At 67.4% G+C, this 57,671-nt stretch carries 37 protein-coding genes and 2 tRNA genes (2 of these 39 running past the window's edge); 6 read left to right on the plus strand and 33 right to left on the minus strand.

What is annotated here, in order from left to right; translation table 11 throughout:
• From JHB91_RS05010 to JHB91_RS05020, 3 genes are all read right to left on the minus strand, one after another.
• Positions 1–6,861, minus strand: the 5' portion of a protein-coding gene (locus tag JHB91_RS05010) for an amino acid adenylation domain-containing protein (RefSeq protein ID WP_343225056.1). It extends 414 nt beyond the left edge of the window; 6,861 of the gene's 7,275 nt are visible here — the first part of the coding sequence; it begins with the start codon at positions 6,859–6,861; its stop codon lies beyond the left edge, outside the window.
• The gene (locus JHB91_RS05015) at positions 6,858–7,784 is read right to left on the minus strand and encodes a cupin domain-containing protein (RefSeq protein ID WP_199375428.1); all 927 of its coding nucleotides are present in this window, start codon (positions 7,782–7,784) and stop codon (positions 6,858–6,860) included. The genes JHB91_RS05010 and JHB91_RS05015 overlap by 4 nt, the downstream gene beginning before the upstream one ends.
• Positions 7,785–7,859: 75 nt before the next feature.
• Complete coding sequence (locus JHB91_RS05020; protein WP_199471900.1) at positions 7,860–8,582, minus strand: 4'-phosphopantetheinyl transferase superfamily protein; 723 nt, start codon at positions 8,580–8,582, stop codon at positions 7,860–7,862.
• A 161-nt stretch (positions 8,583–8,743) separates the two neighbouring features.
• On the opposite strand from JHB91_RS05020, the gene JHB91_RS05025 reads away from it, so the two are divergent.
• Positions 8,744–9,592: a TIGR04325 family methyltransferase gene (locus JHB91_RS05025; RefSeq protein ID WP_199471902.1), complete on the plus strand. Its 849-nt coding sequence runs from the start codon at positions 8,744–8,746 to the stop codon at positions 9,590–9,592.
• A gap of 616 nt (positions 9,593–10,208) precedes the next feature.
• Positions 10,209–13,187 carry an AAA family ATPase gene (locus JHB91_RS05030; RefSeq protein ID WP_199471903.1) on the plus strand — a complete coding sequence of 993 codons (2,979 nt, stop codon included), beginning with the start codon at positions 10,209–10,211 and terminating at the stop codon, positions 13,185–13,187.
• 24 nt (positions 13,188–13,211) lie between these two features.
• Here JHB91_RS05030 and JHB91_RS05035 read toward each other — a convergent pair whose 3' ends face one another.
• The 22 genes from JHB91_RS05035 to JHB91_RS05135 form a co-directional block, all read right to left on the minus strand.
• The gene (locus JHB91_RS05035) at positions 13,212–14,882 is read right to left on the minus strand and encodes a tetratricopeptide repeat protein (protein ID WP_199471904.1); all 1,671 of its coding nucleotides are present in this window, start codon (positions 14,880–14,882) and stop codon (positions 13,212–13,214) included.
• A 63-nt stretch (positions 14,883–14,945) separates the two neighbouring features.
• Positions 14,946–15,689 carry an HNH endonuclease signature motif containing protein gene (locus JHB91_RS05040; protein ID WP_199471905.1) on the minus strand — a complete coding sequence of 248 codons (744 nt, stop codon included), beginning with the start codon at positions 15,687–15,689 and terminating at the stop codon, positions 14,946–14,948.
• Positions 15,686–17,488 carry a DUF262 domain-containing protein gene (locus JHB91_RS05045; RefSeq protein ID WP_199471906.1) on the minus strand — a complete coding sequence of 601 codons (1,803 nt, stop codon included), beginning with the start codon at positions 17,486–17,488 and terminating at the stop codon, positions 15,686–15,688. The genes JHB91_RS05040 and JHB91_RS05045 overlap by 4 nt, the downstream gene beginning before the upstream one ends.
• Positions 17,489–17,528: 40 nt before the next feature.
• Positions 17,529–18,746: a hypothetical protein gene (locus JHB91_RS05050; RefSeq protein ID WP_199471907.1), complete on the minus strand. Its 1,218-nt coding sequence runs from the start codon at positions 18,744–18,746 to the stop codon at positions 17,529–17,531.
• Positions 18,746–19,087 (minus strand): hypothetical protein, encoded by a 342-nt coding sequence (locus tag JHB91_RS05055; RefSeq protein WP_199471908.1) that lies wholly within the window; start codon positions 19,085–19,087, stop codon positions 18,746–18,748. The genes JHB91_RS05050 and JHB91_RS05055 overlap by 1 nt, the downstream gene beginning before the upstream one ends.
• Positions 19,084–20,319 carry a hypothetical protein gene (locus tag JHB91_RS05060; protein ID WP_199471910.1) on the minus strand — a complete coding sequence of 412 codons (1,236 nt, stop codon included), beginning with the start codon at positions 20,317–20,319 and terminating at the stop codon, positions 19,084–19,086. The genes JHB91_RS05055 and JHB91_RS05060 overlap by 4 nt, the downstream gene beginning before the upstream one ends.
• Positions 20,320–20,413: 94 nt before the next feature.
• Positions 20,414–21,112: an RNA ligase family protein gene (locus JHB91_RS05065; RefSeq protein ID WP_199471912.1), complete on the minus strand. Its 699-nt coding sequence runs from the start codon at positions 21,110–21,112 to the stop codon at positions 20,414–20,416.
• The gene (locus JHB91_RS05070; protein ID WP_199471914.1) at positions 21,109–21,645 is read right to left on the minus strand and encodes a hypothetical protein; all 537 of its coding nucleotides are present in this window, start codon (positions 21,643–21,645) and stop codon (positions 21,109–21,111) included. The genes JHB91_RS05065 and JHB91_RS05070 overlap by 4 nt, the downstream gene beginning before the upstream one ends.
• A complete protein-coding gene (locus JHB91_RS05075) occupies positions 21,632–22,978 on the minus strand; it encodes a DUF3696 domain-containing protein (protein ID WP_199471916.1) in 1,347 nt (448 codons plus the stop codon). Before JHB91_RS05075 ends, JHB91_RS05070 begins: the two co-directional genes overlap by 14 nt.
• On the minus strand, positions 22,978–26,904 hold the full coding sequence (locus tag JHB91_RS13900) for an N-6 DNA methylase (protein WP_343225082.1): 3,927 nt from the start codon (positions 26,902–26,904) through the stop codon (positions 22,978–22,980). The genes JHB91_RS05075 and JHB91_RS13900 overlap by 1 nt, the downstream gene beginning before the upstream one ends.
• A complete protein-coding gene (locus JHB91_RS05080; protein WP_199471918.1) occupies positions 26,901–29,705 on the minus strand; it encodes a helicase-related protein in 2,805 nt (934 codons plus the stop codon). Before JHB91_RS05080 ends, JHB91_RS13900 begins: the two co-directional genes overlap by 4 nt.
• Positions 29,706–29,716: 11 nt before the next feature.
• A complete protein-coding gene (locus JHB91_RS05085) occupies positions 29,717–34,984 on the minus strand; it encodes a DEAD/DEAH box helicase (RefSeq protein ID WP_199471920.1) in 5,268 nt (1,755 codons plus the stop codon).
• A gap of 343 nt (positions 34,985–35,327) precedes the next feature.
• Positions 35,328–35,404, minus strand: a tRNA-Arg gene (locus tag JHB91_RS05090).
• 52 nt (positions 35,405–35,456) lie between these two features.
• Positions 35,457–35,549, minus strand: a tRNA-Ser gene (locus JHB91_RS05095).
• A 75-nt stretch (positions 35,550–35,624) separates the two neighbouring features.
• The gene (gene csrA, locus JHB91_RS05100; RefSeq protein ID WP_199375425.1) at positions 35,625–35,828 is read right to left on the minus strand and encodes a carbon storage regulator CsrA; all 204 of its coding nucleotides are present in this window, start codon (positions 35,826–35,828) and stop codon (positions 35,625–35,627) included.
• A 152-nt stretch (positions 35,829–35,980) separates the two neighbouring features.
• Positions 35,981–38,623, minus strand: coding sequence for an alanine--tRNA ligase (alaS, locus tag JHB91_RS05105; RefSeq protein WP_199472659.1), 2,643 nt, complete (start codon positions 38,621–38,623; stop codon positions 35,981–35,983).
• Positions 38,624–38,785: 162 nt separating this feature from the next.
• Positions 38,786–39,307, minus strand: a complete 522-nt coding sequence (locus tag JHB91_RS05110) for a regulatory protein RecX (RefSeq protein ID WP_199471923.1) — start codon at positions 39,305–39,307, stop codon at positions 38,786–38,788.
• 17 nt (positions 39,308–39,324) lie between these two features.
• Positions 39,325–40,407 carry a recombinase RecA gene (gene recA, locus JHB91_RS05115; protein WP_199471925.1) on the minus strand — a complete coding sequence of 361 codons (1,083 nt, stop codon included), beginning with the start codon at positions 40,405–40,407 and terminating at the stop codon, positions 39,325–39,327.
• 189 nt (positions 40,408–40,596) lie between these two features.
• Complete coding sequence (gene lexA, locus JHB91_RS05120) at positions 40,597–41,235, minus strand: transcriptional repressor LexA (RefSeq protein WP_199375422.1); 639 nt, start codon at positions 41,233–41,235, stop codon at positions 40,597–40,599.
• A 52-nt stretch (positions 41,236–41,287) separates the two neighbouring features.
• A complete protein-coding gene (locus JHB91_RS05125; RefSeq protein ID WP_199375723.1) occupies positions 41,288–42,970 on the minus strand; it encodes an AarF/UbiB family protein in 1,683 nt (560 codons plus the stop codon).
• A gap of 19 nt (positions 42,971–42,989) precedes the next feature.
• The gene (locus JHB91_RS05130) at positions 42,990–43,484 is read right to left on the minus strand and encodes a CinA family protein (protein ID WP_199471927.1); all 495 of its coding nucleotides are present in this window, start codon (positions 43,482–43,484) and stop codon (positions 42,990–42,992) included.
• Between the two features lie 118 nt (positions 43,485–43,602).
• The gene (locus JHB91_RS05135) at positions 43,603–46,143 is read right to left on the minus strand and encodes a TonB-dependent receptor (protein ID WP_233348386.1); all 2,541 of its coding nucleotides are present in this window, start codon (positions 46,141–46,143) and stop codon (positions 43,603–43,605) included.
• Positions 46,144–46,453: 310 nt separating this feature from the next.
• On the opposite strand from JHB91_RS05135, the gene JHB91_RS05140 reads away from it, so the two are divergent.
• The 3 genes from JHB91_RS05140 to JHB91_RS05150 all read left to right on the plus strand — a co-directional run bounded on the left by JHB91_RS05140 (position 46,454) and on the right by JHB91_RS05150 (position 51,233).
• Positions 46,454–47,917, plus strand: a complete 1,464-nt coding sequence (locus JHB91_RS05140) for a GGDEF domain-containing protein (RefSeq protein ID WP_199471929.1) — start codon at positions 46,454–46,456, stop codon at positions 47,915–47,917.
• 34 nt (positions 47,918–47,951) lie between these two features.
• Complete coding sequence (gene mutS, locus JHB91_RS05145; RefSeq protein ID WP_199471931.1) at positions 47,952–50,537, plus strand: DNA mismatch repair protein MutS; 2,586 nt, start codon at positions 47,952–47,954, stop codon at positions 50,535–50,537.
• Between the two features lie 93 nt (positions 50,538–50,630).
• Positions 50,631–51,233 carry a DUF937 domain-containing protein gene (locus tag JHB91_RS05150; protein WP_199471932.1) on the plus strand — a complete coding sequence of 201 codons (603 nt, stop codon included), beginning with the start codon at positions 50,631–50,633 and terminating at the stop codon, positions 51,231–51,233.
• Positions 51,234–51,269: 36 nt separating this feature from the next.
• Here JHB91_RS05150 and JHB91_RS05155 read toward each other — a convergent pair whose 3' ends face one another.
• The 7 genes from JHB91_RS05155 to ffh all read right to left on the minus strand — a co-directional run bounded on the left by JHB91_RS05155 (position 51,270) and on the right by ffh (position 56,234).
• Positions 51,270–51,692: a S4 domain-containing protein gene (locus tag JHB91_RS05155; protein WP_199471934.1), complete on the minus strand. Its 423-nt coding sequence runs from the start codon at positions 51,690–51,692 to the stop codon at positions 51,270–51,272.
• A 122-nt stretch (positions 51,693–51,814) separates the two neighbouring features.
• Entirely contained in the window at positions 51,815–52,237 is a 423-nt protein-coding gene (rplS, locus tag JHB91_RS05160) for a 50S ribosomal protein L19 (protein WP_199375415.1), read from the minus strand.
• Positions 52,238–52,374: 137 nt separating this feature from the next.
• On the minus strand, positions 52,375–53,154 hold the full coding sequence (gene trmD, locus JHB91_RS05165; protein WP_199471936.1) for a tRNA (guanosine(37)-N1)-methyltransferase TrmD: 780 nt from the start codon (positions 53,152–53,154) through the stop codon (positions 52,375–52,377).
• Positions 53,155–53,177: 23 nt separating this feature from the next.
• Positions 53,178–53,690, minus strand: coding sequence for a ribosome maturation factor RimM (gene rimM, locus JHB91_RS05170; protein ID WP_199471937.1), 513 nt, complete (start codon positions 53,688–53,690; stop codon positions 53,178–53,180).
• A gap of 38 nt (positions 53,691–53,728) precedes the next feature.
• On the minus strand, positions 53,729–53,995 hold the full coding sequence (rpsP, locus tag JHB91_RS05175) for a 30S ribosomal protein S16 (protein ID WP_199375412.1): 267 nt from the start codon (positions 53,993–53,995) through the stop codon (positions 53,729–53,731).
• 96 nt (positions 53,996–54,091) lie between these two features.
• A complete protein-coding gene (locus JHB91_RS05180; protein ID WP_199471938.1) occupies positions 54,092–54,844 on the minus strand; it encodes an aminotransferase class IV in 753 nt (250 codons plus the stop codon).
• 22 nt (positions 54,845–54,866) lie between these two features.
• Complete coding sequence (ffh, locus tag JHB91_RS05185; protein ID WP_182821960.1) at positions 54,867–56,234, minus strand: signal recognition particle protein; 1,368 nt, start codon at positions 56,232–56,234, stop codon at positions 54,867–54,869.
• Positions 56,235–56,313: 79 nt separating this feature from the next.
• On the opposite strand from ffh, the gene ccsA reads away from it, so the two are divergent.
• A complete protein-coding gene (ccsA, locus tag JHB91_RS05190; RefSeq protein ID WP_199375410.1) occupies positions 56,314–57,105 on the plus strand; it encodes a cytochrome c biogenesis protein CcsA in 792 nt (263 codons plus the stop codon).
• A gap of 11 nt (positions 57,106–57,116) precedes the next feature.
• Here the strand turns inward: ccsA and radA are convergent, their stop codons facing one another.
• Positions 57,117–57,671, minus strand: partial view of a DNA repair protein RadA gene (gene radA, locus JHB91_RS05195; protein WP_199375409.1) — the 3' portion only. The gene runs 828 nt beyond the window's last position; only the last 555 of its 1,383 coding nucleotides appear in the window; the start codon falls outside the window, past its right edge; it ends in the stop codon at positions 57,117–57,119.

The raw sequence follows: 57,671 nt of genomic DNA on the forward strand, positions 1-57,671 counted from the left end.
GGCCCGGGTGTTCAGGCGCTCCTGCATCTGGCCGCCCTGCGCCTTGACGTGCTCGAGCACCGCCTTGGCCGCAGCGAGCGCCAGCGGGTGGCGGACAAAGGTGCCGGCGAAGTAGGTCACGCCCACCGTCGGCACCGAGTCGTCGCCGAACTGCCATTGGCCGCCGTCCAGCGCGTCCATGTACTCGCGCTTTCCGGCGATCACGCCGATCGGGTAACCGCCGCCGACGACCTTGCCGTAGGTGCCGAGGTCGGCCTGGATGCCGAACAGGCCCTGCGCGCCGGCAGGATGCGCGCGGAAGCCGGTCACGACCTCGTCGAACACCAGGAGCGCGCCGGCCTCGCGGGTGACCTCGCGCAGCTCCTTCAGGAACTCGACCGGGCGGAAGTCCGGACGCCGGCTCTGCACCGGCTCCACCAGCACCGCGGCGATCTCGTGCGCGCGCTCGCGGATGACCTGCATCGCCTCGGGCGTGCCGTAGTCGAGCACCAGTACGTGCTCGGCGGTGTTGCGCAGGATGCCCGGCGCCGCCGGCACCGCGCGCAGCTTGCGCGTGCCACGCACGATCATCTCGTCGACGATGCCGTGGTAGGCGCCAGTGAACAGCACGACGGTCTCGCGCCCGGTCACCGTGCGCGCGATGCGCAGCGCGCCCAGGACCGCCTCGGAACCGGTGTTGCACAGCGCCGCGCGGTCGTGGCCGGTGACTTCGCACACCAGCCGGGTGACGTCGCCGGCCAGCGGATGCTGCGGGCCGATCTCGTAGCCGAGATCCAGCTGCCTGCGCACCGCGTCGAGCACGAAGTCCGGCTGCCAGCCGAACAGGCTCATGCCGAAGCCGTTGAGCGCGTCGACGTACTCGTTGCCGTCGAGGTCCCACAGGTGCGAGCCCTTGGAGCGCTCGACCACGATCTGGTAGGTCATTTCCTTGAGCAGCGGCTTGAAGCCGTTGACCACCCGCGGGTCGGCCATGTGGGCCCGGTTGGCCTGGGTGTAGTCCTTCGACTTGCGGGTGCGCGCGACGTAGCGCTCGATGAAGGCGTCGAGCTTGCGGCGCTGGTGCAGGCCCAGTTCGCCGGATGCGGACCTGTCGATCCGGGCGATGGCGCCGAAGGCCTTCCTGACGTCATAGGTGGTATGGGCGAGCGCCGCTTCCTCGTCGTCCACCGCCTGCGGCGCGGCATCACTCGCCGGCTGCACCGACGGAGCAGCGGCGGCAGCGGTAGCGGGCGCCGGTGCCGTGGCCGTCTGGGCGCCGGCGCTCGACAGCAGTGCGAGCTGCTGCGCCATCAACTGCATCTGCTGGTCGATGACCTGTCGCACGTAGTCGCCGCCCGCCGGAGGCTGCGCCGACAGCGCCATCGCCGGCGCAACCATCGGCGCGGCCGGCGCGGCAGCGGCCGCCGGCTGCGGCGCGGGCGCCGCCTCCGGCGGGAGCTCCTCGTCCAGACGGGCGGCGAGCCGGTCGAGCGAGGAGCATTCGCCCATCAGCTGGCGGAAGCCGATCCTGCAGGTGAACGCCTTCTGCAGCTGCAGCGCGACCTGGGTCAGCATCAGGCTGTCGAGTCCGAGTTCGATGAAGTTGGCGCCCGTGTCGGCGTCGTCAAGGTCGAATCCCGCGACATCCTCGAACAGGTCCTTGAGTTTGGCGATGAGGCGCGGTTTGCGATCCATGGCGGCGACCGGTTGTGCTTGCGTGGAAGGAGAAGGCGGTGGCTGGAGCGGCTGCGGCGCGACCGCCGCGGGCACGGGGGGTGCCGCGACGGTGGGAACCGCCGCAACCGCATCGACCCAATGCCGCTTGCGTTCGAAGGGATAGGTGGGCAGCCGCACGCGGCGGCGCGAGACGCGGTTGTCGAAGACCGACGGCCCGATCGCCACGCCCTGGCACCAGAGCTGGCCGCCGGCAAGCCGCAGCAGCGCGATCTCGCGATCCGGCGCATCGGCCAGCGTCGCGACCGCGCCCACCTGCTGCTTCTGCGCCTGCGGATGCTGGCGGGCGAGCGTGCACAGCGTCGTGCGCGGGCCGACCTCCAGCAGCGTGCGCGCGGAGCCGTCGAGCACGTTGCCGAGCGCAGTGGCGAAACGCACCGGCTCGCGCAGGTGTCGTGCCCAGTAATCGGGGGAAACCGCGCGCTCGGCATCGAGCGGATCGCCGCTGACCGTGGAGATGATCGGCAGGCGCGGCGCGTTGCGCGCAACCGCCTCGACCTGGGCGCGGAACGGCGCGACCACCGGATCCATCATTGCCGAATGGAAGGCATGCGAGGTCCGCAGCATGCGGCAGGCGATGCCCTCGCCCTCCAGCTGCGCCTGGAACGCCGCGACGGCGTCCAGCGGCCCGGCGACCACGCAGCTGCCCGGCGAATTCTCCGCCGCCATCGACAATCCCGGGGGCAGGCGCTGTTCGATGGCCTCGAACCCGGCGCGCACCGACAGCATCGCGCCGGCAGGTTGCGCCTGCATCAGCTGGCCGCGGCGCGCGACCAGGCGCATCGCGTCGGGCAGCGCGAACACGCCGGCCAGGGTCGCGGCGACGAACTCGCCGACGCTGTGGCCGATCATCGCCACCGGCTGCACGCCGAGATGCATCCACAGTCTCGCCAGCGCGTACTCGATCGCGAACGTCGCCGGCTGCATCACCGCTGTCGGCAGCAGCGCATCGGCATCGTCGCCGAATACGGCCTCGCGCAGCGCCTGCCCGCCCATGCCGCCGACGCCGCCGGCGTCCAGCGCGTCCATGCAGTCGTCGAAGGCCTGGCGGAACACCGGCTCGGTCGCATGCAGTTCGCGCCCCATGCCGGCGTAGACGGCGCCCTGCCCGGGGAACAGGAACACCACATCGCTGTCGCGCGCCGGCCTGCCGCGCGCTGCGGTCGTCGCGGCTTCGCTCCCGCGCAGCTGCGCGGCCGCGTCCGCCGGATCGGCGGCCACCAGCGCCAGGCGATGGGCGAACGCGGTGCGGCCCACGGCCAGCGTCCACGCCGCGTCGGCCAGGTTGATGCCCGGCGTCGCGGCGAGATGCTCGCCCAGGCGCGTGGCGGCCTGCGCCAACGCGGCCGGCGTGCGTGCCGAAAGCACCAGCAGCTGCGGCCCCTGCGCCGGTTCCGAAGCCTCGCGCGCGGGCGCCTGCTCCATCACAACGTGTGCGTTGGTGCCGCCGACGCCAAACGAGCTCACGCCCGCGCGGCGCGGCGCGGCGCCGTCCGGCCACGGAGTCATCCCGCTGTTCACCACGAACGGGGAGCCGGCGAAGTCGATCGCCGGGTTCGGCGCCTCGAAATGCAGGCTGGCGGGAATGCAGCGCTGCTGCAGCGACAACGCGGTCTTGATCACGCCGGCCGCGCCCGCCGCGATCACCAGGTGGCCCACGTTGCTCTTGACCGAGCCGATGCGGCAGAAACCGACGTCGTCGGTACCGCGGCGGAAGGCCCTGGTCAGCCCTTCGATCTCGATCGGGTCGCCGAGCGGCGTGGCGGTGCCGTGCGTTTCCACGTAGCCGATGCTGCGCGGGTCCACGCGCGCGTCGTCGTGCGCCATCGCGACCAGCGCCGCCTGCCCCGCGCTGCTGGGCGCGGTGAAGCTGGCCTTGTCGCTGCCGTCGTTGTTGACCGCGCCGCCGCGGATCAGCGCGACGACCTCATCCCCGTCCACGAGCGCGTCGGACAGCCGCTTGAGCAGCACCACCGCCGCGCCGTCGCTGAACACCGTGCCCTTGGCGCCGGCATCGAAGGTGCGCGTGCGGCCGTCCGGCGACAGCATCGAACCTTCCTGGTAGAGATAGCCGCTGTTGGGCGGGCAGGTCACCGACGCACCGCCGGCCAGGGCCATGTCGCAGCGGCCGGCGCGCAGGCTGTCGACGGCCTGGCAGATCGCCACCAGCGAGGTCGAGCAGCCCGTATGCACGCTGATCGCCGGCCCGGTCAGGTTGAGCTTGTGGGCCACGCGCGTGGCGATGTAGTCCTTCTCGTTGCCCAGCATCACCTGGAACGCACCGACCTTGTCGATCAGGTCCGGATGCCGCGTCACGTGGCGCTGGAAATAGGTCGCGTTGTACATGCCGGCGAAGATGCCGACCGGGCCGCGCGATTCGCCCGGCGCGTGCCCGCCGCGCTCCAGGCACTCCCAGCACAGCTCGAGGAAGATGCGCTGCTGCGGATCCATCAGCTCGGCCTCGCGCGGGCCGATGCCGAAGAAGGCGGCGTCGAACTTTTCGACGTCGTCGATCACCCCGCGCGCCGGGACGTAGTCCGGGTTGGCACGCTCGGCCGCGGGCACGGCCGGGTCGAGGGTATCGGCGTCGAAGTGCGTGATCGTGTCGCGCCCTTCGCACAGGTTCTGCCAGAACGCCTCGACGTCGGCGGCGCCCGGGAAGCGCCCCGCCATCGCGACGATCGCAATCGGCTCATCAGCCGCGTCGCCGCCGTGTTCGCGGCGGCCGCGGGCGACGCGGGTCGCGTCGATGGCGCCGTCGCCGTGCCCGCCGCGCAAGGCCGCGGCCAGCGTCGCAGGGGTCGGGTTGGCGAAGATCGCGGTGACCGCGAGTGGGCCTGCGTGCCCGGATGCGTGGCGGATGCGTTCGGCCAGTTTCGTCGCCAGCAGCGAACTTCCGCCCAGTTCGAAGAAATTGTCGTGGCGGCCGACACGGTCGATGTCCAGCAGTTCCGCGCAGGCTTCAGAAACGGTCCGCTCCAGCGCATCGACAGCCGGCTCGAACGCCACCGCCAGCTCCGGACGCGCGCGATCGGGTACCGGCAGCGCACGGCGGTCGAGCTTGCCGTTGCCGGTGACCGGCATCGCGTCGAGGCGCATGTAGCGCGCAGGCAGCATGAACTCCGGCAGTGCCGCGGCCAGGAACGCCCGCAGCCCCGGCGCAGACGGCACCGCACCCTGCGCCACGTAGTAGGCGACCAGCCGCTTCTCCCCGGGATGATCGGCGCGCGCGAGTACCGCGCACGACGCCACGTTGGCGTGCCGCGCCAGCGCGGCCTCGATCTCGCCAAGCTCGATGCGGTAGCCGCGGATCTTGACCTGCTGATCGCCGCGGCCGACGAATTCGATGGTGCCATCGCCGAGGTAGCGCACGCGGTCGCCGGTGCGGTACAGCCGCTCGCCTTCGGCCGCGAACGGATCGGGCACAAACCGCTCCACTGTCAGTTCGGGCCGGCCGAGATAGCCGCGCGCAACGCCCTCGCCGCCCACGTACAGCTCGCCGATCACGCCCACCGGCACCGGCTCGCGGCGCGCGTTGAGGATGTACACACGCGTGTCCGCGATCGGCCGGCCGATCGGGATCGAGGTGGCGTCGTCCGGCAGCCGGTCGGGGACCGGATGGGTACAGGTGAAGGTGGTGCACTCGGTCGGGCCGTAGCCGTTGTGCAGGGCCACCCCCGGCGCGGCCTCGCGCATGCGCCGGACGTGGTCGACCGACAGCGCTTCGCCACCGGTGAGCAGCGTGCGCAGGCCGGACAGCTGCCGCGGATCCTCGTCGACCACCGCGTTGAACAGCGCCGCGGTCAGCCACGCCGTGGTGACGCCGTGGCGGTCGAAGGTCGCCGCAAGCCCGGCGCCCGTGGGCAGCGCTTCGTCGTGGACCACGACGCAACCGCCGTTGAGCAGCGCGCCCCACAGCTCCAGCGTCGAGGCATCGAAACCGAGCGGCGCGGCATGCAGCATCCGCGTGTCGGGGCCGAGCTCGATGAAGCCGCCGTCGCAGACCAGGCGCAGGATCGAGCGGTGGCGGATCTCCACGCCCTTGGGCGTTCCGGTCGAACCCGACGTGTACATCACATAGGCCAGTGCGTCGCCGTCGACACCAGCATCGTCGCCGGCAACTGCCGGGCCGTCGGACGCGGGCACGTCGTCGACCACCACGCGCGGGGTCGAATGCCCGGGCAGCGTCCCGCGGTGCGCGGCATCGACCAGCAGCACGCGGGCCGCGGCGTCCTCGAGCATGAAGGCCAGCCGACCCTGGGGCTGGGCGGCGTCCAGCGGCAGATAGGCCGCACCGGCCTTCAGCGTAGCCAGCACCGCGACCACGGCCCGCACCGAGCGCTCCATGGCGATGCCGACCACGTCGCCGGGTGCCACGCCCGCCGCCCGCAAGCGAGCGGCAAGGGACGCGGCATGGCGGTCAAGCTCGGCATAGCTGAGCGATCCGGCCTTATCGACCGCCGCGGGCGCGCCCGGGCTGCGGTTGCACACCGCGGCAAAGCGGTCATGCACCGTGTCGCGCAGCGAACGCGGACGCGCGGTGTCGTTCCATTCCAGCAGCTGCCTCCTGCGCTGCGCGGGATCGAGGATGTCGATGTCGGCGGTCGAACCCTCTCGCCCAGCCAGCAGCGCGGCCAGCACGCGCGACACGGCCTCGGCCACCAGCCGCACCGCCTGTTCGCACAGCGGCGCGCGGAACGTGGCCACGAGCTTCGGCGCATCGCCGTCCAGCGCGACGCTCCACAGCGACAGCGCCGCATCGTCCGCAACGACGCGCGCAGCCGCGTCGGCCAGCACCGCCCACGCCACCGGCGCGGGCGCGTCATTCGCGAAAAGCGCGCCGGCCTGACGCAACAGGTCCGCGACCTGTCCCTCGCCGGGAGTCGCGAGCGTCGACTGGCGGACGCCACCGTCGACGACGAGGGTGGCGACCACTGCATCGAGGCCGGTCAGGCGGGACTCCGCGATCGCCAGCGCGGCGCAGAGCAGCGCGTCCCGGTCGCCGTCGGCGAGCGCATCGTTCCAGGCATGTGCAAGCGCCGGCGCGAAGACGAATTCCGCGCGAACCGCGCCGCCACCGGCAACCGCCTGCGGCAGCACGTCCAGCAGCTCCATGCCGTCGCACGGCGCGGGTGCCGACCGACTCACGAGTTCGGTACCTCGGCGAACCGGGGTGGCGCGGACCGCCTGGCCAGCAGCGAGAGCATGCCGTGGACCGCCGTGTCGAACACGGAATCGTGCGCGACCGCGGGCGGCGTGATCCTGGCGCGGCGGATCAGCGCATGCGCCTTGTGCAGCCGCGCATCGCGGCGCGTGGCATCGGTGTAGTAGGTGAAACTCGCGGTGATCGAAGGCTCATCCCCGTTCTCGACCATGTGCGGACTGGTCGACGGCATGTACGCGCCCTGCCCAGGTTCCAGGTCAAAGATGCGCGCGCGCTCGCGGAACTCGTCGCGCCAGCGCAGCAGGTAGCGCTCATGGCTGAGGTGGAACAGGTCGCGCGCGTGCTCGCTGGCGACGACCTGGTCGCGGTGGTCCCAGACATAGATGCGCTTCTTCCCGTGGATCTGCAGGATGAAGTTGTGTTCCTTGTCGAAGTGGAACGGCGTGACCGTGTTGGGCGAAGTGACGAAGATCCAGCCGGCGCGGTGGCACATGCCGGGGTCGCGCCGCTCGACCTGCGGCCGGGCACCTTCCAGCACCTCGTCGACGAGCTCGCGGTAGACCGGGTCGGTCTGCACGTTGAGCAGGGAGGTCCAGGCCTTGGCGTCGCGGATCGCGCGCAGGGTTTCCGCCGCGGACTTCGGGTTGGGGAACAGTTCCTGGGCCGAGTTGAACGGCGTCCCGGCCTTGGCATTGTTGGTATGGCTGCGGATGCTGCCGCGCGCCTCCAGCCGCTCGCCCAGCGTCACCAGCGCATCGGGCTGCAGCAGCGGATGCGTGGACAGGCGGTGGCTGACGGCCATGATCCGCCATGGATCGAACGCCGCGTCGTCGAAGTCGATCCACGGCCCTGCGCCGCGCGCCTGCTCACCGGATATCCCCACGGTTTCTCTCTTGACGGCGTTCATGCTTCCCCGCTGCCCATTCACTGACGGAGTAGAAAACGCGTAGCGCATCGCGACGCGGCCAGTGGCCCGCGGCGTTCAGGACCGGGGCGACAGCCAGGCGCTGGCGATCCCGCCCGGCAGGCCGGCGACCGCCGCGAGGCAGCGGTCGCCGTCGTCGAACACCCGCAGCATCGCCGCACCGGCGATCCCGCCGGGCAAAGCGAGCATCCTGCCGACGGGTGCCCGGAATGCGTCCATCCCGACCGCCATCCCGATCCCCGCGGCCTTGAGCAACGCTTCCTTGCGCACCCACAGCGACAGCAGCGCGCGCGCGCGGGCGGGTTCCGGCAGCCCCGCCAGCGCGTCGAGTTCATCCGGGTGGCACACGCGCGCCGCGATCTCCGGCATGTCCGCGGCACGGTCCGCCGGCTCGATGTCGACTCCCACCGGGCCGCTGCCCGCCACCGCCAGCGCGATCAATCCATCGGCATGGCTGAGGCTGGTGCGGATGCTCTCGCCGTGCAGCGTGGGGCAGCCCAGCCCGTCACGGCCCAGCGGCACCTCGCCGGGCGGGCATCCCAGCACCTGCGACAGCAGCAGGCGATGGCAGGCGTAGGCGAGCGCGGTGGTTTCGCGGTCGTGCTCGCGCCGCTTTCGCTGCACGCGCCCGCGTTCCTCGGCCGATAGCAGCGCCATGGCTTCCGGCACCCGGGCCGGCCACGCGTCGGTGGCGACGAACGCGACCAGGATGCCGCGCCGCGCCGCAAGCGGCCATGCCGGCGACGGCATCGCATCGATAAACGCGGCTTGCAGGTCCATCGTCGGTCGTCGGGTGGCGCCTGGAGGGTGCACGATAGCCCGGCGAGCGCGGTCGTGGCATTCCGGGCACGTCGGCGGGCGCCGGTGGATCCATGTCCCCGCCGGTCCGCGGATGCCGTTGAACCGTTCAGACCATGACGGACGGATTCCCCGGAAAACGCATGTCCTCCCCGCCGAACACGATCCGTACCCTGCTCGGCCGTGGCGGCCTGTACTTGATGGAATTGCCCGCCCTGCGCCCGATTTCCGAACGCATGCGCCGCAACCTCTTCAGGCGCCCATACCGCGTGGAGAATGATTACTACGGCGTCTACCCCACGTTCGCCGCCGCGCAGGAAGCCGCGAATGCGCTGTCAACGGCGTCGATACCCGCGTCCTACGACACCGAGGCGGCGGGGCGCCTGTACCGCGGCCACATGCGCCGCATCCGCGCAAGCGACTATCCGCTGGTGTTCTGGCTGGGACGCCTGCTCGCCGACGGCCGGCGCCGTGTTTTCGATCTCGGCGGGCACATCGGCGTGAGCTACTACGGATTCAGCGACTACCTGGACTATCCGTCCGATCTCACGTGGACGATCCACGACGTGCCCGCGGTGATGGCGGCCGGACGCAAGTGGGCGGCCGGGCACGATGCCCGGCGCCAGCTGTCCTTCACCGACGACCCCGCTGGCGCCGACGGACAAGACGTCCTGGTCAGCACCGGGGCGCTGCAATACCTGGAGTACACGCTACCGGAACTCCTGCAGCGCCTGCGCGCGAAACCGCCGCACGTCCTCGTGAACCTGACCCCGATGCATCCGAGCCGCAGCTTCTTCACGCTGCAGAACCTGTCCATCGCGATCTGCCCCTACAGGGTGATGTCGGTCGTCGAATTCACCGAGGGCATGCAGGCGCTGGGCTACCGCGTCGTCGACCACTGGCAATCGCCCGAACGCCACCTGCGCGTGCCGTTCGAACCCGGCTGCACGGTAGACAGCTACCACGGCTTCCACTTCGAACTGCAGGCCTGAGCACGGGAAGAACGGCGAATCGCTACGCCGGCTTTTCGAACTCGCGACCCCAGGTTCCTATTGGCCAGATCGCACACCCGCCGGAACTTACGTCGAGAACCTCGGAGGCCACAACCGGGGTCATCTTGCGGGACTAGATTGTCTTTTCGAGCTGAGCCATGAGGTCGCTCGGAGCGCAAGCACCTGGGCCTCGGCCTCATCGAATCCCAGGTCGGCAAAGACATTCCCACTGGATGTCGTGATCTTGTTCTCGTACCTGGCACTCTTACAGGCGGCTCTGCCACAAGTCAGCACGAAAACGGCCAGTTACTAGACGCACCAGGCCCAGACTGGCCGCGCGCTGATGCCTTCCGCGACCTCGGGTGCTCCCGAAATGAACCCCTTGTTGGCTAGCTACAGGAACTTCACTCCGTGGCTGGCGCAGCAGCAGCCCTATTGTTCAGCGAACATGCACGAAGGTCGGATTACGGCTTCTTGTAAGCTCTCAGCCCCTGTCACTATCGCAACCGGTCAAGTCGCTCTGGGACATCGCACCACGGAAGTAGCAAGTTGCAAGTTGCAAGTAGTTGTTAGAATCAGCCTCTAGTCTGACGGGAACCAGGGCGAGCACGTCCAGATGCCTAAGAACGACAAGAGCAACTTCGCGTTCCTCGCCGACCAGGATCCGGTTCTGCACCAGATCGGGACGGCCGCCGAGTTAGCTTTTCACGCCGACTCAAATGTCACACTCGTCAAGCTCCGCCAACTGGCGGAACACTTGACGCGAAACGCTGCGGCACAGCTTGGTTTCACCCCTGATGCGGAAGCAAACTTCTTCAACTTGATTGCCTCTCTCAAGTCACGAATCGACATCGACGAGAAGGTAATACGACTTCTGCACCACCTCCGCAAAAGCGGAAACGAAGCAGTACATGAGTATAAGCATGACCAGGCCGAGGCTGGGAGAGCGCTACGCTCCGCGCGCGAGGTCTGCATCTGGTACTACCGCACATTCCGCAGCCCCGAGGCAAACTTCAGACCTGGCCCATTCGTCCAGCCACGTGACTGGAAGCAAGAAGAACTGGATCAGCGAGCGGCAATCGCCTACCTCGAGACTCAACTTGAGTTGGAGCGAAGGGACTCAGAGAAGAACGAAGAACTCGTCCGGAGCCTAAAGGAGCAGGAAGATCGTCTGCGCGCGCTCGTCAATGACCGCACATTGGACGCCGAGGCCTCGTTCTCCTTGGCCGAGGAGCAGGAAAAGAAGCTGCAGTCGCTTGTGGAAGAGTACGAACAACGTCTAGCCGAGATCGCGCCTCGGACGCAATGGGACGCCGATGTTGCGGCGACCATTTCGGACCGATCCAGGCAGGCAGGCGAGTACGTCCAGGCAGAATGGGCGCCGGAGATACGACTGCGAGATGCGTTCGATGGCCACCAGCTCACCGCCAACCAAGAGACTCTTGTTCTTGAGCTTGAAGCGTTTCTCTCGGCGAAAGACGAACACGTCTTCATCCTGTCCGGCCATGCCGGCACCGGCAAGACATTCATCACCAAAGGACTATCAGAGTTCCTCGCCGCCGCAGGTCGCAGTTGCGTCCTGACCGCTCCGACCGGCAAGGCCGCACGTGTCATCACGCAGAAGTCTGGGCGGCTTGCCACCACGATCCACAAGAAAATCTACTCCATGGACGACATCAGGGAGTACAAAGTGGACGAGCTGGACGGGTCCGAGACATTCAAACTGTACGCAGAGCTTGAAGTCAACGATGACGCCGACAACACGGTCTATGTCGTTGATGAAGCCTCAATGGTCTCCGATGTGTATTCCGAGGGCGAGTTCTTTCGCTTCGGATCGGGTCGACTCCTCAATGACCTGATGAAGTACGTCAATCTTGATCACAATGACCACACCAAGAAGATCATATTCATCGGAGACGCCGCTCAGCTTTCACCGGTAGGAATGAACTTCTCTCCTGCGCTCGATCAGCGGTACCTCACTAAAACATTCGGCGTCGCCACTGCCCGTCGATTCGAGCTGTCACAAGTCGTGCGGCAAGAGGCTGACAGCGGCATACTTTCGTCCGCCAACACACTGCGGGAATCACTCTCGAAAGGGATCTTTAACAAGCTGTCCCTGTCCACCGATGCTCCCGACGTGCAGACATGTCAAGACGCTGTCGAACTTGTTTCGGGCTACCTGACCGCCAGCGGAAACAAGGTCGCAGACTTGGCGATGATCATTGCCAGTTCGAACGCCGACGTAGCGTCGTTCAATGAGCAGGTGCGCCGTCAGCTTTTTCCTGGCAAAGAAGACGTCACCACGGGCGACAAGCTCGTCGTGGCCATGAACTGCATCGTGGACGGAATCAACCTAAACAACGGCGATCTTGTATACGTCACGCACGTTGCGAGTACCCCTGAGTCCCGGTCGGTCACACTCAGAAGCAAGAACATATCCACGAAGAAGGTGGAAGAATCGGAAGTCACCCTGCAGTTCAGAGACGTGCAGTTTGGCTTCCGCATCCCCAGCGGCGAAGTTATCCGTGCCAACGTCAAGATAGTCGAGAGCCTGCTCTACAGCAGCCATCCGAACTTGAGCTCCGATGAAACGAAGGCCCTGTACATCGACTTCAAACGCCGTAACCCTCATCTCGCCAAGAGCGGAAAGGCCTTGCGCGATGCGCTTCGAGGAGATTCATATTTCAACGCCTTGCGAGTCAAGTTCGGATATGCGTTGACTTGCCACAAGGCCCAGGGAAGCGAGTGGACGGACGTCTTCGTCCTATGCAAGACCTTCATGGAACCCCGCACCGAAGGGTATTTCCGCTGGCTGTACACGGCCATTACCCGCGCCAGCAGCCGCGTCCACGTCCTCAACCCGCCCGATTTCAATCCATGGGCGAACGTGCGCGATGCCCGTAACCCTGGCGGGCCCCGGACCCCATCCTCGCCCCCGGATTCCGGCCCTGTCGCACCGGGGACAGACGAATCCTCTCCCCCGAGCGCAACGGCAACTGAGACTGTGACCGCTCTTCCAGATGAGGCAGGCGCGAGCGCTGCCACCGCGAGTACGGGCGACCCCGTTCTGGATGGAATCTACAACGCAGTATCGACCAGAGTTGCAGGCATGCCGGGGGTGACGATCGACACGATTGATCACCATGCTTGGCAGGAGGCCTACTACATCTCCGACGGAACGCGCTTTACCAGAATCAACATCTCGTACAACGCCAAGGGCATCGTCGGGAGCATCATGCCTGTTCCGAGGGACGAGTTCGGCTCAGAGATCGCCGACCAGCTCTCAGGAATCAAAGGCCTCCCGTTCGCTAATCAAAATCCATCCAACATGCAGGGATCGCGGTTTACACGCGATGTCTTCAACGACTTCTTCCCTGTCTTCTCGGTGGCAGCAGCCTCAAACGGCCTCCAGATTATCAGCGTCAGCGAGGAGTCATGGAACCTGCGTGTTGTCTTGGCCAGCGCCACTGCAAGAGGTGAATTGGCGATCTACTGCGACGGCAAAGGAAACGTCAGCAAGCACTCCTGGATCGGTCGTCCGCCGCAGGATCCCTCCCTGCAACAGGGCCTCAAAGCAACCCTGGCCAACCTCTAACCCCTCAAGGATCCGAGATCCGAACTAGCTCGCCGCCGAAATTCGCACCGCACGCCAGCTATACCCTTCCCTCTTCGGGTGACGGGCGTAGACCGCCACAACCCCAACCTCATCGACGTGCTCGGGAACGGTCTCCACCACATGAGGCGGCACGAAAACATCTTCCACAAAGGCGTGCGCCATGGACTCGGCGCGCCGTAGCCGGCCCTGAATCTGCTTCACATCAATGTCCGGCAGCGGCGCTGGCCCCACGCCATATGCATCAACTCGACCATTCTTCGGGTTTGTTGTCAGACCGAACGACACACCGTCGCCAAGGCGAATTTTCTCATCTGAAGGGGCACCAGTATCCGCAGGCACATCTCCCAGATCGCGACCGGCGAAGATTTGCATTGGCCGGTTATCTGAAGCTTCCCGAGCCACAACCCCACGACCGGGAGCCGTGCAATCCCAGGGCTGACCGTCCGAACGACGGATAATCTGGACGATCGTCTCGTCAGCCTGGCCTTCTTGCCGACCCACCACTAGTGATACTGCCTCACCAAGCTTCCAAGGGACCTTTCGATGGTGCGGCCCGAGCGTGCTCACGGATTTTCCGTCTTCGGTCAGAACGGCGAATCGCGTACGCGGCCTAGGCTTCCATCCCGGCTTTGCGTCACGGGGTTGCGGCAGGTTCAACACACCAAGGAACGATGCCGGTCGCGTCTCGACTTCATCGAAGCACAGACTCAGCGCAAGCGGCGCATGTGCGGCATAGAAATCCTTCGGCTTCTGAGCATCAGACGGAGTGGGTTCGAACCAAGGTTCGCGCATGAGACTTTCCAGCTCGTCTCCCAGACGCCAACCCTGTTCCTCTCGAGCGGACGCCGCGATCCCAATCTCGACGCATGCCTGGGAATGATTACCACACTCAGCCAAGAGCTCAGCCAGCTCGCGATGTGCCTTGGCTACGAACTCAGGAGACGATGGACACAGTAGTGCCTGGCAGAAGCACGCCAGCGCGAGGTCTGGGTCATCCGCTTGGTAGAGCCGACCCGCTTCAGCCCACACCCAGAAATCGCTGCGCTTGGCCTTGATCACGGACGAAAGTGCGCGCGCCGCTTCTTCGTATCGCTCCAGCCTCCGCAGTACGCCTGCTTTGTCCCATCGGAGCCACAGTGCGTCATCGCCCTCAGCGACGGGAGTCGCAGCGTTCAGCCACTGCAGCGTTTCCTCCAGTCGTTCCATCGACGTGTCGCGCGCTTTGGTCCACTTGGTCAATGCTCGCGCAACCAATACAACCAGCGGTGGCCACGTACCGTCATTAGACGACTGGGAGCTCCAGTCTTCCTGCCTCAGCCCATCGATACCGACCCATCTGACAAACCCCGCGAACCTGGGGTATTCGGGACCAATACGGCACAACTGTTGCAGCAGCACCGAGCAGCCCATTCCAGGACGCTGCGCGGGCAAACGGGTGAATTCGTTCAGCGCCTGGTCGATGCGACCAAGATCAGCCTGTTGGGGGCGCTTGTCTGCCTTGACCGCCTCGATAGCTTTCTTGAAATTCGGCTTCATTTCGTCGTAGATCAGCCATTCCAGCATTGACCGCGTCCGGAAGTCGCTGGGGTCCGCCTCCAGCAGCTCGTAGGCGAGCTTCTTGCCTTCGGGAATGCTTCCCTGCTTTCGCAGCTCCTGGACGTTCTTCCAATCCATTACCGCCTCCAATGCAAATCAGGGACCCGCCCAAACATACGGCCCACTCACTGCCGATCGCAGCTACTTACGCACGATAAACTCACGATGCCAAGCCAAGTACGGCATGTGACCCGGCGCAACACTCCGCAGGCGCGAACCTTCATGGACTCCAAAATGCGAACGGACCACCAGGTCCAGCTGCGGCGAAAACAACATCACCCCGTCCTCCCCAAACCCAATCAGTCCACTGTCGAACATTGCATCCAGGTGGGTTGCCAGCAGCAGGCCATTGAAGGGGTCAAGGCGCTCGGCGTCGCTCGCCTTGGCCCAAGGTTTCGCATGACTGGCGCGCAGCAACTCTCGCGGAAACGGGATGCCAGTGACCGCGCAGCGGCCCTGCCAGAGGTCCATCAGTGCTTCGCGGAAAACGTCCTGGCCGATGCGCTGGCGCACTTCGCGGGTCCGCTCGGTCTCCGGGATTCCTGCGAGTCGCGCCTCGACGCGTGCGGATAGCGCGGAGACCGGATGCGTCTGCAGCGAGTGCAGCACGCGCAAGGCCTCGTACAGCTGCATGGCGCCGTAAGCGATGCCGATACCAGCCATCCCCGAAGGCACCTGCACCGCGGTCGGTTCCAGGCCGATTCGCTGCGCCATGGTCGGCTCGGCCACCGCCAGCAGCACGCCATCGTCGGCAGCCTGCACCAGTATGCGACCCGCGTTCCCACTGATGGCCGCGGCTATCCAGCCATTGTCCGCCGACGACAACAGATCGTAGCCGGTGTCGGCAAGCGCCTTGGCTACCAACGCGGGTATCGCCACGCTCATTTCGGAACCACGGCCATGCTGGGAGCCTTCTCGGCCTGCACACCTGTGGCAAGCAGGCTGAATCCATCACGAATTACATGGGCGATCAAGGGACGTCGAGCACGCAGGAAGTCCGAATAGTTCATGTGCCACCAGTCGGCCGGAAGCGCATGCCAGCGCATCATGGTCTCAAGCTCGGAAGCCGAGAAGCGCGACGCGTAGCGCGGCCAGTAGTCTTTTGGCGCGATATTGGAGATGGCAATGTTGTCGTCCCATTCGACCAGAGCGAAGTTGGCGATCTGGTTGGTCTCGCGCACGCCCTCGATCTTCAGCGTGTTGAGATAGCGCTTGGGATACAGGTGGTGGCGTTCCAGCGCCTTCTTCTTGCCAGAGGCCGGTGGATCGAGGAGATCCGCTACCCTGCCCTTTGAAAACAAAGCGCGGGCATCGCACAGCACCAGTGCCGCGTAGTAGGCAAAGAGGCTGGGGCTGCGACCGGATGACGTGGCCAGCTCCATTGACAGGGTCTTGTCCCAGTAGTCCGCGGTCAGCTCGGAATCTCCCACTTCGGCCAGCGTCCGCAGGAAGGCATCGGCATCGCCGGACGCCGGCAGCAGAGCCAGGTCCTTTTCGAACTGGGTTTCCGTTGCACCGGTGTAGCGTCCGGTCAGCAACGACATGAACAGCCAGCGCGCCACGGCCTGCTTCAGGGCATGCGGCGGAACCCCGTACTCTGTACGGCCGATCAGGTAGAACTGGTAGCCAAACACCAAGGCCATTTCCGAGCTGACGTAGCGTGCATTGCGGTAGCCGGCCGCGCGCACCACATTGAGGTAGTCAGCCCAATGTGTCGGGTCAAGTACACGGGCCTGCGCTGTCCTGAGCCGCTCGAACTGCTGCTCGCGCTGTTGCTGGCTGAATTGGCCGGTCTGCAGGTCCTTGCCGCGCAACAGCGAGTAGGTGTGCTGCAGGCGTCCACGCCGGAATGCAAGGCCCACGCCCACCCGCAGCAGACTGTCTGGCTCGGGCTGGAAAATTTGGTTGTAGCCAGAAGCGGCGCCCAGTGATGACGGCGGCCGGCGGGTTTCAATGCTGAACTCTTCCAGCGCCGTGCGGCCCTCGTCCCAGAAAACCGACATCAGGGTCAAGATGAAATCGGACTGGTTGAGCTTCTTGCCCTCGCTGTTGATGCGCACGAACACATCGGCCACCTGCTCCTCGGTGGCGATTGAACTGAGCTCCAGTGCGACGAACGGGTAGCCCGGCAGCTCGAACAGGCGGGTAATAGCCTTGATTGCACGATCACGCTCATCGTCCGTCGGCACACGAGTGACTTCGATGCGCGACAGGTAGCTCGTGATGACGGAGAACGAATCCTTGGCCAGCACCGCGCTGATGTCGGGCAGAAACTCCGGTGTCCTGTCGGTCGTGGCGTCGGGCACCTCGAACTTGCCATCCATTGGGTTGAAGGCGATCCGGACCGTCTCGTGCTGAAAGTTGTCGCGCAGCACCGGGATTCCGCGCATCACCGCATACAGTGAGGTCAGCCGCTGCTGGCCGTCCACGATCAGCAGCGATGGCGCCTTCTGCTTACCGCCAGCGCCGATGGTGCGCGAACGATCAGAAGTGGCGCCGGTCTCCCAGAACAGCAGATAGCCCACCGGATAGCCGCGGTACATGGAATCCAGCAGGTCACGTACTTTGGCGTTGGTCCAGACAAAGGGGCGCTGGATGTCCGGCAGACCGATCCGGCCGATGTCGATGTCCGTCAGTAGCCCCTGCAGGGTGTAGTCGGTCTTCTTGAACAGCATTTCGCTCATTTGCTACTCCCCATCATCAATCTGCAACGGCTGGCGAAAGTCAGCCATGCCCCATCGCTCCGTGATTCCCGATCTCGATGGCGATCCATCGGTCGTTCGCACGATCACGCTGCAAATGGGCCCGTAACGCCGGATCCACCCGCAGTGACCACACATCGTGTCCGCCCTTTGGCCATGGCTTGAAGTCATGTCCTGCGGTCAGGGTATCCATTGCCCGCTGCTTGGCGACGAGCCACCGTTCCTGATGAAGCCTGCCAAGCTTGGCCAACTGCTTGAGGAACTTGTCGCTTTCGTCAATAGCATGCAAGTGCGACAGGAACGTCAGCCAGCCCGGCGGGATCCCGAACCTGGCGCTGTCGTCCTTGAAATGTATGGGGCAATTCCGCCAATCGATGCGAGGCCGAACCGGGAACTGGCAGGCCCAATCGTATTCGCCCCACAACAGAGGGTTGTCGTACTGTCGTCCCGCATTCTGGGCGTATTCGAATACCAGATCTCGCAGCTCAGAATCCCAGCGATGCGCCTCGAATGTCAGCGCATCGCGATAGCCCGCTGGCTGGCGCCGCACGAATGCCTTAAGCGCCGCCTGCTTCCCCCTGACCTGGTAACCGGGAAGTGCCGTACGGAATGCCCGCAGCATCCAGACGTTGGCCAGCCGCTCTTCCCGGTGGGAATACGGCTCTCCACGTGTCCGACGCGCCTCCAGAGTCGGCCGCCACCAAGCTTGCTGCTGGCCGAGTTCGGCCTGGGAGACCGCGACATCAGTTGCAAAATGAAAAAGTTCGTGCTGCAGGATGGCATGGAAGGCCAACCGCCATCGCGTCAGGTCGTCCGTCGGCAAGGTGTTGAAAAAGCGGGTCGCCAACCAGGCGACGCCGGACGCCTTGACGGTAGCGCCCCACTGCGCGCCGCGAACATGAAACGAGATGTAATGGCCAAGCGCGTCTGACCCGCTGTCCACCTCCACGCTTTTGCGGATTCGTTCATCCGCTGCGTCGCCCAGCTTGCGAATCGCCTCCTCCGAGTCCGCACCCCATTCAAAGACCGGATCGAACGCGTCGTTGTCCGACTCGTCTTCCCGATCATCCGACATTGACTGGAATGCCTCACCGGGGTCGCTTCGGATCGTCGCATCCGGACAGTAGAGGGTACTGCCGACTACCCCATCCTCGTCTCCCGACGCGCCAGCCAACGGCGGCACATCAAGGAGAGCCCCAGGAATCTGATCAAGCTCTTGTCTGACACGCCGGACACGCATCAGCCGCCCCTCCGATCAGCCAATGCAGGGGCCCCTGCCCTCAATGCCAATGTCGCAACTGCCTGCGTGGCATCCCACTTCCGGATGGCGTCATGTCCAAAGCGATACAGGCCACCACGTTTGCCTCCGTCGAACAACCAGACACTGCGACCGCGCGAGAAAACTTCCGTTACCAGCTCAGGCACCGTGGCCACGGGCGTCGCGTCCTGGATCAGGTTGGAACCATCGGATACCCAGAAGCTCCGCAGGCGATGATGTTTCGAATAGCGGAACCATGGATAAAAGCAGCCGCCATCCTTGTGAATGAACCACAGCGAGTCGTCGATCAGTGCACTTCTCACCTGGTCACGCTCCCCGCGGATGCCGCGGCGGTGTGCTCGTGGAGCAGCGCGCCGTTGAGGATTGACGACGGAATCAGATCCTTCACCTTCTTCTCGAACTCTTCGTCCTTGAGGGTTTCGTAGGTCACATCCTTGTAGAACTTATGAATCCGCATGCCATCCACCAGATCTTCCGCGCTGGGGAATGCCCTCCACAGCTCCTCGCGCACAAATGTTGCGGCCGCCTCATTGCTCATCGGATATAAGCCTCGAAACCGCGCGGGTGGGCTGGTCAGTACGGCACGAGAAAGTTCCGGCACCAGCGATTCGGCCACAGTGGCCAGCGCGTCTGCAAGATCGCCCTTCAAGGCCTCACGGCACTGCTTCAAGTCGCCCTCAATTTGCGCTAGCTCCTTCTCGAAGTCTTTCAACTTCCCCTTCAGGATCACGCGGCCAGCTCGACCAACCGGCACCAGATAGGCCCCGCGCAGATCGTCCAGACGTACCTCGATGTCTTTGAGGGTTGCGGGCTTTTCCATCTTGTCCAACAACTTGAGGCTGGCGGAGAGGCGCTCCTTCAGCGCGCGATCGTTACTGGCGATGACGGGCAAGCTCTTGGGTAATTGAATACGCCGGCTCTGCAGGCTGAAGCCTTCGAACTTGAGTTCCACGAACTGGAGCAGTGCGTGGTAGACGCGAGTTTGACGGGCCAGGTCAAAAGGCTGCGGTGGTGCGATCTCCAGCGCACGCTCTACCCGCTCCAGCGTCTCGCGTTCGACGGGTTCGGCACCGATTACCGGGGGCTCGGCGATTTCATCAGGTCCACCTGCCATCTGCGTGGCCGGAAGCTCCGCACGCAGGGCCAGAACCTGGGCCTGGGTCAGGGCAATCGCATTGCAGGCATCGTCCTGTTCGGTGGGTTCGTCCTCCACGAGGCGTGGCACGCTGGCATAGCTCCAGCCATGGTCATCGCAGATCAATACGCCCAACCGCAGACCGCGCTGCTGCTGCAGTGACACTCCGGCCTTTGCCAACTGGCCCGTCGCCGAATGCTCTCCGTACCCAAGTCTGCTGACTGTGGCAGACACGTCCAGCACCACCTGCACGTTGCCGCCTGGTAGGCGCACGTGCGCAGCGATGAGGGCCTTTGCTACCGCGGGAACAATACCGGGCGCCGCCAGAATCACCAGCCGACGCGCTGCCGCGATCTCCTCGCATATCCGCTCAGGCGTGAGCGTGGTGAACAATGACATTGCAAGATCCCCCGTGACCGCACAACGGGCAAATCCGCCGCCCGTCTGTTCAATCTATCCCAACCCTCCGCGCGGCTGGCTTCCAACGCACAACTCACTCGCCATGCCAGCGCACCCGATTCCACTCCAGCTTGCGGCTGCGCCAGTGTCCCTCGATGGCCTGGGTAAAGTCGGCGCGAACCAACTTGCCCCGGGCCTGCAGCCAGTCGTCGTCGTCGCGGCGCACCACCACGCCCTCCAAGCCGCCCTTGCGGTATCGGCTCTTCCAGCGTTCCACCCCATCCACGAGCGTCGCAACCGTCTTGCGACCCTCCGCCAAGCGGGGAACCGACGCCACGCCCAGCGCCGCAGCAAGCTCATTGCGGCGACGCGTGCTCCAGAACCTCCCTTCGCGGCGGTCATAGACGTCGAACAGCAGCCACCAGTCCGGCAGCGCGGGATAGTCCAGGGAGTGCCGGGCGGCGCACCATTCGCCGAAGGCGATCAGCTCCTTGCCCAAGGCTCCGACCAGGCCGGCACCATGCAGAGCCATCCATTCGGGCAGGCGCTGGAACTGGCCGGTGTGCGGCTCGATCAGATACTGGCCGCGGTTCTGCGCCCGCAGCCGGCCCTCGGGGTCGATGGAGAAGCCGAGATTCGCGCCGTCGAGCTTTTCTTCCACCACCACCGGGCCGGACAACAGCGTCGCGACCTCATCCGGCGCCAGCACCTTGTCGTCGCGCGGCGCGCCTTCGCCCAGCCAGGCGATGTGGGGGGTGTGCGGGAAGCGGAAGAAGTGATCGGCTACTTTCATTCGCAGCGCGCTTTGTACCAGGCTTCTGGAAGGAGCCGTTGCAACCTGAAGCCATGCTCTTGCAATTGAGCCTCAATGACATACCAGTCAGTTTCGGCCGCATAGACGATAGTCGGCATGGCGTCATGAAGGATGTATGTAGCCTCGGCCGCAGAAATCCATTTCCGATCAGCTCGATCAAGCACAATACCACCCAGCCGATCCGGAAACTTTCCAATCAATCCGCCTCCATCCACCTCTGTTTCTATTGGAACGAACTCAACCTGATATCTATCGATCTTCGATTGGAGAACGCGCATTCCGTACTCTTGATCAAATGAACGTTGGTTGTAACGCATGTTGTTCTCGTACTCTGCGCGAATGAGCCCATCGTCGTCGAGAATCATTCGAGCATCAGCGAGATCGAAATCCTTTAGCCAGTTGAAGATCGTTTCGCGAAGTGCGGGGTCAGGGGGTTCTGCATGGCCGAAGAGCTGAGAGTCATCAACAAAGGCCGATGCACCCATCATTACGTTGTTATCAATCAGGAACATGGCTTTCCTTCGCCCGCAGTTCCTTCGCGTGCTGGATGGCCAGCTCGGTCTGCGTCCTCGTTTCGCCCAGGGTGTCGCCAAAGAAGTTCTGCGGCCAGTTCCTGATTCGGCCAACCACGTCAATCTCAAGCGGCCTCAGCTTCGCCTCCTTCCCTTCGCGCTCGACGAAGTACATCGCCGTCCGGTCGGGGCTCAGCGACTTCTGGGCAATCAAGGTCTGCATGCGCCTGAACAGGTGCTCGGAATGGGTTTCCACGATGAACTGGACGTTGCGCTCGCGGCTGACTGTGGCGAACAACTCGGCCAGTTGCCGCTGGGCAAGCGGGTGCAGGTGGCTCTCGGGCTCTTCGACGATCACGATGTGGCCCGGCCTGGCGAACAGGGCGGCGACAATGACCGGCAGCACCTGGGAAACGCCGACGCCGACATCCTTGATGTTGCTGGCCTCGCCGTTCTGCTCGATCAGCAACTCATAGCGCGCGGAACTGCCCAGCGAGCGGACCCGCAGGCCGTCGGCCAAGTCCATGGTCTTGAGCCAGTGGATGGCCTGGTCGAACAGCTTCGCTTCGTCGGGCGGTGCCCTGCCTCGCCGAATCGCGGCGTCCCGCGCCACGCCACTGGCGATCAGCACGTCGATGGCCTTGGCGCCGTCGTCGCCGATGTGCGCGGGCATGCGCCCCGACCACACATAGTCGCGCTGGGCGAGCCGGCGCACCGGACCGAGATAGATGATGCGGCCGAGTTCGGCCAGCAAGTCCGGCCCGGCGTCGCGGATGGCGTCCGCATCCGCGCCCAGCTTGTTGAGCGTGGATGGCGAGAACGCGAATGATCGCTCTGGGCGAAAGTACGCGCTCTGGCCCAGCGGGCGCTTCTGGGTGGCCACGGTCAGGCGATAGACATCGGGCTTGCTGCGGGTGACAGTGAAGCCTGCCTCATCCTTGCCCAGGCGCAGATAGCTCAGCTCGGCGCTGCCTGCCGGGCCCTTCTGGTAGCGGGCAGAGAACAGTGAGGACTGCTGTGGCGCGCCGGTCTCGCTCCAGCGGAACTCGATGCCAATCTGGGTGGCGGGCACCACCTCCGTCGCCGCGCCGTGGCGGCAGAGCACGTCGCGGAACTGGCCCAGCGTGACCGAATCGCCCAAGTCGGGGTTGCCGAAGTTCAGGTCCAGATTCGGGTCGTCGCCCTTCACCGTTTGCCGGATCAGCAGCAGGCTCTGGATCAGGCTGGACTTGCCGGACGAGTTGATGCCCAGCAGCAGGGTCAGCGGCGCCAGCCGCATGGGGCCGGTGCTGCGCCAGATCTTGAAGTTTTCCAGCTTCAGATGGGTGAGCATCAGTGCAGTTCTCCGGATTCAAGCCCGTCCCACGCCGCCAACACCAACCGCTGGGTACGATACTCGCCGTGTTCGCGCTGTTCGTTGTTCTTGAGAACGCGGAAGGTTTCGCTGGGGTAATCGGCGCCCATAACGTCGGTGGGGTCGAGGATGTAGCGCAACTCGTCGCGGGTGAGGCCGTAGAGGCGGGCGTAGTACGCGTCCAGTTCGGCGCGAAGGATGGCGCGGCGTTCCGGGTCGAAGATGAAGGGCGGGCCCTCAAAGCCGAGGTCGCGCGCCCAGGGAGCGAGTTCGTGGGCGGTGTAGGTCAGTTCCAACACGCGCGGGACGATGTAGCTGAGATCGTGGGCCGCGAAGCCGCTGGGCGCAGGGACAGGAAGCTGCCTGAAGTAGTAGAAACTGTAGTTCATGCCGCCGACCTTCTGCCGCGCGACGAAATCGAGGGGCATGCTGTTCAAAGCACCGAGTAGTGCCGCACTCTCAGCAGCCCCGAAGGCGCTTCCTGGCAGGTACAGAAAGAGGCTATCGCCAGCGCCCACTCGGGGCATCACCGTCGCAATTGTTGTGCGGTCGTCGGTCGATCTGGCATTGCGGCGCCATCCTGTCAGCCAGCCATTCTCCCAGCCTTTTCCTGCCAAACGCTCGCCGACTTCGCTCTCATCCACCCAATAGCGCGGCGTCACCACGAAATCCGGATCAGCCTTTTCTGCAGTCAGGACATCGCGGGTTTTGTCACCATCGATATACGTCGCCCAGCGATGGTCGAACTGGTGAATCAGCTTGGCTTCGTAAAGCGGCAGCAGTTCCTCGCCCGGCGCATCGGCGAATAGGTGGCTGTCGTTGGACATGTGGAACATCGTCATGAAGCGGATGCCCCACGGGTTGCCATCCGTCTGCCCCTCGTCGATCAACACCGGCGCGGCGCGGTAGAGCTTCTTGGTCAGTTCGGCATCGCGCTCACTGCGAAACACCGGAAAGGTGAGCGTGTTGGGGTTGATCAGGCGGAACTCGTCGGGGGTAAGGGTGAAGCGGCGGCGCGGGTCGTGGAGCTGGGCCACCTGGGTGGCGAAGCACACGAACTGCGCGCGTTCGGCCGCGCCCAAGGTGAGCAGGCAGAACTTGTAGCTGCGGTGCACCGACGGGAAGATGGCTTCTCGGTTCTCGAAGTCATACAGGCAGACCAGCCGCCCGCGCTGGGTGATGTCGCCGAAGTAGGCCTTGGTGCTGTCGTCGGTGGCGATGCCGGTGGGCACGATGAAGCCGGAGCGTCCCCATTGGGAGGTCACCTGGCTGATGGTTTCGGCAAACAGCGCATAGGTGTTCACGTCGCCCACGCCGGTCAGCGGATAGCGGCCGCCGTCATCGCTCTTGACGTGGGCAAAGGCGCTGGCCGCTTCGGCGGTACGGCGGGCGGACAGGAACTCCCGATACAAGCGCTGCTCGGCCTGCGCCTGCACGGCGCTGTGGCCAGCTTCCGGCTGCAGGTGTGCGGCCAGCATGCCTTCGCTCAACCACTGGATGCGCTGGCTGCGCTCGGCCTTATTCTTTGCCTCGGCCACGTCGCGGTTGCGGCTGGCGAAGAACTCCTCCTCCTGCAGCTTGATGCGCTCCCACGGCGGGTTGCCGAGCACGCAACCGAATCCACCGGCCGCGTGCACCAGCGGGAAGGCCAGCGGCCAGTGCAGTACGCGCGCTTCCTCGCACGCCTCGCGGGTGGCGGCACGCTTGCCGTCGTGGCCGGGGGCGGCGCGCTCGCCCAGCAGCTCTAGCACCACCGTGCCCGTGGTGGGCACGCTGTCCTGGGTGGCCGTGGTCTTGGGCAGCAGAAAGGCGGCCAGCAGCATGTCGGCGGCGTGGCGCAGCGGGCTGTCGGCGGATTCATCGGCGAAGGCCTGCCAGGCGGCCTGCTTGGTGGCGATCTGCTCCAGCGTGGCATCGGGCAGCGCTTCCAGCGCGCGGAGTTTGTCCAATCCGCCGGCGCGCAGACCCAGCAGGTCGCGCTGCCCGAAGCTCTGCGCGGTGCGTTTGCGCGCGAGGTCCTTGAGTTCGGCAGCGTTGCGCTTGGCCAGTTCCCTGCAGACCTTGGCGTCGTCGCCTGACAGGGCCTTGTAGGCATCCTTGGGGATGCCCTGCTCCAGCGCGGTCAGATCGGTGAGGCCCAGCAGGGCGTCGCCGCACTGAAGGTGGTGATCCAAGAACCCCAGGGCCTTGTCCGGGGTCATCGCCTCCAGCCACAGCGACATGCGCGCCAGCTCGATGGCCATGGGGTTGCGGTCCACGCCGAAGATGCAGTGGGTGACGACATCGCGCATGGCGTGGCGGAAGTCCTCGTTGCTGGGCGTGCCCTGCGCGCGTAGCTGTGCCAAGCGCGTGGCCAGACGGCGCGCGGCGCCAAGCAAGAAGTGGCCACTGCCGCAGGCCGGGTCGCAGACGGTGATGGACAGCAGCGCGGCCTGCGGGTCGGCAGCGCCGGCAATGCGCTGCTGGATCACGGGCTCCAGCGCGGAATCCAGCAGCTCCTGCACCAAGGAGTCGGGCGTGTAATAGCTGCCGCTGGTCTTGCGGGCATTGCCCTTGGCGGCATCCGCATTGGCGAAGCGGAACACGCGGCCATCGGCACTGATGTCGGGCACCAGCTCCAGCAGGCTTTCGTACACGCTGCCCAGCTCTTCCGGGCCCATGTCGCGCCAGTTGATGCGGGTCAGGCTGCGCCCGTCCCGCATCCAGCCAAGGCGGGCCACAGCCGCAAGCAGCGCAGAATTGCCGAGGGTGCTGGCGTCCAGGTCCGGGCACTGATCCACGGCAAACAGGCCGCCAAGCGCCGGCAGCGCCAGCAGCGACTGGCCGTGGGCCAGGCCGGCCAGCACCGGCTTCAGGCCGTCCCAAAGATCGGCATGGCGGTCGAAGGCGCGGCGTCCGCGGGCGCGTTCGCGCAAGCGGCGCAGGCTGTAGCCATCGGCGTAGACCTTGACCGCCGCGGGATCGGAATCGGCCGGGTGCAGCAGGCCGCGCTCCTCAATGGTGAGCAGGAAGATCAGCCGGTAGACCAGCCTTAGCAGCTGCTGGAAGTAGGCATTGCGGTCCAACGTGCCGCTGGCCAGGGCATCGCGCAGTGGCTGGTTGGCGGCCTCGGACAGGAAGCCCTGGCCCAGCTCCTCCAGCGCTTCCTCAACCGCCAGGCGCATCCGGTTGCGAGCACGGGTACCCTGCTCCTTGCTGGCCTCGCGCCAGGCTTCGAGCGGGCAGTGCGCCACCAGCGCTTCCGGGTTGCCGAAGCGGCTGGCGTGGATCAGCAGCCACAGCAGGGAGAAGTCGGCGTAGCGCTCCTCGCTGAAGATGCGCGTCAGATCGGCCTCGACCCAGGCCGGGCGGGTGAGGCTGGCGTTGTCGCGCGCCAAGCGCAGCACGCTGCCGTTCGTGGCGATACCCCACAAGGCCCCATCGGCGGCGTTGAGGTAGTCCTGCAGCAGGCCGAAGGCGCTGCGCTGGCGCCCGCTGTCACCATAGTGGCGGTCGCGGTCGTCCAGGCGCCGGTTGGCGGCGGCGATGACCAGCGGCAGGCGGCCTGTGCGTGCGGTGGCCGTGATGGGGTACAGGCGTTCGCTGATGTCGACCGGCGCAGCGTGCGGCTGGAGGTCGGTGGCGCCGAAGACCTCGCGCATCAGGGCCTGCACGAAGCGATCAGCCAGGCCATGCGAATCCTCCGCCTGTTCGCGGGCATTGGCGAATTCGCTCCAGTGGGCCTGGGCGATGCGCCAGTAACGGCCCAACTCGTCGCGCAGGTTCAGGCCCTTGGGGATGCCGTAGTCGGCGGGCGACTGGTGGGCGGCCTTGAGCGCGGCGATGTTGGCCAGCCATTCGGCGGGCAGCAGACCGCCTTCGATGTGGATGGCGTCGAACTCCAGGGCGGCGTCGCGGCGACTCATGCGTCGGCTCCAGGCATCAGCACGAACGCGGCAATGACATCCACGGGCTTCAGTGCGCGCACTTCGTAACGGCCACGCGCGTCGGCGGCTTGGCGCACGCGGCGGTGGTCGGCCAGCAGGCGCTCGGCTTGGGCGTCGGCGATGGCCTCCAGCGCTTCTCCGCGCTCGTCCAACAGGACCAGCACGCCGTGCATCTCGCGCTGGCGCACCGGTTCGGGCAAGTTGCCGCTGGCTGGTTCCTGCAGCCAGGCCAGCAGTTGTTCGCCCTGCACTTCGACAGGATTCGCCCTGCCCTGCCAAGCCACCGGGAGGGCTTCTTCCACCAGCAGCACGCTGCTGCGCCCGGAGCGGGTGGTGGTGATCTGATGGCGCAGGCGCAGCAGCAACACGGTGGTGATGGCATCCACCGCCGGACTGCGCCAGACGCCGATGCGGCCCAGCGTGGCGAGCTGCTGGTTGTCGCGGGTTTCACCGCTTACGGCGCGCTCCAGCAGTTCATCTGCCAAGGTGCTGACCAGCGGATGGCTGCGGCTGACGTAGCGGCAGCGCGGTGCGGGCGGCTGGCTGAAGTCGATACCAATGTCGCCTTCCAGGCCAGCGGCTTCGAGGCGCTCGCGCAACACCCGGGGCAATGCCGTCAGCGGAGCGGTGGCGCCGCGCTTCGGACGGAACAGCAGGCCGGCGCCGAGGCGGGACATGGCCTCGGTGGTGAAGCGCCTGACGTCGCCGCTGTCGCCGAGCACGGCCTTCATGCGCTCCCATTCGGGCAGCACTTCAGCGGGCCTGAGCCGGCGCTGGGCGAACACCGTGCGGTTGCGCTTGGCCTTTTCGGCCAAGTCGGTCCAGCGAACGTCGAGCTCACTGGCTTCCTCGAACTGGCCGAAGTCGAAGGTCTGCTGCGGGCCGCCGGCGCGCTCGCTGCGCAGCATCACCGCCTTCATCAAGGCCTGGGTCAGGGTGTGGTCATCGTCGGGCATCGGAACCGGAACGCCGAGTTCCTGGCGGATCTTCTCAGCCTTGCGAAGGATCACCTGCAGCACGGCGCCGTCGACCGGGTTGTTGGCGCCGTACATCAGCGTGGCGCGCACCTTGGGGCTGGATTGGCCGAAGCGGTCCACGCGGCCTTCGCGCTGTTCGTGGCGGGTGGGGTTCCAGGACAGGTCGTAGTGGACGACGGCGTCGAGGTGCTCCTGCAGGTTGACGCCCTCGGACAGGCAGTCAGTGGCAATCAGCAGACGGCGGTCGGCTTCGCCCAAGGCCTCAACGCGGCGCTCGCGCTCCTCGGACGGAAACTCGCCGGTGACTACCTCCAAGGTGACCCCGCGAAACTTGCCGTCCAGATGCTCGCGCAGGTAGTGGGCAGTGGCGATGTAGCGGCAGAACACGACGGGCCTGAAGCCGTCGGCGATGAGCTGCTTCAGGTGCTCGCTGAGCAGGCGCAGCTTGGGGTCGTCATCCTCGCCAACCAGCGCGCGGGCCTGGACCAGCAGGGCATGCAGGGCCGGGTCGCCGGTGTCGGCGGCGGGGGCAACATCGTCTTCGCGCAGGTCATCTTCGCTGCCGTCGAACAGCGTCTGCAGCACCTCTTCCGGGGCATTGTCTACCTGCTCGGACAGCAGGCGGGTCTGCAGGGCCTGTACCGCCGCAGCCGGGCTGGAGGCCACGCAGCGCATCAGTGCCAGGGTGCCCCAGAAGCTCAGCCGCTGGCGGCGGGCGTCGTCGCCTGCGCGCTGGGTGACGTCGCGACAGTAATCGAGTACCGCCTGGAAGAACTGGTCCCACTGGCCGGTGAGTCGATAGGTGATTTCGGCGGTTTCGCGCTGCGGGAACACACTGCCGTCCTGCCACTCATCGATATCCGCGCGGCGACGCTGGACGAAGTGCTTGGCGAGTTGTTCGCGCAGGCTCTCCTTGCTGTCGCCGCTGGCGGTCGCAAGCTGGGCGAACTCGGGCTTTAGCAGGGCCAGCAGGCTGTAGAACGCCTGTTGGTCGCCGCTGTGCGGGGTGGCGGTAAGCAATACCAGGTGGCGCTCGGCATCCGCGGCAAGCTCACGCAGCAGTTCGAAGCGCTGCTGGCGGGTCTGTCCGGAACTGACGCAGGTATGCGCCTCGTCGACGATGACGAACTCCGGACAGGCGCGGATGAAGTCGTGGCGGTGTCGGTCGGACTTGATGTAGTCCAGGCTGACCACGGTGAAGGGGTGTGCATGGAAGATGGAGTCGCCGATCGGCAGGCCGCGTTCCAGCCGTGCGGCGCTGCTGGCGGTGACGGCCACGGCCGGGATGTGGAAGCGTTCGTTGAGCTCGCGCACCCACTGCTCGACCAGGTGCGGTGGGCACAGCATGGCCATGCGCTGGATTTCACCTCGGTCGTAAAGCTCGCGCGCGATCAGCGCGGCCTCGATGGTCTTGCCGATGCCGACGTCGTCGGCAATCAGCAGGCGCACCGGATCCAGGCGCAGGGCCATCAGCAGTGGCACCAACTGGTAAGTGCGCGGCTCGACCGAGATGTTGCCGAAGCAGCGGAACGGGCCGGCGCCGCGACGCAGCGCCATGCGCAGGGCGTCGGCGAGCAGGATGGCGTCGTGCTGGCTGCCTTCCTGCGCGGGATCGGGCGCGGGGAACTGGGCGGAGCCGATGTCGGGCTCCAGCCCGGCGTGGATAACGGCACCCTCGTCCTCACCGCCGGACAGCGGGCGCAGGCGCAGCAGTGGCGCGACGCTGCCGGGCTGGACGATCCATTCGCGGCCGCGTGCGCGGACCAGGGAGCCGGGGGTGAACTGGGGAGCGGGTGTGTTCATCAAATACGCAGTCAGAGGCCGAGCAGCCGGCCCAGGCGCTGGAACAGCGGCGGCCATGCGGCGGTGTCGGCGGGGAAACGGATGAAGCTGTAGCCGCGGTCTTCCCAGGCGGCCTGCAGTTCACGGGGAGTATCGGGCAAGCCGACAGCGGCATAGTGGTCCGGCCAGTGCAACACCACCTGGCCGTCGGCTTCGGCGGTGGCTGGCGGCGGTAGATCGGGGCCGTGCCTGGCGCGCTGTGCATGCCACTGCCCGGCCCAACCCGGCGCCGCCGGCGCTTCAGGCGGCTGCACAGGCGCATCGGGCTGGGCCTGCAGCGACGTGGTGACTTGGGCCAGTCGCCACAGCAGGCGCAGCACGCCGCTGTCGCGCCGGTCGATGAGTTCGTGGTCAGGTTGGTTGTAATACGACAGCAGGCAGCGGTAGCAGCCGGCGACGCACTTCACCTCCGGCAGGTCGCGCAGTTCCTCCGGCGCGGGCAAGGGTCCGGCATCGGGAATGTCGAAGTGCATCACGCGCAGGGCATGACGGGCGACCTGGGCCAGGGCGTCAGGATCGTTGGCCAGTCGGGTCAGGACGCCGGCGCCGCCTTCGGTGGCTTCGTAGAACAAGACGCCCTGGCGCTCGCCTGCGCTGGGAAGCGGCTCGGCGAGCAGTTCGGCTTCCTCAAGCTGGAACACGGCCTCGATGCCGCGCTTGAGCGCGTGCTGCAGGGTTGCCAACGTGCGTGGCTCGCACTCGCCATGCGGCTGCATCAGCAGGGCGTTCTTGTTGTCCTGCACGAAGGGCACGATGCGCTGGGGCGGCAGCTTGTCGTCGTGGCCGGCGTTGTCGTCTTCGTCCACGTCTTCCTTCACCCACCAGCCGGTGCGGGGGTTGATGAAGAAGCCGAACTGGTTGGGGTTCTTGCGTCGCCGCAGGCCCTTGTTGACCCGGGTGATGGTGGCGCCGGGGCCGTAGCGCAAGGTCAGGATGTCGCCCTCCCCGTCCTGCGCCAGCACCGTGATGACATCCACGCGGCCGTGCCGGATGCCCCACTCGTAGACCGTTTGCAGCTCGAAGGCCTGCCGCTGGCGTTCCTCGTCGTTGGCGGTGATGCGCTCGGCCGGCTGGGTGTCGACATTCTCAATGCGATACAGACCATTGATCTTGTGGGCATCCGCCAGCGGCATGCCGCAGGAGTGGCAGTCGTTCCAGTGCATGGCGAAGTGCGCGGCGCCGCAATGCGCGCAGACCCGAGCGGCCGACGTTGACAGCAGTCCGCCCGCCGTGGCCTGTTCAGTGCTGGAGAGGGCGATACGGGCACTCACGACGCGGTAAGCGCGACCCTCGTGATAGACGAGACTGCGCGGACCGAACTCCGACAATGCGAGGAACCGCGGCCGCTGCAGGAACACGTTGCCGCTGCGCACGTCCGCGCGTCCGGGCACATAGGCCATCAGCGGCAGGCGCGGGAAGTTGTAGCCGGGCAGGAAGCCTTCGGTGGCGAGATAGCGGTAGGTGTAGAAGTCGCTGGAGAACGAGTCCTTTCCGTGCAGCAACAGGCTGATCTGATCGTTGGCCTGGCGGTCGCGGCGCTGGGCATCTTCGCGCTCGCGGCGATCGGTGATGGCGAGGTTGTTGAGGGTGTTCTGGGCCAGTTGTTTCTGGCGCTGGGCGGAGCTGAGCAGATCGCGCCAGCGGTTGAAGGCGGCGTTGAACTGTGCCGGCGCCGACGTTGCGACCTCATGCGCGAAGGGGCTGGCGCCCGGATACCACGGGGCGTGCGTGGCATCGAGATGATCCGCCATGGCCAGCAGGATCCGCTCCGCACGCCGGGTCGCCAGTTGGGTGACCTCGTCGGTCCGCATGGCGACGGTCAATGCATCGCGGACGGGGGCATTGGGCAGGCCCGGATCAACGACGTTGGCGATGGAAGTCTCCAGCGCCTGGCCGGTGCTCGCCAGCCATTCGGCCTGCAGGTGGCTGCGGATCAGCGATTCATTGGCCAGATCCAGCAGTGGCGGCCTGACGACGCCATGCACCATCCCGGAGGGATCGCGGAAGAAGTACTGGTCATGAGGGCTGCGCGCGGCGCAGTAGGTGACGACCAGCGCCGCCTGGCCGCTGCGGCCGGCCCGGCCTGCACGCTGGACGTAGTTGGCCGGAGTGGGCGGAACGTTGCGCAGGTACACGGCATTGAGCGCCGATATGTCCACGCCCAGCTCCATCGTGGGCGAGCAGAACATCACCGGCAGGAAGCGGTTCGGCTCGCCCTGTTCCTTGCAGGCGGCCTTGAGGTCGCCGGCCAGCTTCGCCTGCTCGACCAAGCCGAATCGGAAGCGGATTTCACGCAGGGCACGCAGCTCGGCGGATACCTGTGCCGTGTGCTCACGGGCCTCCAGTGCGAACAGGGCGCGGTTCTGCTGGGCTAGCACGTCGGCGACGGTTGCGTACTGGGCCTGGAAGAAATCGTTGGCCCGCTTGCCGCCGCCGTCTCCTGCCAGGAAGCGCACCCGACCGGCGTTGAGTCGGTAACCGGGCACGTTGAACAGGGTGTGCTCGTCCTTGCGGATGAATCCGCCCGCCTGGGCGATACGGATCATCGCTTCGAACAGCGCCTGGTAATCCTTACGATTCAGGGAAGCGGCGTGCGGATCGGACCACAAGGCCGAATTGCGCAGTGTCTTGCCAAGGCGCGTCTGCAGGCCGCCGCGCAGGATCAGCTCCTCGTCCTTGCCGCGCAGCGCGCGGCCGGACGGCGGCTGCAGAAACAGCCAGCGCGAGCCCAGCGGCCTCTCTTCGCGCACGAAGCCCCACGGATCCCGGAGTAGCCGGAGCGAGTCGTCGCGGCGCTGGTCAAGCGATTGTTTGTCCAGTGCTGCGGCATCAACCGCAAGGCCGGTGCGCATGTAGTCGAACAGTTCCCGGAACGCGTCTTCGCGCGTCGTCGCCGAGGCATTGCGCAGCAGCGGCGGTGCGTCGGCAAAGCGGCTCGCATCTGCACACAGTTCGGGAAGATCCTGATAGGCCACGCGGAGCAGGCCGAGCTCTTCCAGATTGGGATTGGTGTAGCGCCAACCACGGCGCTGGTCGTACCAGGTTCGGTAGGCAAGGATGAAGCGCAGGCTCTCCTGCGCCTCGGCAAGATCACGGCCGATCGCGGCGGGATCCTGCAGCCATTCGCGGCGATGGCTTTCGCCAGGGTCTTCGCCACGTGCCAACTCGCGATCAAACCCAAGCGCGGCACGGACCGCCGCGCCGAGGCCGCTGTCCGACAAGCCTTCACTACCGGCCTCGCGCAAGGCGCGGAAGATCGCGCCGCGCAACAGGGTGACGAAGGTGAAGTCGTTGAAGTGGCCGGCCTGGAGCGCAGCGTCCTGGCGGTTGTCGGTGAAGCCCAGCAGCTTGCGTTTGTCGACGTCAATGCCGTTCGAGGCACCCCCATGCATCCAGCGCAGGACGCTGGTGGTCAGCAAGGTGGTCGCGGAGCTGCGGCCCTCGGCCGACAGGGCAGCCAGACGGTTGATGTCTTTGCCTTGCGCACCGTGGACATCGCGACACTGGAGGCAGAAACGGAACTTGCCCGGAAGAAACCAGTGCGCCCGGCCGGTGCCGACATGGCCATTGGGCTGGACCAGAAGCTCTCGCGCCTCCAGATGCCGGTGCGAGCGCTTGAGCCGGGGCTCGCCGCTTGAGGGCGTTTCGATCCAAGCCTCGGGGTAGTCCTCGATCCGGCCGGTGAAGTCCAGGTCGCCTGCCTTCGGATCACCGAGCAGGAAGCCCAGGCGCTCCCCCTGCGCGTCATCGTCGGCGTCCGAGTTTTCCTCGCCCTTGTCACCCTGACGCGGCATGTCGTCGATGTCACGGGCCAGCAGCATCAGGCCACCTTCGTCCTTGCGCAGGCGCACGGGGTGGTAGTCCTGGCCACAACTGCGGCAGAAATACGTGGAGTACAGGCGCTTGGCCGGGTCTGCCGGTAGGAATTGCTGGCCTTCCAACTCGACGGGGCGGGTTCCGTAGGGATCGAGCGTGGTGTACACCACGCCCGCGCCGCTGATGAACTGGTGCAGACGGAACGCGAAGAACGCGCGGTCATTGCCGTCTGTCTGCGCGCGCCTCTCGTTCTCCGGAATGGCTGCGATGAGTAGCAGATCGCGGAGTGCGCGACCGGCGCTTTCCTCATCGGTGCCGGCCTCGGCGGCGAGCAACTCGGTCGCCCTCGCTACCGTGACGGGCTTGGCGCGGACCCATTTGTGCCCTTGGTCGCGGGTGATACCGAGCCGCGTTTCCACCCAGATCGCGAGCGGGTTGTCCCGGAGGTCGGCGTCGCTGATATCCGGCCTGACGCCTGCGTTGATCGCGGCAGTCAGTTCGCCCGCGACCGACTCGGCGGTCTTGGCCGGGTCGGTGGCGCGGTCCAGATCCTCGGTCACGATGTTGAAGGCAGGGATAGTGGTTGCGAAGAGCGTGGAAGCGACCTCGGCCACCTGCCGGTTCTGGTCCTCGCGGGTGCCGCCGGAGGCCATGGTGGCCGATGTGCCGATGCACTGCAGGCGTTCGGGTGCCACACGCTCGCGCACGCGCCGGACCAGCATGGCCACGTCCGCGCCTTGCCGGCCACGGTAGGTATGCAGCTCGTCCAGGACCAGGAACTGCAGACCCTCGCAGTTGCGGATGACCTGGGTGTCCAGTTCCGACTGACGGGTCATGAGCATTTCCAGCATCATGAAATTCGTCAACAGAATGTCCGGCGGGTGGTTCTTGATCCGCTCGCGCTCGTCCTGGTCTTCCTGACCGGTGTAGCGGGCGAAGGTGACCGGTCCGTTTTCACCCAGATACTTGATCAGTTCCTCGCGCTGGCTGTTCGCCAACGCGTTCATCGGATAGATGACGATGGCCCGGGTACGGGGCGTCGGATCCTGCTCCTTCGCACGCAGGACGGCATCGACAATCGGCAGGAAGAAGCACAGCGACTTGCCGGAGCCGGTGCCAGTGGTGACGACAAAGCTCTCGCCGTGCCCGGCAAAGGCAACGGCCTGCTCCTGATGACGGTAGAGCCCGATTGGAAAGTGCTTGGCAGTGACGGGGCGCAGCTCACCGGCCGAGGCCAGATCCGCCGTGGTCCGGCCAAGGGTGTACCGGGGGTTGATCTGAATCAGCGGCTCAGGCCAGAAGCGCCCGCTGGCGTACTCCTGCTCGATGCCCTGCCCCAGGTCATCGGCTCGGATCGAGGTGAATGAACGGGCAAACCGGCTGTAGTCCCCGATCAAGTGCTGCTTCAGTGCAAATACGTCCAACTCCGCCCCCCTGGCGACACTTGGCAATCTCTCCTGGCTTGGCTCGGCTGCTGTCGCCAGAATCGGGTACCTGACCCCCAATACTACGGAGTCAGACCCGCAAAGGGCAGGCGCGGTGTGGATGCGCAACAGACCGCTGCATGGCTCGCAACTGTTGGAAGCATGCAGCGATCCTGTCGCACGAGAGGCGACCACCAAGCTACATGACCACTCTTGCCCGGAATGGCACAGGCGTCCGGCTTGTCGTGGCACGGATATGGCACGGATTTGACACGAGCGCCGCGCGCCCCACAACGCAAAAGGGCCAACGGACGTTAACCCGTTGACCCTTGTGCGTTTTTTATGGTGCGCCCGGAAGGATTCGAACCTCCGACCCCCAAGTTCGTAGCCTGGTGCTCTATCCAGCTGAGCTACGGGCGCGCTAGAAGCGGAATTCTGCAACAACACGCCAACTTCGTCAACGCTTTGAAACTGGCGGAGAGTGAGGGATTCGAACCCTCGATGGAGTTTTAAGCCCCATACTCCCTTAGCAGGGGAGCCCCTTCGGCCACTCGGGCAACTCTCCGGGATGAAACACCACGCCGGCCTTCAGGCCGGCGTGGGAGCGAAGGATACCGGCTTGCAGCGCAGCCGGCAAACATCAATCCGGTTCGGCCTCGCCCTCACTCCCGGTCGCGCCCTCGCCGCCGTGGATCCGCTGGTAGATCTCTTCGCGGTGGACCGAGACATCCTTCGGCGCGGTGATACCGATGCGGACCTGGTTGCCCTTGACGCCGAGCACCGTCACGGTGACCGAGTCACCGATCATGAGCGTCTCACCGACCCGCCTGGTCAAAATCAACATGTGGGGTACTCCATGTCCCGGCCATCCGAATGGCCGGGGCGACTGAGGAGCCGTGACGTTGTCACCGCATCCAAGATTGTTCACGTAGCTGAAACATGATACCGGCCGCATGTGCCCCGACGTGTAGGTCAAAGGTAATGCCCCGCGTCGTTTCAGACCACGCGGTCTGCTACCCACCCCGCCACCCCGGCGAGCGCTTCAACCAGCGCCGGCCCGTCGGGTCCACCGCCCTGCGCCATGTCGGGGCGGCCGCCACCCTTGCCGCCGATCCGGCCCGCGACATGCGACAGCAGCTCGCCGGCCTTGACCTTGCCCTGTGCGGCGCCGCTCACGCCGGCTACCAGGGTCGCCTTGCCGTCCGCCGTTCCCGCCAGCACGACCACCGCATCGCCGAGCTGCTGCTTGAACCGGTCGAGGGCATCGCGCAGCGCGCGCGCGTCGAAGCCCTCCAGCCGCGCCGCCAGCACCTTGAGTCCGGCCACGTCGACCGCGCCCGAGGCGAGGTCGGCGGTGGCGCTGCTGGCTTCGCGCGCCTTCATCGTCTCGAGCTCGCGCTCCAGCTTCTTCTGCCGTTCCAGCAGCGCGCGCAGCTTGTCGCCGACCTCCGCCGTGGTGCCGCCCAGCATCCGCGCGGCGTCGGCCAGGCGCGTTTCATCAAGCGCGACCTGCTCCAGCGCCGCCTGCCCGGTCAGCGCTTCGATGCGACGCACGCCCGATGACACGCCACCTTCGGACACCAGCTTGAACAGGCCGATCTCGCCGGTGCGACCGACATGGGTGCCGCCGCACAGTTCCACGGAATTCCCCATGGCCACGACCCGCACGCGCTCGCCGTACTTCTCACCGAACAGGGCGATGGCACCGGCGTCGATCGCCTCGTCCATCGCCATCTCGCGGATCGCCACGCCATGGTCGGCGCGGACTTCCTCGTTCACCCGGCGCTCGACGTCGCGCAGCTCGGCGGCGGTGATCGGCTCGAAGTGCGAGAAGTCGAAGCGGAGGCGGTCGGGTGCGACCAGCGAGCCCTTCTGCGCCACGTGCGTGCCCAGGCGCTCGCGCAGCGCGCCGTGCAGCAAGTGGGTCGCGCTGTGGTTGAGCACGATGCTGGCGCGGCGCGCGGCATCCACGCTGCCCAGCATGTGGTCGCCGACGCGCAGCACCCCGTCGCGCATGCGGCCGACGTGACCATGGAACTGGCCGGCGAACTTGCGCGTGTCGTCCACCGCGAAACGGATGCCCTGCCCGTCCAGCTCGCCGATGTCGCCGACCTGGCCGCCGGACTCGGCATAGAACGGGCTGCGGTCGAGGAACACGATCGCCTCGTCGCCGGCCGCCACCTCCTGCACCGGGCGGCCGTCGCGCAGCAGCGCCACGACTTCGAGGCCACCCGCCTGCACGTGCTCGTAGCCGAGGAACGCGGTGGGCGCCATCTGCGCCACCAGTTCCGCCGGCAGCGTGGTACCGCCGCCGAATTTGCCGGCGGCACGCGCGGTCTCGCGCTGCTGGGTCATGGCCGCGTCGAACCCGGCCATGTCCACTGCCATGCCACGCTCGCGCGCGATGTCGGCGGTCAGGTCGACCGGGAAGCCGTAGGTGTCGTACAGGCGGAACGCGTCGCTGCCGGGGATGGTGACGCCGTCGCTGCGCGCGGCGACCTCGTCGAAGATCCGCATGCCGGAATCCAGCGTCTCGGCGAAGCGTTCCTCTTCGGCCAGCAGCGCGCGTTCGACCAGCACGCGCTGCGCGCGCAGCTCCGGATAGGCGTCGCCCATCTGCGCATCCAGCGTGGCGACCAGCTTGTGGAAGAACGGCTGGCGCACGCCCAGCATCCAGCCATGGCGCAGCGCGCGGCGGATGATCCGGCGCAGCACGTAGCCGCGCCCCTCGTTGGACGGCAGCACGCCGTCGACGATCAGGAAGCTGCACGCACGGATGTGGTCGGCGATCACCCGCAGCGACTTGTTGTCCAGGTCCGCGCCGGTCAGCGCGCCAGCCTCGGCGATCAACGCCTGGAACAGGTCGATCTCGTAGTTGCCGTGCACGCCCTGCAATACCGCCGCCAACCGCTCCAGGCCCATGCCGGTGTCCACGCAGGGCGCGGGCAGCGGCTGCAGGCTGCCGTCCGGCTGGCGGTCGTACTGCATGAACACCAGGTTCCAGATCTCGATGAAGCGGTCGCCATCCTCGTCGAGCGAACCCGGCGGGCCGCCGGCGATGTGCGCGCCGTGGTCGTAGAAGATCTCGGTGCAGGGGCCGCAGGGGCCGGTATCGGCCATCTGCCAGAAGTTGTCCGACGCGTAGGGCGCGCCCTTGTTGTCGCCGATGCGGATGATGCGCTCGGGCGGCAGGCCGATGGCGTTGTGCCAGATGCCGTAGGCCTCGTCGTCATCGTGGTAGACGGTGACCAGCAGGCGATCGGCCGGGATCTTCCAGACCGTGGTCAGGAGCTCCCAGGCCCACGCGATCGCGTCGGTCTTGAAGTAGTCGCCGAACGACCAGTTGCCGAGCATCTCGAAGAACGTGTGGTGGCGCGCGGTGTAACCGACCTGGTCGAGGTCGTTGTGCTTGCCGCCGGCGCGCAGGCAGCGCTGCACGTCGGTCGCGCGCACGTAGCTGCGCTTCTCGGCGCCCAGGAACACGTCCTTGAACTGCACCATGCCGGAGTTGGTGAACAGCAGCGTGGGGTCGTTGCCCGGCACCAGCGGCGCCGACGGCACCACCGTATGGCCGCGGCCGCTGAAGAATTCCAGGAAATCGCGGCGGATGTCCGCGGTGGTTGGACGGGGGGAGTCGATGGGGTTGGGCATCTGCGCTTGAGGCTGGCGGGCTGGGGGGCGGCACCGCACCAGGTGCCGCAGGCTCCGCGCAGCGCGCGAAGGCGACATCCGGTGGCGTTCCGATGCCGCTAGGTTAGCAGGCCGCACGCGGCCCGCAGTACCCGCGCCCCCTCCCCCGGCTCAGTCGTCGTCAGGATCGAAGGCGGTCGCCGCACGAACCGTATCGCCACCGAAGCCCCGCCGGAACAGCAGTTCGGCGGCCTTCCGCCGCTGCACCAGGTCGCCCTCACGCGCCAGACCCAACCGCCGCCCGACCAGCCTGCGGGCACTTGCCAGCCAGTCGTCGTCGCCGCTCTCCGCCAGGTCGACGAAGGCTGCCTCGATCACTTCGGCCGCCAGGCCGTGGGTGCCCAGCTCGGCGCGGATCCGAAGCGGCCCGTAAGCAGTGGCCGCCCGCATGCGCGCAAGGCTGATGGCGAACCGGCGGTCATCCTGCCAGCCGCCCTCGACCATCCGTTCGATCGCCACCTCGGCTTCGTCGTCCGCAACGCCTCGCGCCTCGAGCTTGCGACGCAGCTCCTTGCGCGAATGCTCGCGGCGAACCAGCAAGCCCAGGGCCCGCTGCGCCGGCGTGGGCTCCGGGCGGAGGCGGCGCTTGCCGCCGCCATCACCGTTGCCCGGTGGCTGGCCAACCTGGTCCATGCCGCCGTGCGAGGCCGTCAGGCCTCCGCCGCCTTGCCCCGCGCCTTGGGCTTGTCCTTGGTTTCGGCCTCGTCCTCGGCGTCTTCAGCCGCCACGACCGGCGCCACCACCGGCGCCAGGCGCGCGCGCAGCTCGGATTCGATGCGCTGGGCCACGGCGATGTTCTCCTTGAGGTACTGGCGGGCGTTCTCCTTGCCCTGGCCGATGCGCTCCTCGCCATAGCTGTACCAGGCACCGGCCTTCTCGACGATCTTGGCTTCGACCGCCATGTCGATCAGCTCGCCTTCGCGGCTGATGCCCTCGCCGTAGAGGATCTCGGTGATGACCTGCTTGAACGGCGGCGCCATCTTGTTCTTGACCACCTTGATGCGGGTCTGGTTGCCGATGATCTCGTCGCCCTTCTTGATCGCGCCGATGCGGCGGATGTCCAGGCGCACCGAGGCGTAGAACTTGAGCGCGTTGCCGCCGGTGGTGGTCTCCGGGCTCTGGCCGGGCATCATGATGCCGATCTTGTGGCGCAGCTGGTTGATGAAGAACACCATGCAGTTGCTGCGCTTGATGTTGCCGGTGAGCTTGCGCAGCGCCTGGCTCATGAGCCGCGCCTGCAGGCCCGGCAGCTGGTCGCCCATCTCGCCCTCGATCTCGGCGCGCGGGGTGAGCGCGGCGACCGAGTCGATCACCACCATGTCGACGGCGTTGGAGCGCACCAGCATGTCGGCGATCTCCAGCGCCTGCTCACCGGTGTCCGGCTGCGACACCAGCAGGTCGTCGACGTTGACGCCGAGCTTCTGCGCGTAGGTGGGATCGAGCGCGTGCTCGGCGTCGATGAACGCCGCCACGCCGCCGAGCTTCTGGCATTCGGCGATGGTCTGCAGGGTGAGCGTGGTCTTGCCCGAGGACTCCGGGCCGTAGATCTCGATCACGCGGCCGCGCGGCAGGCCGCCGATGCCGAGCGCGATGTCGAGCTGCAGCGAACCGGTGGGGATCACCGGGACCACTTCGGCGACGCGGTCACCCATGCGGATCACCGAGCCCTTGCCGTACTGCTTTTCGATCTGGCCCAGGGCCGCTGAAAGCGCGCGCTTCTTGTTCTCGTCCATCGTGGTCGTCCTCGGATCAGGTATTCGGGATGTGTGCAGTGTGTCCGCCGCCGGTCGCAGGGACTGCGACTTCGGCGCGGGGAATCGAAACTAGCCGGTGGCGCGGGGCGTCGGCAGCGGCCATGGCCCGGCAGAGCGGTGGGAAAACGCCGCCACCGGGGATCGGCGCGCGCAGGTCACGGGGCAGCCTCACCGGTTGGGTCTCACCAGGCCGCAGTACAGGCCCTCGATGGCGAACTCCTGCCCCGGCTCGACCTCGATCGGCGCGTAGTCGGGGTTGCGCGGCAGCAGGCGGATGCGGTCACGCCCGATCTTGAGCAGCTTGACGGTGATTGTGTCGTCGATGCGGGCGATGACGATCTGCCCCGAGCGCGCATCGCTGGTGCGGTGTACGCCGATCAGGTCGCCGTCGAAGATGCCCTCGTCACGCATCGAGTCGCCGCGCACGCGCAGCAGGTAGTCCGGCGCCGGAGAGAAGAACGCCCGGTCCATCAGCACCATCTGGTCACTGCCGATATCGGCGCCGATCGGCAGCCCGGCCGCGACCTGGCCAAGCACCGGAAGCTCGAGGACATCGGCGTTGCCGGCCAGCGGCAGCGCGCCCTGCGCCGGGCGCGCCGCCTGCAGCACGCGGATGCCGCGCGCGCGCCCGGGCACGCGCTCGATGGCGCCAGCGGCCTCGAGGGCTTCCAGGTGGTACTGCGCGGCGCGCACGCTGCTGAAACCAAAGGCGCGCGCGATCTCCGCCTGCGAGGGCGGCACGCCTTCCTCGGCGATGCGCTCGGCGATCAGGTCGAGGATGGACTGCTGGGTGTCGGTCAGTTGCATGGTTAGTAGTATTACTACTAACGCCCTTTGCCGTCAACGCCGTCCGCCGCGGTCAACGGTGGTGGCTGCCCTTCCAGATCGAATAGACGATCCAGACCCCGGCGGCCGCAGCGCCGACGAAGCCGAGCACGCCGAGCGCCATCAGTCCGCGATTGCCGACGCCACCGCCGACGCTGTTCATCACGATCGACGAGCCGATGATCAGCGCCGCGGTGATGACGCCGATCGTGAGCCGGCTGGCCGCACGGTCGACCTGGTCGCCAAAGGACTTCAGCTCCGGGACATCGATCCGCGCACCAACCCGGCCACCGCGCGCGGCGCGCAGCAGCCGGCGCAGGTCGCGCGGCAGCTCCGCGCCCAGCTCCACCAGGCCCGCCAATCCGCGACGCCCCCGGCGCGCCAGCATCGACGGCGCGTAGCGTCGCAGCATCACGCGCTCCAGCCACGGCCTGGCCTCGCTGGCCATGTCGAAATCCGGGTCGAGCTGGCGCGCAAAGCCCTCCAGCGTCAGGAACGCCTTGACCACCAGCGCCAGGTCCGGCGGCAGCACCAGGCCATGGTTGCGCAGCAGGCCGGCGGCGTCCGACAGCATGGTGCCCATGCGCAGGTCCTTGAGCGGGACGCCGCGATAGCGGTCCACCAGCGCCGAGGTGTCGGCCTGCAGGCGCTCCTCGTCGACCTCGGCGCTGCCGCTCCAGTCGAGCAGGATGTCGGCGACCGCTTCATCGTCCTGCACCACCATGCCGTGCAGAAGGCGCGCGATTTCCAGGCGCCGTCGTTCGCCCAGGTGCCCGACCATGCCGAAATCGATCAGCGCAATGGCGCCGGAGCGCAGGAAGAAGATGTTCCCCGGGTGCGGGTCGGCGTGGAACAGGCCGTCCTCGAGCACCATCTTCAGCACGATGCCGGTGCCGGCGCTGGCCAGCGCGGCCCGGTCGAGTCCGGCCGCGTCCACCGCCGCCAGGTTTCCGGCGGGGATGCCGTCAATGAAGTCCTGCACGTTGAGGCGCTCGCTGGTCCACTGCCAGTGCACGCGCGGCACCACCACGTCCGGGTCGTCGGCGAAGCTGGCGGCAATGCGTTCGGCATGGCGGCACTCGGCGGCGAAGTCGAGTTCGCTGCGCAGCGACGTGCGGAACTGGCGCACCACCTCCACCGGCCGGTAGCGGCGCAGGTCGGGCACCTGCGATTCCACGATCACCACCAGCCGCGCGAGCAGACGCAGGTCGGCCTCGACGGTGTCGGTGATGCCCGGGCGGCGCACCTTGAGGATCACCGCGGTGCCGTCATGCAGCCAGGCACGGTGCGCCTGGGCGAGCGATGCCGCGGCCACGGGGATCTGCTCCACCCGCGCGAACACCGCCTCGGGCTCGGCGCCGAGATCCTCGACCAGCTGTGGCCGCACCGTGGCCCAGGGCAGCGCCGGCACCTCGTTCTGCAGTCTGCTGAGCTCGGCGATCCACTCCGGCGGCAGCAGGTCCACGCGCGTGGACAGCACCTGGCCGAGCTTGACGAATGTCGGGCCGAGTTCCTGCAGCGCGCAGCGCAGGCGCTCCGGCGGGCGCATCGCGTGGCGTTCCTCGACATGCTCCCAGCGCAGCAGGCGCCCGGCGCGCTCCAGCGCCCCGGCCATGCCGCTGCGGCGGACCAGGTCGCCGAACCCGTGGCGCACCAGGACGCTGGCGATCTGGTGCAGCCGCCCGAGGTCACGCACGCCGGCCAGCCGCTCCCACATCATCGTGCGCTCCGGCCGCTCAGAGCAGGCGTTCGAGGCCGCGCAGCGCCTCGCCGACCGTCTGCCGGCGCACCGCGTCACGGTCGCCGTCGAAGTGGAAGAGCTCGGCATGCGGATAGCCGCCGCGACGTTTCCAGGCGATCCACACCGTGCCCACCGGCTTGTCGTCGGTGCCGCCGCCCGGCCCGGCGATGCCGGTGACCGCGACCGCCACCGACGCACCGGAATAGACCAGCGCACCGGACACCATCTCGATCGCGGTGTCACGGCTGACGGCGCCCTGCTCTTCGAGCGTCTGCGCGCGCACGCCGAGCAGCGCCTGCTTCGCCTCGTAGCTGTACGCCGCGAGCCCGCAGTCGAACCACGTCGACGAGCCGGCGACATCGGTCACCGTCTTGGCGATCCAGCCGCCGGTGCAGCTCTCCGCCGTGACCAGCCTGTCGCGCGCGGCTTCGAGCCGCGCGCCAAGCGCTTGCGCAAGGTCCGCCAACAGGGCGTCACCCGGAACATCCATTGCGTCTTCACCGTCTGGAAAGCGGCCAGTATCGTCCCTGCCCGCCGGGCTTGTCGCGCCGGAACGGAAACGGCCCGCCGAAGCGGGCCGTTCCAGGCTCACGATGCCGTGTCCGGGCTCAGAAGTAGTTGAAGCGGACGGTCACGCCATAGGTCCGCGGCGCGCCGAGGAAGGCATTCCACGAACCGGACTGGATCGGCGCGTCGATGCCGACCTGCTTGTAGGTCTCGTCGGTGAGGTTCTGGCCCCACAGTTCGACCAGCCAGCGCCGGTCCTGGCTGCCGAAGCCCAGGCGTGCATTCACCAGCGCGTAGCCGTCCTGCATCTTCTGCACGTCGAGGTCGGAGCCGGTGTTGTACTCCGACATGTACTTGGCGCCGACGTTGAAACGGCCGATGTGGTTGGCGCCCAGGCCCCACTCGTAGGTGACCGAGGCGTTGCCCGACCACTTCGGTGCGAAGCTCATCTGGTTGCCGGGCAGCAGCGCCAGGTCGGCGTCAGGCAGCAGGTCGTCGCCGTATTCCGTCTCGGCGTAGGTCAGGCCACCCTGCAGCATCAGGCCCGGCACCGTCGTCTGCCACATCAGGTCGGCCTCGAAGCCCATCGACACCACCTGGGGGATCGAGCGCACCACGAAGCTGGTACCAAGGAAGCTGTTGAGCTGGAAATCCTCGTAGTCCTGGTAGAACAGCGCCGCGTTGAACAGCAGGTTGCCGCCGGCCCAGTTGGTCTTCAGGCCGAGCTCGTAGCTGTTGACGAACTCGCCCGGGAACGACGTGTCATCCACCGGGGTGATGCCCTGGATGCCGCTGGACAGTCCGTTGGACGACTGCACGCGGTCGAGGTTGAAGCCGCCGCCCTTGTAGCCACGCGCCGCCGAGGCATACGTCATGACGTCGTCGGTCCAGTTGTAGGCGGCCTTGAACGTGCCGGACCATTCCTTTTCGGTGCGCGACTGCGACACGACGCGGCCGTCGTGCAGGGCGTTCGCCCAGGGCAGGCACATGAAGCCCACCACGCTGGGCGCGACCGCCGGCACCAGGCCCGCCAGCAACTGCTGCTGCAGCGCGGGCGGGAGGCTGGCGAAGCCGTTGATGCGCGCCGCCAGCGCGCCACCGACGCGGGCAGCCGGGTTGGACAACGCGGAGCCGCATGCCAGGCTGCCGTTCGGATTGCTGTACACCGAATCCAGCTCTTTCTTCTCGTGCGTGTAGCGGAGGCCGAGCGTGAAATCGAGTGCGTCGGTGGCGTGGAAGGTGTTGTTGCTGAAGATCGCGGTGCTGCGCGCGTTCTGGTCGTGGCGGTCTAGCGCGCCGAGGCCGGTGTAGTTGGTCCCGAACGGCCGGCCGCTGACCTGCGACAGGAACGTCGCCGGATTGCTCTGGTTGACGGTCAGCCCCATCGGCGCCAGTTGCGCCGCGACGCCAGCCAGCACCTGGCTGCCGACCAGGGTCGACAGGTAGGGCTCGTAGGCGCTGCCGAACCGGTACGAATCATTGCGCGTCAGGTCTTCGTCCGAATAGAACACGCCCACCATCCAGTCGAGGCGGTCGGTGGAGCCGGTCAGGCGCAGCTCCTGGGTGAAGGTCTCGAAGCGCGTCAGCGACTCGTTGTCGTCGGGTGCGCGGTACAGGATGTCCGCGGCGCTGTAGTCGAAGTCGAGGCCGTTGATCGCCTGCCAGTCGCGGAACGCGGTGATCGAGCTGAGCGTGGCGCCGTCGGCCCAGGGCGTGGTCCAGTCGACCTGCGCCGACATGCCCTTGTCCTTCAGGTCCTGCTCGGTCGGCCGGTTGCTGTACGCCAGCCGCCGCTCGGGGTCCGCCACCGGGATCACGCCTTCGCCGCCCGGGGTCAGCGCGTTGATGATGGCCGCGGTTGGACCGCGATGGGTGGTCACGGTGACGCAGCAGTTCTCTTCGCGGCTGCTGTAGTCGGCCACGAGGTTGATGTCGATGGTGTCGGTGGGCTCGATGAACAGCTGGCCGCGGACGGTGTGGTAGTTCTGGTCGCCGTCGTCGGTTTCCTGGCGCGGGCCGGCGCCGACGCGGACCTCATCCACGCCATCGCGCTTGCGCTTGGCGGCATAGACGCGGAACGCGGCGTTTTCGCCAAGCGCATCGTTGTACGCGCCGGACACACCAAGCAGGCCGTAGTTGCCGGCCGTGATCTCCGCTTCCGCGCTCTGCGAGTAGCTCGGCTTGCGGGTGATCACGTTGATCACGCCGGACGACGTGTTCTTGCCGAACACCGTGCCCTGCGGGCCCTTGAGCACCTCGATGCGCTCCACTTCGCCCAGGTCGCCGAAGCCGACGCTGTTGCGCGAGCGGTACACGCCGTCGATCACGATGCCGACCGAGGACTCCAGGCCGGCGTTGTCGCCCACCGTGCCCACGCCGCGGATGCGCGCGGTGGTCTGCGCCGCGCTCTGCGTGCTGGTGACGGTCAGGCCGGGCACCAGGACCTGCAGGTCCTTGATGTCGCGGACGCCGGTATCGAGCAACAGTTGCTCGTCGATCACGTTGATCACGATCGGCACGTCCTGCAACGCCTCCTCGCGCTTCTGGGCGGTGACCGTCATGGTGGCGAGGGTGGTCGGCTGGTCTGCCGCCGGCTTGGTGGCCGGGGCATCCTGTGCACGGGCCACCTGTGCGATGGACATTGAAGCGAGTACGGCGAAAACAGCTGTCGCGAGCGCGTGGCGCTGCGGGTGGCCTTGGACCATTGGTTGTCCCCCTAAACCGGATGTTGGATGAGCATCATTGACACGGATGCGACCGCCGCCATGGATCCCATGACGGTTCGCGCCGGGCCAGCGTGGGGGACGGGCCTGACGCAGCGGTATCGCAACCTCGGCGGGACGCTAGCACATTTCCGGACGCATACGTATGTGACTGGCGAGGTGCGGAAACCGGTGCCCGGCAAGGCCTTGGCAAAGGCTCCCGGATCGCGACTGGTCCACAATAGCCGCCATGGATGTCCACTCCCTCCCGACCCTCCCGACCCTGCCGGAACGCGCACGCGCGCAGGATCCACGGCTCGCCGCGCACTGGCTGCGGGCGCTCACCGCCATCACCCCCGGCGCGCGCGCCCTGTTCAACCACGCCGCCTCGGCAGCGGTCCCGCTGCTGGCCGAACATTTCTACGGCGAGATGCTCGATGACCCCCGGGCTGCGCGGTTCCTGTCCCCGGAGCAGGTCCGCGACCGCCTCAAGCCGTCGCTGCAACGTTGGCTGCTGGAACTCCTGCGCGCCGGGCCCGACGACGTCGATGCCCTGGCCGCCACCCAGGAGACGGTCGGCCTGGTGCACGCGCGCATCGGCATCCCCGTCGACCTGGTGGGCCGGGGTGCGCGCATGCTGAAGGGCGAGTTGCAGGCGGCGATCCGCACGGCCGGTGCCGTGGGTCGCGCGGACGATGTCATCGATGCGATCGTCGGGGTGGATGCGCTCATCGACCTGGCCCTCGAGGCCATGACGCGCGCCTATGACATCTCGCGTGAGCAGGCCGGCACCATCGACGCCTCCTACCGGTTGTTCTCGCTGATCCAGAACGTCGGCACCGAGCGCGAGCGCCAGCGCGCGCTGCTGCTCGCATGGGAGAACACGCTGCTGTACGCGCTCAGCCTGGAGCAGCCGCCGGCAGCGGCACCGTTGCTGCTGTCGCGGTCCGAGTTCGGCCTGTGGTTCACGCACAAGGGCATGGCGAGTTTCGGTGAAACGCCGGAGACGCGCCGCGTGGCGGAGCTGGTCGAGGCCGTCGACACCGGCCTGCGCGTTGGCCTGCCCCACTCCGGGGATCCTGCGCTGCGTCGCGCGCTGGTCGACGACACGCGCGCCGTCGTGGCCGAGATCCGCAACCTGCTCACGATGATGTTCGACGGCATCGGCGACCTCGAGTCGGGGCGCGATGCGCTCACCCGGCTCCTCAACCGGCGCTTCCTGCCGACCGTCCTGCGCCGTGAGATCCAGCTGCAGGCGAACACCGGCCGCATGTTCGCGGTGCTGATGATCGACCTCGACCACTTCAAGGCGATCAACGACGGCCACGGCCACGAGGTCGGCGATCGCGCGCTGCAGCATGTCGCGGCGCTGCTGGTGCAGAACACGCGCGGCAGCGACTACCTGTTCCGCTACGGCGGCGAGGAATTCGTGGTGGTACTGGGCTCGGTGGGCGCCGCCGAGGCGCTGGCAACCGCGGAGGGTCTGCGCAGTTGCGTCGCCGGCGCCCCGGTGGCGCTGGCCAATGGCGAAAGCCTGATGGTGACCGCCAGCATCGGCCTCGCGCTGCAGGACGGGCATCCCGACTACGAACGGATCCTCGCCCGCGCGGATGCCGCGATGTATTCCGCCAAGCGCGGCGGCCGAAACCGCGTGGTCGTCGCGACCGACGACCTTCCCGATCCGCCAGGCGTGGTGCAGCTCAGGCAACGCTGAGTCGCATGTGGACAGCACCGGACACCAGGACCCCATGAAGTCGGAAGCAAGACCCGAACACACCCCTTTGATGAAGCAGTTCTTCGCCGCCAAGGCGGAGCACGCCGACGTGCTGATGTTCTTCCGCATGGGCGACTTCTACGAGCTGTTCTTCGATGACGCCCGCAAGGCGGCGAAGCTGCTCGACATCACCCTGACCCAGCGCGGCTCGTCCGCCGGGCAGCCGATCCCGATGGCCGGCGTGCCCTACCACGCAGCCGAAGGCTACCTGGCGCGCCTGGTGGCGCTGGGCGAGTCGGTGGCGATCTGCGAGCAGGTCGGCGACCCGGCCACCAGCAAGGGGCTGGTGGAGCGCAAGGTGGTGCGCATCGTCACGCCCGGCACGGTCACCGACGAGGCACTGCTGAGCGAGCGCCGCGACACGCTGCTGCTGGCGGTGGCGCGCGGCAAGTCGGGCTACGGCCTGGCGTGGGCGGACCTCGCCGCCGGCCGCTTCCTGGTCAACGAAGTCGCCGGCGACGACGCGCTCGAAGCCGAGCTCGCGCGCCTGGATCCCGCTGAGCTGCTGCTCCCCGACGACGACGGCTGGCCGGCGTTCGCGACAACCCGCGGTGGCGTGCGCCGGCGCGCGCCGTGGCTGTTCGACGCCGACGCCGGGCGCCGCCAGCTGCTGCAGTTCTTCGCGCTGCACGACCTGTCGGCGTTCGGCATCCAGGACCGCCCGCTGGCGATCGCCGCTGCCGGCGCCCTGCTCGGCTACGTCGAGGAGACCCAGAAGCAGCGCCTGCCGCACCTCACCGCGATCGCGGTGGAATCCAGCGACGGCGCGATCGCGATGAATGCCGCCACGCGCCGCCACCTGGAGCTGGACACCCGCGTCGACGGCGAGCAGAAACACACCCTGCTCGGCGTGCTGGACAGCACGGTGACGCCGATGGGCGGGCGGATGCTGCGCCGCTGGCTGCACCGCCCGCTGCGCGACCGCGGCGTGGTCGGTGAGCGCCAGCATGCGGTGGGCGCGCTGCTCGACAGCGGCATCGAACGCGACCTGCGTGAGCGCTTCCGCGCGCTTGGCGACGTGGAGCGCATCCTGTCGCGCATCGCGCTGCGCTCGGCGCGCCCGCGCGACCTCGGCACGCTGCGTGACGCGCTCGGCATGCTGCCGGAGGTGCGCGCGATGCTGGCGCCGCTGGATTCGCCGCGGCTCGGGGCGCTGGTGGCCGAACTCGGCGAACACGACGTACAGGCCGCATTGCTGGCCACGGCGCTGGTCGAACAGCCGCCGGTGCTGGCGCGCGACGGCGGCGTGTTCGCCGATGGCCACGACGCCGAGCTCGCCGAGCTGCGCCGGCTGTCCACCCACGCCGACCAGTTCCTGGTCGACCTGGAGCTGCGCGAACGCGAGGCCAGCGGCATCGCCACGCTCAAGGTCGGCTACAACCGCGTGCACGGCTACTTCATCGAGATCGGCAAGTCGCACGCCGCCAGGGTGCCCACGCACTACAGCCGCCGGCAGACGCTGACCGGGGCGGAGCGCTACATCACCGAAGAGCTGAAGGCCTTCGAGGACAAGGTGCTGTCGGCGCGCGAACGCGCGCTGGCGCGCGAGCGGCTGCTGTACGAAGAACTGCTGGATGCCCTCAACACCGACCTCGAATCGCTCAAGCGCTGCGCCGCCGCGCTGAGCGAACTCGACGTGCTGGCCTGCCTGGCCGAGCGTGCATTGGCGCTCGACTGGGCACGGCCGGAACTGGTCGAGGACGCCTGCCTCGAGGTCGAGCGCGGGCGCCACCCGGTGGTCGAGGCGGTGCGCGACGCGCCGTTCGAACCCAACGACCTCGACCTGCATGCCGATCGCCGCATGCTGGTGATCACCGGCCCGAACATGGGCGGCAAGAGCACCTACATGCGCCAGAACGCGCTGATCGTGCTGCTCGCCTACATCGGCAGCTTCGTGCCCGCGCGCGCGGCGCGCATCGGCCCGATCGACCGCATCCTGACCCGCATCGGCGCCGGCGACGACCTCGCCCGCGGCCAGTCGACCTTCATGGTCGAGATGAGCGAGACCAGCTACATCCTCCACCACGCCAGCGAGCAGTCGCTGGTGCTGATGGACGAGATCGGCCGCGGCACCTCGACCTACGACGGCCTCGCCCTCGCCGATGCCTGCGCGCGCCACCTTGCCGCGCACAACCGCTGCTACACCCTGTTCGCCACCCATTACTTCGAGCTCACCGCGCTCGCCGAGCCCGGCAGCGGCATCGCCAACGTGCATCTCGACGCGGTCGAGCACCGCGACAAGAACGGGGGCGACACGCTGGTGTTCATGCACGCGGTCAAGGACGGCCCGGCCGACCGCAGCTTCGGCCTGCAGGTGGCCGCGCTGGCCGGCCTGCCGAAGCCGGTGCTGCGACAGGCGCGCGCGCGACTGGCCGAACTTGAACGGCACGGCCATGCCGCGTCACCGCTGCTGTCGGCCGAGACGCTCGACGCGCCGCAGCAGTTCGGCCTGTTTTCGCCGGCGTCGGCGGCTCTCGACGCGCTGGCCGGCATCGACCCGGACGAGCTGTCACCAAAGCAGGCGCTGGAAGCGCTGTACCGGCTGAAGGCGCTGGGGTGAAAGGGGCCAGGCGCGGGCCGACCGCGCGCCGATGCGTGCTGTCGCCGGCCGGTCCGGAGCGTAGGATCCGGGGCACACACTGGAGATGCCCTCATGGCCATGTTGACCGACGACCTCCTCGCGCAGCTGCAGGGCGCACCCGCGCAGCAGCTGGCCCAGCAGCTGGGCCTCACCCCGTCACAGACCTCGGGTGCGATCAGCGCGGCCCTGCCCCTGCTGCTCGGCGCCCTCGGCCGCAACGCCAGCCAGCCGCAGGGCGCGCAGGCGCTGTACGGCGCGCTGCAGAAGGACCACGCAGGCATGGATATCGGCAGCGTGCTGGGCGCGGTGCTTGGCGGCGGAGGTGGCCAGGGCGGAGCCATACTCGGCCACATCTTCGGCGGCGGCCAGGAACGGGCCGAAGCCGGCGTGGCCCAGGCGACCGGCCTCGGCCAGGGCACGGCCGGCCAGTTGCTGAAGATGCTCGCACCGATCGTGATGGCCTACCTCGCCAAACGCGCCATGTCTTCCGGACAGGCGCGGCCGGCCGATGGCGCCGCGGCGCTCGGTGGCCTGCTCGGCCAGGAGCAGCAGCAGATCCGCCAGGAAGGCGGCCTGGGCGGCGGGCTGCTTGGTGCCGTGCTCGACCAGGATGGCGACGGCCAGCTCGGCCTTGGCGATCTCGCAGGACTCGGCGGGTTGTTCGGGCGGAAGTAAGGCGATCCGACGTCCTGCCCGCGTCTTGGTCGCAGGTCAGCTCAGGTCGATGTCGCCAAGCGCCCGGATCAGGCGGCGCGCGCGCTTGTCGGGGCGATGCTCGGGCGCGCGATAGCCGGCCTGCGCATCACGGCGTGCAAGGCGTGCCTCGTCGCGCGCCCTGATCGAGTCCGCGTGCTCGCGGTACAGGGCCTGGGCGACCGGGGCCGGACCGCGGGAATCGGATAGACCCGCCACCTCGACCACGAACACCTCTTCGCCGCGCGCCACGCGCAAGGTGTCGCCTACGCGCACCGCACGCGAGGCCTTGGGCCGCTGTCCGCCCAACTCGACCTTGCCGTGCTCGACCGCCTGACGCGCGAGTGTGCGGGTCCTGAAGAAGCGCGCCGCCCACAGCCACACGTCGATGCGGATCGAGGCAGGCGAAGCTTCATTGGCGGCGGAATCGGGTGCGGACATGCGTCGATTCTAGTCCCTCCTCCGCACCACTCCTGTCACGCCAGGGCATCGCGCTTCGCCATCCTGAAACGCGAACGGCCACCTCGCGGTGGCCGTCGTGTGTCGCGCCTTGCGGCAGCCGGTTACTCGGCGGACGACTCGGCAGCGGCGGCGGCCTGCGCGGCGGCCTTGGCCTTGGCGTTGCCGGCCAGATCCTCGCGGATGCGCGCCTTCTTGCCCTGCAGGCCACGCAGGTAGTACAGCTTGCCGGCGCGCACGGCGCCGCGGCGCTTCACCTGCACCGAATCGATCATCAGGCTGTGGGTCTGGAACACGCGCTCGACGCCGAAGCCGTGCGAAATCTTGCGCACGGTGAAGGCGGAGTTCAGGCCGGCGTTCTTCTTGGCGATGACCACGCCTTCATAGGCCTGCACGCGCTCGCGGTTGCCTTCCTTCACCTTGACGTTGACGATGACGGTATCGCCGGGGCCGAAGACGGGCAGCTCGCGGGTGGTCTGCTCGGCTTCGAAATTCTGCAGCAGCGTGTTGATCGAGGGCTTGTTCATGGTGGGTCTTCGCTTGCCTGTTGGTAGTGCCCCTTTTTGGGGCGTGTTGTAGCGCGAGTGCACGTGGACCCGCGTCTTGGCGTGTTTACAGCTAAGCCGGACATTATACGGGCAAGTTTCCCTTGCGCGCTAGGGGCTTACGGGCCGTCGCCGAGCGCGTCCCCGTTGGCAGCCAGGAATTCGTCCAGCAGACGCGCGTCGGCCTTGGACAGGGCGCCGCGGTCGATCAGCTCCGGCCGGCGCTGCCAGGTGCGGCCGAGTGCCTGCTGGCGGCGCCAGCGGGCGATCGCGGCGTGGTTGCCGGACAGCAGTACCGGCGGCACTTCGCCGTAGGCGTGCTCCAGCGGCCGCGTGTAGTGCGGGCAGTCCAGCAGCAGCGGCCCCGTGCCATCGGCCGACGGCTCGAAGCTGTCCTGCGCGGCCGACTCGACATCATTGAGCGCACCCGGCAGCAGCCGCGCGACCGCGTCGACGACGACAGCGGCGGCCAGCTCGCCGCCCGACAGCACGTAATCGCCGATCGACAGCTCCTCGTCCACCTCGGCGGCCAGCAAGCGCTCGTCGACGCCCTCGTAGCGGCCGCACAGCATCACCAGGCGCGGCTCCAGCGCCAGCGCACGGGCGCGGGCCTGGTCGAACGGCCTGCCCTGCGGGCTCAGATAGACCACGCGCGCAGGCCCCGGTGCCGCGGCGCGGGCGGCGGCGAGTACCGCGCGCAGCGGCTCCACCATCATCACCATGCCCGGGCCGCCGCCAAACGGGCGGTCGTCGACGCGCCGGTAGCTGCCTTCGGCGAAATCGCGCGGGTTCCAGCCGTGCACCGACAGCAGACCACGCTCGCCCGCACGTCCGACCACGCCGTGGCCGGCGACCTGGGTGACGAACTCGGGAAACAGGCTGACGACGTCGATGCGCATGGCGGCTGCGGGGTCCGGAGTGCCTAGAACTCGGCGTCCCAGTCGACGGTGACCAGGCCCGCCTCGAAATCGATCGAGACCACATAGTCCGGCACGACGAACGGAATCATCCGCTCGCGATCGCCGCGCGCCACCAGCACGTCGTTGGCGCCAGTGGAGAACAGGTGCGACACGGTGCCGAAGTCACTGCCGTCGACGTTGCGTACGCGGAGGCCTTCGAGGTCGACCCAGTAGTACTCGCCGGGCGCCGGCGGCGGCAGCGATTCACGCGCCACCCAGACCTCGGTGCCGCGCAGCGCCTCGGCGGCGTCGCGGTCCTCGATGCCGGGCAGGCGAGCGACCAGGCCCTTGGCCGTTTCGCGGCCAGTGGCACCTTCGGCCACGCGCTCGACGCCCTGCGCATCGCGCAGGGTCCAGGGCTGGTAGCCGAGGATGGCGCGAGCCGGCTCGGTGAAGGACTCGAGCTTCAGCTCGCCACGCACGCCAAAGGCGCCGTGGACCCTGCCCAGCAGGATGCGGCGCCCGGTGACGTCCATTGCAGGAGCTGGGCCGCGCACGGGGCGCGGCCCGCGCGTCAGGCGGCCGTAGCCGTCGGGGCGGCCTTGCCGGCTTCCCGATACAGGTTGCGGACCTTGTCGGTCATCTGCGCGCCCTGCGTGACCCAATGGTCAACGCGGGCGGTGTCGAGCACCACGCGCGACTCGGCGCCGGTGGCGACCGGGTTGTAGTAACCCACGCGCTCGATGTTGCGGCCGTCGCGCGAGCTGCGCGAGTCGGTGACGACGATGTGGTAGAAGGGGCGCTTCTTGGCGCCGCCGCGGGTAAGGCGGATCTTGACCATGGTGTTTTCCGTGTTGCCCAGTCGCCAGGGTGGCGAGGTAAGCGGCGAATTGTAGCGGATCACCCGGCGGGGAGGAAGTCACCCCAGCCGACCGGTTCAGATCGCCTGCCAGGCAATACCCTCGAACGCAACCCGCACATGCGCCACCAAGCGCGGATCGCCGCGGAAGGCATGGCTGTCGATCGACGCGATCTCCTGCAGCCCCCGAGAATTGGCGGCGAACGCAAAGTCGAAGGCTCCCAGCGCATCCAGCCGCACCGGGCCAGCCTGCTGCCCGATGCCGACGTCTGCCAGGCGCGCCTGCAGCAGGCGTTCGGTCACGCCTCGCAATGCGGGCGCGACGGGCCAGGTGATTCCGTCGCGCCCGCCCAAGCCGATGTTCCAGAAGCTCCCTTCCGCCACAAGTCCGTCGTTGTCGACCAGGAGCGCATCGTCGAACCCTTCCGCCTGCGCCTCGCGACGGGCTGCCAGCTGGGGCGCGAGAGCGAGGTGCTTCAGCTGCGGATCGACGCGCAGCATGCGCCGCGACTGCAGCCGCAATGGACGGGCGCCGGGCTCGCGCGGCGCCTCGATCTCGATGCGCGTCACAGGTGTACCAGCGGCATCGGCGTCGCCCTGCGCACCTGCGACCTGCGCCCGGGCAACCACCAGGCGCACGGTGCAGGCCTGCGCGGCGTCGCCGGCGATCGCCGCACGGATACGCATCCGCAGGTCCGCAAGATCCAGGCTGGAGCCAAACATCGCCCGGGTCGCGTCATCAAGACGCGCGAAGTGCAGGTCCAGCCCGCGCACCGCGCCGCGCCGCGCCTGGAACGTGGTGAAGTGCCCCGCCTGCGCCGACGCGTCCATCAGGCTCGCCGCGGTGCCTGCCTCAGCGGAACGGCATCGCGCCGCGCCCGCCCATCATGCCCTGCAGGCCGCGCATCATGCCCTTCATGCCGCCGCGGCCCAGCTTGGCCATCATCTTTTCCATCTGCTGGTACTGCTTCATCAGCTTGTTGACGTCGGCGGGCGTGACGCCGGAGCCGGCGGCGATGCGCTTGCGGCGCGAGCCGTTGAGCAGCGCCGGGTTGCGACGCTCCTTCTTGGTCATCGAGCCGATGATCGCGACCATGCGCGGCACTTCCCGGCCGGTGACCTGGTTCTTGACCTCGTCGGAGATCTTCGCCATGCCCGGCAGCTTGTCCATCAGGCCGTGGATGCCGCCCATGCCCTGCATCTGCTCGAGCTGGTCGCGCATGTCGTTGAGGTCGAACTTCTTGCCCTTGGCGACCTTCTCGGCGAGCTTCTGCGCCTTGTCCTTGTCGACCTGCCCTTCCACCTGCTCGACCAGCGACAGCACGTCGCCCATGTCGAGGATGCGGCTGGCGATGCGGTCCGGGTGGAACACGTCCAGGCCATCGACCTTCTCGCCGGTGCCGATGAACTTGATCGGCTTGCCGGTGATGTAGCGCACGCTGAGCGCGGCGCCGCCACGGGCGTCGCCGTCGGTCTTGGTGAGCACCACGCCAGTCAGCGGAAGTGCTTCGCTGAAGGCCTTCGCGGTGTTGGCGGCGTCCTGGCCAGTCATCGCATCGACGACGAACAGGGTCTCGACCGGATTGACGGCGGCGTGGAGGGCCTTGATCTCGGCCATCATCGCTTCGTCGATGGCGAGGCGGCCGGCGGTATCGACCAGCAGCACGTCGATGAACGACTTGCGCGCGTCGTCGATCGCCGCGCGCACGATGTCGACCGGCTTCTGCGAGGCGTCGGAGGCGAAGAAGCGCACGTCGACCTGTTCGGCCAGCGTCTTCAGCTGCTCGATGGCCGCCGGACGGTAGACGTCGGCGCTGACCACCATCACCTTCTTCTTGCGCTTTTCCTTCAGCAGCTTCGCCAGCTTGCCGACCGTCGTGGTCTTGCCCGCGCCCTGCAGGCCGGCCATCAGCACCACCGCAGGCGCCGGCACGTTGAGGTTTAAGTCCGAAGCCTGCGCGCCCATCACCGTGGTGAGCTCGTCGCGCACGACCTTGATCAGCGCCTGACCCGGGGTCAGCGACTTCAGCACTTCCTGGCCGACCGCGCGCACCTTGATGCGTTCGATCAGCGCCTGCACCACCGGCAGCGCGACGTCGGCTTCGAGCAGCGCGATGCGTACTTCGCGGGTGGCTTCGCGGATGTTCTCCTCGGTCAGGCGCCCGCGGCCACGCAGGCGCTCGATGGTGCCGGACAGGCGCTGGGTGAGGGACTCGAACATGGAATGCGACCGCGTGATCTGAGGGCCGACCAGTATACCGGCACGCTGCGGGCCCCCAGGATTGCCCTACACTTGCGCGATGACATCGCTTCTCATCGCGGCCCTGCTCTATGCCATTGCGACCGCGCTGCTGGTCCGCTCACTGCGCCGGGGCCCGTCGGTGGGGCGCGGCTGGCTACCCTTCGCGGCCGCGGCGGTGATCGCGCATGCCGTCACCCACGCCGCCGAGTGGCACGCCGTTGGCGGCGTGGACCTGCATTTTTATGCCGCGCTGTCACTGGTCGGGCTGGGCATGGCCGCGCTTACCGCGGGCTATGGCGCACGTGGCCGCATGGCGGCGCTGGGCGTAGTGGTGTTTCCGATCGCGATGGCGTCGCTGCTGGCGTGGGCCAGCCAGCGCGGCGGTGGCTTGGGCGCGTCGCAGCTGTCGCTTCCGCTGCGCCTGCATGCCGGCTCGGCACTGCTCGCGTACGCCACGCTCGCCGTCGCCGCCGTGCTGGCGATCATGCTCTGGCTGCAGGAACGCAGCCTTCGCCGGCGCGAATTCCACGGCTGGCTGCACGTGCTCCCGCCGATGGTCGAACTCGAAACCCTGCTCTTCCGCACCATCACCGTCGGCTTCGTGCTGCTCACCGCGACCCTGCTCACCGGCCTCGTCTTCGTCGACGATTTCTTCGCCCAGCACCTGGTGCACAAGTCGGTGCTGAGCGTGCTGTCGTGGCTGGCCTTCGGCGCACTGCTGGTCGGCCGCTGGCAACGTGGCTGGCGCGGCGCGGTCGCCGTGCGCTGGACGCTGGCGGCGATGGTGCTGCTGGTGCTGGCGTTCTTCGGCAGCAAGTTCGTGCTGGAAATGGTCCTCGGCAGGCGCTGACGCCCGCCCGACTATTCTGAAGCGGCGGTGATCGCGTCCGACAGCCGCTCCACCGCCACCACCTCCATGCCCTTGTAGGCAGCCGCGCGCGGCGCATTGGCCTTGGGCACGATCGCGCGCTTGAAGCCGTGGGTGGCGGCTTCCTTCAGGCGCTCCTCGCCGTTGGGGACAGGGCGGATCTCACCCGACAACCCCACCTCGCCGAACGCGATGGTCTTGTCCGCCAAGGGCTGGTCGCGCAGCGACGACAGCACTGCCAGCAGCACCGGCAGGTCGGCCGCGGTCTCCTGCACCCGGATGCCGCCGACCACGTTCACGAACACGTCCTGGTCGCCGACCATGACGCCGCCGTGGCGGTGAAGGACGGCCAGCAGCATCGCCAGCCGGTTCTGCTCCAGGCCGACCGCCACGCGCCGCGGGTTGGACAGCGGCGAGGAATCGACCAGCGCCTGCACCTCGACCAGCAGCGGCCGCGTGCCCTCGCGCGTGACCATCACGCAGCTCCCCGGCTGCCGCGTGGCACCCGACAGGAAGATCGCGGACGGATTCGGCACTTCCTTCAGCCC

Source organism: Luteimonas sp. MC1828, assembly GCF_016461615.1.
In the GTDB taxonomy this organism is placed as follows: Bacteria; Pseudomonadota; Gammaproteobacteria; order Xanthomonadales; family Xanthomonadaceae; genus Luteimonas.

What these genes read in the sequence shown, in the direction of transcription:
- JHB91_RS05015 (WP_199375428.1), bottom strand. Translation starts at nt 7,784, where the DNA reads ATGAACGCCGTCAAGAGAGAAACCGTGGGGATATCCGGTGAGCAGGCG.
- JHB91_RS05020 (WP_199471900.1), bottom strand. Translation starts at nt 8,582, where the DNA reads ATGGACCTGCAAGCCGCGTTTATCGATGCGATGCCGTCGCCGGCATGG.
- JHB91_RS05025 (WP_199471902.1), top strand. Translation starts at nt 8,744, where the DNA reads ATGTCCTCCCCGCCGAACACGATCCGTACCCTGCTCGGCCGTGGCGGC.
- JHB91_RS05030 (WP_199471903.1), top strand. Translation starts at nt 10,209, where the DNA reads ATGCCTAAGAACGACAAGAGCAACTTCGCGTTCCTCGCCGACCAGGAT.
- JHB91_RS05035 (WP_199471904.1), bottom strand. Translation starts at nt 14,882, where the DNA reads ATGGATTGGAAGAACGTCCAGGAGCTGCGAAAGCAGGGAAGCATTCCC.
- JHB91_RS05040 (WP_199471905.1), bottom strand. Translation starts at nt 15,689, where the DNA reads ATGAGCGTGGCGATACCCGCGTTGGTAGCCAAGGCGCTTGCCGACACC.
- JHB91_RS05045 (WP_199471906.1), bottom strand. Translation starts at nt 17,488, where the DNA reads ATGAGCGAAATGCTGTTCAAGAAGACCGACTACACCCTGCAGGGGCTA.
- JHB91_RS05050 (WP_199471907.1), bottom strand. Translation starts at nt 18,746, where the DNA reads ATGCGTGTCCGGCGTGTCAGACAAGAGCTTGATCAGATTCCTGGGGCT.
- JHB91_RS05060 (WP_199471910.1), bottom strand. Translation starts at nt 20,319, where the DNA reads ATGTCATTGTTCACCACGCTCACGCCTGAGCGGATATGCGAGGAGATC.
- JHB91_RS05065 (WP_199471912.1), bottom strand. Translation starts at nt 21,112, where the DNA reads ATGAAAGTAGCCGATCACTTCTTCCGCTTCCCGCACACCCCCCACATC.
- JHB91_RS05070 (WP_199471914.1), bottom strand. Translation starts at nt 21,645, where the DNA reads ATGTTCCTGATTGATAACAACGTAATGATGGGTGCATCGGCCTTTGTT.
- JHB91_RS05075 (WP_199471916.1), bottom strand. Translation starts at nt 22,978, where the DNA reads ATGCTCACCCATCTGAAGCTGGAAAACTTCAAGATCTGGCGCAGCACC.
- JHB91_RS13900 (WP_343225082.1), bottom strand. Translation starts at nt 26,904, where the DNA reads ATGAGTCGCCGCGACGCCGCCCTGGAGTTCGACGCCATCCACATCGAA.
- JHB91_RS05080 (WP_199471918.1), bottom strand. Translation starts at nt 29,705, where the DNA reads ATGAACACACCCGCTCCCCAGTTCACCCCCGGCTCCCTGGTCCGCGCA.
- csrA (WP_199375425.1), bottom strand. Translation starts at nt 35,828, where the DNA reads ATGTTGATTTTGACCAGGCGGGTCGGTGAGACGCTCATGATCGGTGAC.
- JHB91_RS05110 (WP_199471923.1), bottom strand. Translation starts at nt 39,307, where the DNA reads ATGGACCAGGTTGGCCAGCCACCGGGCAACGGTGATGGCGGCGGCAAG.
- recA (WP_199471925.1), bottom strand. Translation starts at nt 40,407, where the DNA reads ATGGACGAGAACAAGAAGCGCGCGCTTTCAGCGGCCCTGGGCCAGATC.
- lexA (WP_199375422.1), bottom strand. Translation starts at nt 41,235, where the DNA reads ATGCAACTGACCGACACCCAGCAGTCCATCCTCGACCTGATCGCCGAG.
- JHB91_RS05125 (WP_199375723.1), bottom strand. Translation starts at nt 42,970, where the DNA reads ATGTGGGAGCGGCTGGCCGGCGTGCGTGACCTCGGGCGGCTGCACCAG.
- JHB91_RS05130 (WP_199471927.1), bottom strand. Translation starts at nt 43,484, where the DNA reads ATGGATGTTCCGGGTGACGCCCTGTTGGCGGACCTTGCGCAAGCGCTT.
- JHB91_RS05135 (WP_233348386.1), bottom strand. Translation starts at nt 46,143, where the DNA reads ATGTCCATCGCACAGGTGGCCCGTGCACAGGATGCCCCGGCCACCAAG.
- JHB91_RS05140 (WP_199471929.1), top strand. Translation starts at nt 46,454, where the DNA reads ATGGATGTCCACTCCCTCCCGACCCTCCCGACCCTGCCGGAACGCGCA.
- mutS (WP_199471931.1), top strand. Translation starts at nt 47,952, where the DNA reads ATGAAGTCGGAAGCAAGACCCGAACACACCCCTTTGATGAAGCAGTTC.
- JHB91_RS05150 (WP_199471932.1), top strand. Translation starts at nt 50,631, where the DNA reads ATGGCCATGTTGACCGACGACCTCCTCGCGCAGCTGCAGGGCGCACCC.
- JHB91_RS05155 (WP_199471934.1), bottom strand. Translation starts at nt 51,692, where the DNA reads ATGTCCGCACCCGATTCCGCCGCCAATGAAGCTTCGCCTGCCTCGATC.
- rplS (WP_199375415.1), bottom strand. Translation starts at nt 52,237, where the DNA reads ATGAACAAGCCCTCGATCAACACGCTGCTGCAGAATTTCGAAGCCGAG.
- trmD (WP_199471936.1), bottom strand. Translation starts at nt 53,154, where the DNA reads ATGCGCATCGACGTCGTCAGCCTGTTTCCCGAGTTCGTCACCCAGGTC.
- rimM (WP_199471937.1), bottom strand. Translation starts at nt 53,690, where the DNA reads ATGGACGTCACCGGGCGCCGCATCCTGCTGGGCAGGGTCCACGGCGCC.
- rpsP (WP_199375412.1), bottom strand. Translation starts at nt 53,995, where the DNA reads ATGGTCAAGATCCGCCTTACCCGCGGCGGCGCCAAGAAGCGCCCCTTC.
- JHB91_RS05180 (WP_199471938.1), bottom strand. Translation starts at nt 54,844, where the DNA reads ATGGACGCGTCGGCGCAGGCGGGGCACTTCACCACGTTCCAGGCGCGG.
- ffh (WP_182821960.1), bottom strand. Translation starts at nt 56,234, where the DNA reads ATGTTCGAGTCCCTCACCCAGCGCCTGTCCGGCACCATCGAGCGCCTG.
- ccsA (WP_199375410.1), top strand. Translation starts at nt 56,314, where the DNA reads ATGACATCGCTTCTCATCGCGGCCCTGCTCTATGCCATTGCGACCGCG.